The organism is Hydrogenophaga sp. UC242_50, from assembly GCF_042697355.1.
Classification (GTDB): domain Bacteria; phylum Pseudomonadota; class Gammaproteobacteria; order Burkholderiales; family Burkholderiaceae_C; genus Hydrogenophaga.
In genome coordinates this window covers 3,553,735-3,611,405 of record NZ_CP170553.1, presented here as the reverse complement: position 1 = coordinate 3,611,405, position 57,671 = coordinate 3,553,735, and the positions used below count along the sequence as shown (strand labels likewise).

Sequence of the window (57,671 nt, the reverse complement as noted above, 5' to 3'; positions counted from 1 at the left end):
GCGCAGCCTGCCCGAGCAGGACCACCTGCTGCTGACCTCACTGCGGCGCGAGAAGAGCGACTGGCACGAACTCAACGCCAGCCTCGCCGCGCTGTACGTGCGGGGCGCGGCGGTCGACTGGGCCGGCGTGGACCGGCCCTACGCGCGCCAGCGCGTGGACCTGCCGACCTATCCCTTCGAACGGCGCGATTTCTGGATCACGCCGACCGCCGAAAAAGCCGTGCGCGCGCCGGCGCCCAGCGGCCTGCCGGGCCGGCGCCTGCCGACCGCCGTGCCGATTTTCGAGACCCTGCTTTCGCCCACGAGCACGCCCTACCTGGCCGACCACGTGGTGCAGGGCGTGGTGCTGGTGCCCGGCCCGCTGCTGCTGGAGCTCGCGCAGGGCGCGGCCCAGGCGGTGAACGGCCGTGCCTTGCGCGCGGTCGAGGCCTTCGAGATCGTCGAACCCCTGGTGCTGCCCGAGGCGGGCCGCACGGTGCAGACCCACCTGGGTCCCGAGTCCGGTGGTTCGCAGCCGTTCTCCGTCTACAGCCAGGCGGCCGATGGGTCGGGCGAATGGCACCTGCACGCCAGCGGCCGGCTGCAGCCCGGCAGCGCGCAGCAGGCCCAGGCCGGCGCCGACACCACCAGCTTCACCGCCACGCGCGACGCGCTGGGCGCGGCCACCAGTGGCGAGGGCTACCACCAGCGCCTCGAAGCCCTGGGCATCCACCTCGGGCCCGCCTTCCGCAGCCTGCAGGAAGTGCACCGCCGCGACGGCGAGGCCCTGGCGCGCATCGCGCTGCCCACCGCCTGCGCCGACGAGCCCGTGACCTGGGCACACCCCGCGCTGCTCGACGGCGCCTTGCAATCCATCGGCCTGACCCTGCCGCAGACCGAGGACACCGAACACACCTACCTCTTCACCGGCCTGGACCGCATCGACCTGGCCGGCCCGCTGCCCGCCAGCCTGTGGTGCCATGCCCGCCTGCTCAACGCGGCGGGCCAGGAGCCGCAGCCGCCCGAGTGGCAGGCCGAAGTCACCCTGCGCTCGCTCGACGGCGGCGTGCTCGGCCAGATCCGCGGCGTGCACCTGCGCCGCGCCTCGCGCGACGCGCTGGCACGGTCCCTGGGCCATGCCTCGGGCCATGGCCTGTTTCATGAGGTGGTGTGGGAAGACGCGCCGGCCCATGCGCCGGCCGCTGCCTCGCTGCCCGATCCCGCCGGCCTCGCGCCGGCCCTGCGCGAGCGCTTCGGCGCGCTGGCCGCCGAGCACGGCCTGGCCGTGTACGAACGGCTGCTGCCCGAACTCGATCGCCTGAGCACCGATCACGTCGCCACCGCCTTGCGCCAGCTCGGCTTCGACGACACGCCGGGGCGCGGGTTCGACACCGCCGGTGAATCGCAGCGCCTGGGCGTCGTGCTGCGCCACGAACGCCTGTTCGCGCGCCTGCTGCAGATGCTGGCCGAAGACGGCCTGCTGCGTGGCGAAGGGGATCGCCACACGGTGCTGGCCCGCCTGGGCACGGCCGATGCCGCCACGCGCTACGACACGCTGATGCAGACCTTCGGCGAGGTCGACGGCGAACTGCGCACGCTGCGCCGCTGCGGGCCCGCGCTGGCCGCCGTGCTGCGCGGCGAGCAGGACCCGCTGCAGCTGCTGTTCCCGGGCGGCTCGTTCGACGAGGCGCGCAAGCTCTACGTGGACTCGCCCTACGCGCAGACCTACAACCGCGCGCTCGGCGAAGCCTTGCAATCGGCCATCGCCCAACTGCCCGCCGGCGCGCGCCTGCGCGTGCTGGAAATCGGCGCCGGCACCGGCGGCACCACCACCTACGTGCTGCCGCTGCTGCCCGCCGAGCGCACCGAGTACACCTTCACCGACCTCTCGCCGCTGTTCCTGGAGCGCGCGGCCGAGAACTTCGCCGCCTATCCCTTCGTGCGCCACGCGCTGCTCGACATCGAGCGCGACCCGTTGGCGCAAGGCTTCGCGGCCGGTGCCTACGACATCGTGATCGCGGCCAACGTGCTGCACGCCACCGCCGACCTGGCCCAGACCCTGCGCCACGCGAAAAGCCTGATGGCACCCGGCGCCATGCTGTTCCTGCTGGAGGGCGTGGCCCCGGAACGCTGGGTGGACCTCACCTTCGGCCTCACCGAGGGCTGGTGGCGTTTCACCGACACGGCCCTTCGGCCCGACTACCCCCTGGTGCCGCGCTCGGCCTGGCTGGCCGACGCTGCAAGGCCTGGGCTTCCAGGGCGCCTGCGCGGTGCCCGACGACCGCTGGACCACGCGCGGCGCGGCCCAGCAGGCGCTGATGCTGGCGCAGGCCCCGCTCGGCGGCCAGACCTGGACCCTGGTGGGCGACGTGCAGGGCCTGGGCCAGGCGCTGGCCGAGCGCCTGCGCGCGCGCGGCGACCAGGTGCAAATCCTGGCGGCGGACGCCGTGCCGCCCGCCGGCGCGCTGGGCGAGATCATTTACCTGGCCGGCCTCGAACTCGCAGAGCGCGGTCTCGACGACCGCGAAGCCGCCACCCTGACTCACACGCTCGCGGGCGAAACGCCGCGCCGCTGGCTGGCGGCGGCCGCGCAAGGGCAGGGCCGCATCCGGTTCGTGACGCAGGGCGTGCAAGGCGGTGCCGGTGGGGCCATCAGCCCCGGGCGCCGCCTGGCAGGCGCCGCTGTGGGGATGGGGGCGTGGCTTCTCGCTCGAACAGCCCGGCGCCTGGGGCGGCCTGATCGACCTGCCGTCGGCCTCGACCGCGGACACGCTGCTGGAAGCGCTCGACGCGGTGGACGGTGAAGACCAGGTGGCTTGGCGCGATGGTCAGCGCCGTGTGGCGCGCCTGGTCCAGGCCGACACGCCGCCCGCCGCACCGCTGAGTTTCAGCGCCGACGCCTGTTACCTCGTCACCGGCGGTTTCGGCGGCCTGGGCCTGGTGGTGGCGCGCTGGCTGGCGGAACACGGCGCGCGCCACATCGCCTTGCTGGGGCGCAACCCCGACCTCGGCGCGCCCGGCGTGGCCGAGATCGAGGTCCTGGGTGCTCGCGTGCACGCGGTGCAGGCCGACGTGGCCGACGAGGCCGCGATGGCGCGCGCCTTCGAACAGCTCAAACGCGACGCGCCGCCGCTGCGCGGCGTGATGCACGCCGCCGCCGCGCTGAGCGCGGCGCCGCTGCTCCAGCTCGACGACGCGATGGTGCGCCAGATGCTGGCCCCCAAGCTCGCGGGCACGCTGGTGCTCGAGCGCCTCACGCGCGGCATGCCGCTCGATTTCCTGGTGCTGTTCTCCTCGACCACCGCCTTGCTCGGCGCCTCGGGGCTGGCCCACTACGCGGCCGCCAACACCTTCCTCGACACGCTGGCCGAGGCCAGCGACGCCTCGCGCCGCGTGATCTCGGTGAACTGGGGCACCTGGGAGGTGATGCGCCTGGCCTCCAGCGACGACCAGCGCAGCTACCGCGAAGGCGGCCTGCAGCCCATGGCCGCCGCCGACGCGCTGGACGCGCTGGGCCGCCTGCTGGGCGGCACGGCGCGGCAGGCGGTCGTGGCCCAGGTGGACTGGAGCGCGCTCAAGGCCTTGCACGAGGCGCGCCGATCGCGCCCGCTGCTGTCGCACCTGGGCATCGCACCGCGCGCCGCCGTGGTGGAAGCGCCGCGCGCGGACAGCGGGCCTTCGCTGCAGGCGAGGCTGGAGGCCGCGCCGCCCGCGATGCGCCACGACCTGCTGGTGGAGTTCGTGCGGCAGGAGGTGGCCTCGGTGCTCGGCTTGGCCGGGCCCGCCGTGGTGCCGATCGCCACCGGGCTGTTCGACCTGGGCATGGACTCGCTGATGGCGGTCGAACTCAAGCGGCGGCTGGAGCGCGGCGCCGCCCGTGCGCTGCCGTCCACGCTGACCTTCAACTACCCCAACGTGGGCGCGCTCGCGCGCTTTCTGGAAACCCAGCTCACCGTCAAGCCGGCCGCACCCCCGGCACCCACCGCGGCGCCCGCCACGGTGGCCGAGGTCGAGGTGCCCGATGCCGATGCGGACCTGGATTCGCTCAGCGACGACGAACTGGAGGCCCGCTTGCTGGCCAGACTGGAGCAGACCCGATGAAATACCGTTCTCTTGGCATGCGCCTGACGATCATCTTCGTGGCCCTGTGGGCGGCCGAGGAGGCGCTCACCGGCGTGCTCCTGCAGCGCTACGGCCTCGCGCAGGTCGTGTGCCTGCGCTTCGCGCTGCACCTGGCCCTGTTGTGGATGCTGTTCGGGCGCGGCAACGGCCCCTCGCTGTGGCGCACGCGCAGGCCGGTGTCGCAGCTGTTCCGCGCCGCGATGATGGTGGGCATGCCGGCCTGCTGGTCGCTGGGTGTGCAGCGCGGCCTGGCGCCGGTCACCTTCCTGGCGGTGTTCTGGATCGCGCCCCTGATGATCCTGGGCCTGTCGCGCCTGGTGCTGCGCGAGCGCGTGCCGCTCAGGCTCTTCGGCTTCGCGGCGGCGGCCAGCGTGGGCGTGTTCCTGCTGCTGGGCCCGCACGCGCTGCCCCGGCCCGAGTTGCTGGTGTTCCCGGTGGCGATGGCCGCCTGCTTCAGCGTGTACGTGGTGATGACGCGCCTGCTGCACGCCGAGCCCACCCGCGTGAACCTGTTCTACACCGGCCTGGGCGCCTGCCTGCTGCTGTTGCCGCTGATGCCCTCGGGCTGGGTGACACCGAGCGCGCCCGACCTGCTGCTGCTCGTGGGCGTGGCGGTGCTGGGCCTGGGCGCGTTGCTGGCGCTGGAGCGGCTGACGGCGGTGGCGCCGATCTCACGCACCGCGCCGCTGCTGTACCTGCAGATCGGTTTCACGCTGGCCTTCGCCTGGGTGGCATCGCACCCGCTGCCGGGCCTGATCGCCGTGGGCGCCGTGCTGCTCGCCGCCGGCCTGTGGCTCGCGCTGCGCCAGCGCCGGCGCGGGTCTTCCTGGCACATGACCTCGCTGCTGGCCGACACCGGCCACGCGGGCTTGGACTGAAGGAGGTGACAGGGTGACTGCCAACCGCCGCGCCATCCTGCTGATGCTGGCCTTCGTCCTGCTGTGGGCGGGGATCGAGGCCATGGCCGCGAACGTGCTGCGCCACTATTCCCCGTACCAGGTGGTCTGGACCCGCTATGCCGTGCACCTGGCGCTGATGCTGGCGCTGTGGGGATGGCGCGAGCCGGCCTCGCTCTGGCAGACGCGCCGCCCGGTGTTCCATGTGGCGCGCTCGCTGCTGATGCTCGGCATGCCCGCGTCCTGGGTGATCGGCATGCAGATGGGCGTGCCCGGGCATTCGGTCATGACGATCTTCTGGATCAGCCCGGTGCTGATCCTCGGGCTGGCCTGGGTGTTTCTGCAGGACCGCGTGCCGCTGCTGGTCTGGGTGCGCACCTTCGTGGCCTGCCTGGGTGGCCTGCTGGTCAACGGCCTGTACGGGCTGCCGGGGCCGTCGCTGCTGGTCTATCCCCTGGGCATGGCCCTGTGTTTCAGCGTCTACGTGGTGATGACGCGCTCGCTGCGCACCGAAACCACCCGCACCAACCTGTTCTACACCGCCGCCGGCGTGTTCGTGGCGCTCACGCCCGCCATGCCCGGCCTGTGGATCACGCCGCCGCTGACCGACCTGCTCACCATGGTGGCGATCGGCCTGCTCGGTTACGTGGCTTTGCTGGCGCTGGACCGCTCCGCCGCCGCCGCGCCCGTGAGTATTTCGGCACCCTTCGCGTATTTACAAATTGCCTTCACCGTGCCGCTCTTCTGGGTGGCAGGGCTGGGGCATGATATGTCGGTCCCGCGCATGGCGCTGGGGCTCCTGTTGATCGTTGGTGCTGCGCTCTGCCTGTGGCTGCGCGAGCCGCGCCTGCATGCCCGCGACGCGGTGATGGCGCGGTCGACGCCGTGATGAAGTTTTCAGTGAGGAAGTGATATGCAGTCAGATCGGACCAACCCCCCTGAATCGACGCCCGCCCAGCCGGCGCCCGCCGCCGATCGGCGCAACATGCTGCAGAACGCGCTCGGCGCCATCGAGCGCCTGCAGTCCCGCCTGGACGCGGTCGAGAACGCCAAGCACGAGCCGATCGCCATCGTGGGCATGGCCTGCCGCGTGCCCGGTGGCGCGGAAGACGCCGACAGCTTCTGGAACCTGCTGACCGAGGGCAAGGACGTGGTGGGCGAGGTGCCCGCCGACCGCTGGGAGGTGGACGCGTACTACGACCCGGACCCGAGCAAGCAGGGCAAGGCGCGCACCAAGGCCGGCGGCTTCCTGAAAGACATCGACCAGTTCGAACCCAGCTTCTTCGGCATGTCGCCGCGCGAGGCCGCGGGCGTGGACCCGCAGCAGCGGCTGCTGCTGGAGGTGGCCTGGGAGGCGATGGAGCACGCCGCGATCCCGACCGACCAGCTCGACGGCAGTCTGACCGGCGTGTTCGTCGGCATCACGTCGATGGACTACTCCAACCGCATCGACGTGGCCGACCCGGCCCGCAGCGACATCTACCTGGCCACCGGCACCGCGCTCAACGCGGCGGCGGGCCGCGTGTCCTTCACCTTCGGCTTCCGTGGCCCCTGCATGGCGATCGACACCGCCTGCTCGTCCTCGCTGGTGGCCATCCACACCGCCTGCCAGAGCCTGCGCAACGGCGAGAGCAACCTGGTGCTGGCCGGCGGCGTCAACGCCATCCTCTCGCCCGACCCCTTCGTGCTGATCTCCAAGTGGGGCATGTTGTCGCCCGACGGCCGCTGCAAGACCTTCGACGCCTCGGCCAACGGCTTCGTGCGCGGCGAAGGCTGCGGCCTGATCGTGCTCGAGCGCCTGTCCGACGCCGTGGCGCAACGGCCGCCGCATCCTGGGCGTGATCCCGGGCTCGGCGATCAACCAGGACGGCCGCTCCAGCGGCCTGACCGTGCCCAACGGCCTGGCTCAGCAGGAAGTGGTGCGCCAGGCGCTGGCCTCGGCCCGCCTCAAACCCACCGACGTGAGCTACGTCGAGGCCCACGGCACCGGCACCTCGCTGGGTGACCCGATCGAGGTCGAGGCGCTGGCCGCCGTGTACGGCGAAGGCCGCGCCATGCACCAGCCCTTCGAGGTCGGTTCGGTCAAATCCAACATCGGCCACCTCGAAGCCGCCTCCGGCGTGCGCCAGCGTGATCAAGCTGGTGATGGCGCTGCGCCACCAGAAGCTGCCCGCCAGCCTGCATGTGAAGCAGCTCACGCCGTCCATCCCCTGGGACACACTGCCGGTGCGCGTGAGCACCGCGCTGCACGACTGGAAGCCGGTGGGCGACGCGCGCCGCATCGCCGGCGCCAGCGCCTTCGGCTTCAGCGGCATGAACGCGCACGTGCTGGTGGCCGAGCCGCCCGCCGCGCCCGCGCTGGCCGCCGCGCCCGCGCGGCCGCTGTACGCCATGCCGCTGTCGGCCAAGAACGACGCGGCGCTGCAGGCGCTGGCGCAGCGCTACGCCGACCACCTGGAACAACGCCCGACCGATGCCCTGGCCGACGTGTGCGCCACCGCCGCCATCGGCCGTTCACACCACCTGCTGCGCACGGTGCTGGTCGCGGCCGACCGCGCCGGCATGTTGGCCCAGCTGCGCGAACTCGCCAGCACCGGCCAGTCGGCCGTGCAGGGTTCCGTCTCGGCCAGCGGCCGCAACCGCGTGGCCTTCCTCTTCACCGGGCAGGGCGCGCAGTACGTCGGCATGGGCCGCGAGCTCTACGACGCCGAGCCCGTGTTCAAGGCCACGATCGACCGCTGCGCGGCCGTGCTCGACCCCTTGCTGGGCCGGCCGCTGCGCGAGGTGATGTTCGAGGAGACCGGTGGCAGCCTGGACCAGACCGGTTTCACGCAACCCGCGCTGTTCGCCATCGAGGTCGCGCTCGCGGCCACCTGGCGCAGCTGGGGCATCGAGCCCACGGTGGTGATCGGCCACAGCGTGGGCGAGTTCGCCGCCGCCGTGGTCGCGGGCGTGTTCAGCCTGGAAGACGGCGCGCGCCTGATCGCGGCCCGGGGCCGCCTGATGCAGGCGCTGCCGGCCGGTGGCGCCATGGTGGCGGTGCAGGGCGACGCGGCGCTGGTGCAGCGCGAGATCGCGCCGCACGCCGACAAGGTGTCGGTCGCCGCCTTCAACGCGCCGGGCAACCTGGTGATCGCCGGTGCCGGCGCCGAGGTGACGGCCATCGCGGCGCGCCTGGCCGAGCAGGGCGTGCGCACGCAGGCGCTGTCGGTGTCGCACGCTTTCCACTCGCCGCTGATGGACCCCATGGTGGAAGCATTCCGCCAGCTCGCCGCCAGCGTGACCCACTCGGCGCCCACGCTCACCTGGATCTCCAACCTCGACGGCGCGCCCATGGACTGGGCGAAATGGGGCTCCCGCATGGCCGACTACTGGGCCAGCCATGTGCGCGCACCGGTGGCCTTCGAGAGCGGCGCGCGCGCGCTGGCCGCCACGCAGTGCGACGTGCACCTCGAAGTCGGGCCCAACCCCACGCTCATCGGCCTGGGCATGCAGTGCGTGCCCGAAGGCACGGCGACCGACTGGCTGCCCTCGCTCAAGCGCAGCAAGGGCGGCTGGGAACAGATGCTCGACAGCGTGGCGCGCCTGTATGTGCGTGGCGCGAAACTGAACTGGACGGCGGTGCAGGGCCCGGGCGTGCGCCACAGCCTGGAGCTGCCGCTGTACCCCTTCCAGCGCCAGGCCTACCTGGTGCCCTTCGCGCCGCGCGCCCGCCGAGTGGCCGGCGACTCCGTGCACGACCTGCTCGGCGAGCGCCTGAACGTGGCCGGTGTGGCCGCGCAGTTCGAACGCACGGTGGACGCCACCAGCCCGGCCTGGGTGGTGGACCACGTGATCGCGTCCGAGGCCGTGATGCCGCTGACCGCCTACCTCGAAGCCGCCCTGGCCGGGGCGCGGCAGGCCGACCCGGCCGTCACCGGGCTCACGGCGGTGGAGATCGGCGAACCCATGCCCCTGCTCGACGGCGAACAGCGGCTCATGCAGGTCTCGGTGGACAAGGCTTTGGGCGGTGCGCCCTCGCGCGTGCGGGTGTTCAGCCGCGACGCGAAGCGGCCCGACGCCGAATGGACCCAGCACGCCAGCGCCGAGCCGCTGCGTGGCCCGGTCGAGGCGGTGCCGGTGTCGCCCGTGGCCGACGCGGCGAAGCGATTGACCAACGAGGTCGAGGTCGCGCCGTTCTACGAGAAGGTGCGCAAGCTGGGCGTCGATTTCGGCGCCGGCTTCCGCGGCATGCGCCGCGTCTGGTGCGGCGAGGGCGAGGCCATCGGCGAGATCGTGCTGACCGACGCGGTCCAGGCCGATGCCGGCAAGTACCTGATGCACCCCGCGCTGCTCGACGCCTGCTTCCACACCTCGGCGGTCGCCATGGACACGCTGCCCAGCGCCAACGACGGCCGTTTCTACCTGCCCATCGGTGTGGACCGCTACCTCTGGAACGCCACGCCCACCGCCACGCTGCGCAGCCATGCGCGCGTGCGCCCGGCGCCGCCGCACAGCGACATGCTGGTGCTCGACGTGCACATCGAGACGCCCGACGGCCAGCCCGTGGCCCTGCTCGAAGGCCTGCGCTGCCGCCGCGCCAGCCGCGAGTTGTTCCGCCAGCGCGTGGACGCGCAGGTGGCCGACTGGCTCTACGAACTGCAATGGAAGCCCGAGGCCCTGGTGGCCGAGCCCGCCACCGCCGAAGGCACCTGGCTGGTGTTCGACGAAGGCCAGGGCCGTGGCCAGCGGCTGGCCGACGAGATCGCCCAGCGCGGTGGCCAGGCCCTCCGTGTGCTGCCTTCGGGCAGCGCGGCCGGAGCGGGCGCCACGGTGATCGACGAGACCCAGGCCGGCGAGTACGCCCGCCTGATCGCCAAGGCCGCCGAGAGTGGCGCGTTGCGTGGCGTGGTGTCGCTGTGGCCGCTGCGCGTGCCGGCGCTGCGCGACGACGACCTGCCCAGCGCGGTGCAGCGCTTCGGCGTGGACGCCGCGCTGCTGACCCTGCAGGCCCTGGCGCAGGCCGGGCTGCCGTCGGCGCCGCGCCTGTGGATCGCCACCGCCGGCAGCCAGTCGGTGGACGGCACCGAGGAACTGCGCATCACGCAGGCCCCGGTGGCCGGCCTGGCGCGGGTGGCCGCGACCGAGCACCCCGAGCTGCGCGTGACCCTGGTGGACCTCGATCCGCAAGCCACGCCCAGCGACGCGCGCCTGCTGCTCGACGAAATGCTGTCCGGCAGCGAAGAGAACCAGGTCGCCTTGCGCAAGGGCGTGCGCTACGCCGCCCGCCTGGCGCGCCAGCCGCGCTCCAACGCGCCGCACATCGACGACGCGCCGATCCGCCTGAACATCACCGAGCGCGGCACGCTCGAAAACCTGACCCTGGGCACGCTGGAGCGCCGCGCACCCGGTAAAGGCGAGGTCGAGATCCGGGTGCGCGCCAGCGGCCTGAACTTCCGCGACGTGCTCAGCGCGCTGGGCATGTACCCCGGCGAGATCCGCCACCTGGGCAGCGACGCCTCGGGTGAGGTCGTGGCCGTGGGCGAGGGCGTGACGCAGTTCAAGGTCGGCGACCGCGTGGTCGCCATGCTCGAAGGCGCCTTCTCCAGCCACGCGATCGCGCGCTGGGAATTCGTCGCACCGCTGCCCGACGGCGTGAGCTTCGAGCAGGGCGCCGCGATCCCCACCGCCTACCTCACCGCCGACATCACACTCAACCTGCTGGGCAAGATGAGCAAGGGCGACCGCGTGCTGATCCACTCGGGCGCGGGCGGCGTGGGCATGGCCGCCATCGCGCTGGCCCGCCGCGCGGGCGCGGAAATCTTCGCCACCGCCGGCAGCCCCGAGAAGCGCGAGGAACTGCGCCGCCTCGGGGTGCACCACCCGCTGGACTCGCGCAGCGACTCGTTCGCCGACGAGATCGCCCGCATCACCGAAGGCAAGGGTGTGCGCCTGGTGCTCAACTCGCTGGCCGGCCAGCTGCTGGATCGCAGCTTCGAATGCCTGTCCGACGGCGGCGTCTTCCTCGAGATCGGCAAGCGCGGCCTGTGGACGCACGAGCGCGTGGCCGAGCTCAACCGGGGCATCGAGTACCACATCGTGGACTGCAACGACAACGCGCGCGACACCCCCGAGATCGTGGGCCAGATCTTCACGCGCGTGCTGCAGGAGATCGAGTCGGGCGTGCTGCCGTGGCTGCCTTGCACCACTTTCCCGTTCGAAAACGCGCCCGACGCCTTCCGCTACATGGCGCAGGCCAAGCACATCGGCCGCGTGGTGTTCCGCCACCGCGTGGACCCGCGCAAGGTCACGCAGGCGGTGCGCGACGACGCCACCTACCTCGTCACCGGCGGCCTCAAGGGCCTGGGCCTGCTGGCAGGCCAATGGCTGGCCGGCGAGGGCGCCCGCCACCTGCTGCTGGCCGGTCGCAGCGAACCCGATGCGACCGCGCGCGACGCCATCGCGGCCATGGAAGCCGAGGGCGTGAGCGTGAAGACTGTCTCGGCCGACGTTGCGCACGGCCGACGGCATCGCGCGCCTCATGGCCGCCCTGAAGGACATGCCCGCGCTGGGCGGTGTCATCCACGGCGCGGCGGTGCTCGACGACGGCGTGCTCATCAAGCAGACGCCGGAACGCTTCGCCACCGTGATGGGGCCCAAGGCCGACGGCGCGTGGCGCCTGAGCGTGGCCCTGGAGCGCGCCGGTCACCGGCCCGACTTCGTGGTCTTCTACTCCTCGCTGTCGGCCGTGTTCGGCTCGGCGGGGCAGGGCAACTACGTGGCGGCCAACGCTTTTCTCGATGCGCTGGCGCGCCAGCGCCGTGACGCGGACCGCTCCGCCCTCAGCGTCAACTGGGGCGCGTGGAGCGAGGTGGGCATGGCGGTGCGGGCCGGCACGGTCTCCAAGGCGGGTGCGCAAGGCCTGGCCTCGCTGTCGCCGGCCGAAGGCATGCAGGCGCTGAGCGTGCTGCTGCGCGACAACGCCACCCGCAGCTCGGTCGCGCCGATCGACTGGGCGCTGCTGGGCCAGCAGATGCCGGCCGGGCAGGCGCCCAGGCTCCTGTCGGACCTGCTCGCGGCCGCGCAGAACCGCGGCGGTGGCCAGGCCCAGGGCAGCGCCGCGCGCGTGGACTACGCCAGCCTGCCGGCCAAGGAGCGGCGCGAACAGCTCGTGACGCTGGTGCGCCGCGAGCTGGCCACCGTGCTGGGCCTGGCGGGTTCGCCGCAATCGATCCCGGTGGACCAGACCTTCACCGCGCTGGGCCTGGACTCGCTCACCTCGGTGGAACTGCGCAACCGCCTGCAACAGGCGCTGGGCCGCAGCGTGGCCGCCACGGCCGCCTTCGAATGGCCTTCGGTGGGCGAGATGGCGACCCACCTGAACAGCCTCTATGGCGATGACGACACCTCGGATGCCTCCGACGCCGACAGCCGGGAGGAACTCACGTTGTGAGCGATACCGTTGAGTTGATCAAGCGGCTTCAAGGGCTGGACATCCATCTGAAACTCGACGGAGACCGGCTCAGCGTCAACGCGCCCAAAGGCGCGGTGACGGCCGAACTCCGCGAGGAACTCGGGCGGCGCAAGGACGAGGTCAAGGCCTACCTGGCGGCGCACGGCACCGCGCCCGCCCGCTCGGTGCTGCCGGCGCTGGAGCGCGTGCCGCGCCAGGCCGACATGCCGATCTCGCACACCCAGCAGCGGCTGTGGTTCCTGCGCCAGATGGACCCCACCAGCCACGCCTACAACATCGCGGCGTCCCTGCGCATCACCGGGCCGCTGGACGAGGCCGTGCTCGAGCGCGTGCTGGCGGTGCTGGTGGCGCGGCACGAAAGCCTGCGCACGCGCTTCATCTCGGTGCAGGGCGAGCCGCGTTTCGTGATCGACCCGAACGCCCGCGTGCACCTGGACCGCATCGACATCTCGCACCTGCAGGGCGCCGCGCGCGACGCGGCGTGCAAGCAGGCCATCGAAAGCATCGCGCGCCGCCCGTTCGACCTGTCGCAGGCGCCCTTGATTCATGCCGGCCTGATCCGCGAGAGCGGGCAGCAGCAGGTGTTCGCCTTCGCGCTGGACCACATCGTGTCCGACGGCCTGTCGCTCGGCATCTTCATGCTGGAGTTCCGCGACCTGTATTCGCGCCTGGCGACCGGCCACGAAGTGACGGTGGTCGAGCCGCCCATCCAGTACTACGACTACGCCGAATGGGAGCGCCGCGCCTTCGCGCAGGGCGCGATCGACGAGCACCTGGCGTTCTGGAAGCGCGAACTCGCCGGCCTGCCGTCGATGCTGCAGCTGCCCACCGACCGGCCCCGCCCGCCGGTGCAGACCACCCACGGCTCGCGCTGCGCGCTGCAGCTCACGCCCGCCTTCTCCGACCGCCTCAAGGCCTTCGGCCGCGCCGAGGGCACGACGCTGTTCATGGTGATGCTCTCGGCCTTCCAGGTGCTCATGCACCGCTACAGCGGCGAGACCGACATCGCCATCGGCTCGGCCATCGCCAACCGCAACCGCTCCGAGGTCGAGCACACCATCGGCTTCTTCGCCAACAACCTGGTGCTGCGCGCCGACCTGAACGGCGACCCGACGGTGCGCGAACTCATGGTCCGCGTGCGCGAGCGCGCGCTGCGGGCCTACGCGCACCAGGAGATGCCGTTCGACATGCTGGTCGACGAGCTGGGCACGCGCCGCGAGCTGGACCACTCGCCGCTGTTCCAGGTGCTGTTCGTGCTGCAGAACCTGTCCATGACCAGCCTGGAGCTGCCCGGCTTGCGCTGCGACAGCGTGGACCTGGACGTGACCGCCTCGCGCTTCGACCTGTCCGTCGACGTGTTCGACATCGTGCACGGCCTGCGCTGCTACTTCGAATACAACACCGACCTGTTCGACGTCTCGACCATCGAGCGCATGCTCAACCACTACCGCAAGCTGCTCGAAGGCTTCGTGGAGCGGCCGGACGCGCGCGTGAGCGAACTCGCCCTGCTGACGGACGGCGAACAGCGCCAGCTGCTGCTGGACTGGAACGCCACCACCATGCCGTACCCGACCGAGCAGACCGTGCACGGCCTGTTCGAGGCGCAGGCCCGGCGCACGCCCGACGCGGTGGCGCTGCAGTTCGAGGACGTGGCGCTGAGCTACGCCGAACTCAACGCCCGGGCCAACCAGCTGGCCCACCACCTGCGCGCCCTGGGCGCGGGGCGCGAGTCGCTGGTCGGGGTGTGGATGGAGCGCAGCGAAGACATGGTGGTCGCGGTGCTGGGCGTGCTCAAGGCCGGCGCGGCCTACGTGCCGCTCGACCCGGCGTTCCCCAAGGACCGCATCGACTACATGATGGAAGACGCGGAGCTGTCCATCGTCGTGACCCAGTCGACCCAGGCCGAAGGCCTGCCTACCGGCATCCGAGCGGTCTGCATGGACCGCGATGCCGCCACGCTCGCGGCCCAGCCGGCCGCCGACCCGGCGCCCCTGGCGGCTTGCGGCGACCTGGCCTACGTGATCTACACCTCCGGCTCCACCGGCCGCCCCAAGGGCGTGATGCTGGAGCACCGCGCGGTGGTGAACTTCCTGCTGTCCATGCACCGCGAGCCGGGCATCACCGCGCAGGACCGCTTCGTCTCGGTGACCACACTGTCGTTCGACATCGCGGGCCTGGAAATCCACGGCCCGCTCACGGTCGGTGGCACGGTGGTGCTGGCCTCGCGCGCGACCGCGCTCGACGGCGTGCGCCTGGCGGCGCTGCTCGACCGGTCCGAGGCCACGCTGCTGCAGGCCACGCCGGCCACCTGGCGCCTGCTGCTGGAAAGCGGCTGGCAAGGCCGGCCCGGTCTGAAGATGCTGTGCGGCGGCGAAGGCCTGCCGCGTGACCTGGCCGACAAGCTGCTGCGCCACCGGCGGCGAGCTGTGGAACATGTACGGCCCGACCGAGACCACCATCTGGTCCACGGTCTGGCGCGTCACCGACACGCAGCGCGCGATCTCCATCGGGCGCCCGATCGCCAACACCCAGGTCTATGTGCTGGAGCCTTCGGGCCTGCCGGCGCCGGTGGGCGTGGGCGGCGAGCTGTGCATCGGTGGCGACGGCCTGGCGCGCGGCTACCGCAACCGCGACGACCTGACGGCCGAGAAGTTCGTGACACTGGACCTGCCCGGCGTGGGACCGACGCGGGTCTACCGCACCGGCGACGTGGTGCGCTTCCTGGCCGACGGCCGCATGGAGTTCGTCGGCCGGCGCGACCACCAGGTCAAGGTGCGCGGCTTTCGCATCGAGCTGGGCGAGATCGAAACCGTGCTCGCGAAACACGAGGGCATCAAGGACTGCGTGGTGCACGTGCGCGAGGACACGCCCGGCGATCAGCGCCTGGTGGCCTATGTCGTGAGCCAGCCCGGCGCCACTTTCGAGACCGAGGCCGCGCGCGCCACGTTGCGCGTGCAGCTGCCCGAGTACATGGTGCCCAACCTCTTCATGGTGCTGGAGGCGCTGCCGCTCACGCCCAACGGCAAGGTGGACCGCAAGGCCCTGCCGGCGCCGGCGCTGGTGATGGACGAGGCGGCCGACGTCGCCGACGAGGCCCTCATGACGCCGGTGCAGCGCCAGGTCGCCGCGCTCTGGCGCGAGGTGCTGAACACCCAGCGCGTGGGCCTGCACGCCAACTTCTTCGACCTCGGCGGCCACTCGCTGCTGCTGGTCCGGCTGCAGTCGGCGATGCAGCGCGAGTTCGGGAAAGAGTTCCCGCTGGTGGAGCTGTTCCAGCGCACCACCGTGGCCGCCCAGGCCGAACGCATGTCAACACCGGTGGGCGCCAGTGGGGCGCTGGAGCGCGCCCGCGCGCGCGCCGCCAAACAGATTCAGGGGTAAGGGGATGGGTCCCAGCGAGAAATTTCCCGAGCACGCCATGGCCATCGTCGGCATGGCGGGGCGCTTCCCGGGCGCGCGCGATCTGGACGCGTTCTGGCGGAACATCCGCGAGGGCGTCGAGTCGCTCGAACCGTTCAGCGACGCCGACCTGCACGGCGCCGGCGTGGACCCGGCCCTGAGCGCGCAGCCTCAGTACGTGCGCAAGGGCACGGTGCTGGAGAACGCCGACCACTTCGATGCCGGCTTCTTCGGCATGTCGCCGCGCGAGGCGCAGGTGATCGACCCGCAGCAGCGCATCTTCCTGGAGTGCGCCTGGGAGGCGCTGGAGCACGCGGGTTACGCGCCCGGCGCGATCGCGCAGGCCGTCGGCGTCTACGCCGGCGCCAGCATGAACACCTACCTGCTGTCGCAGATCCTGCGCGACCCGGCGCTGGCCGCCTCGGTCGGCGGTTACCAGCTCATGCTGGGCAACGACAAGGACTTTCTCTGCACGCGCGTGTCCTACAAGCTGGATCTGCACGGACCCAGCATGACGCTGCAGACCGCCTGCTCGACCTCGCTGGTGGCGGTGCAGGTGGCCTGCCGCGCGCTGGAGCGGCACGAGTGCGACATCGCGCTGGCCGGTGGCGTGTCGGTGAACTTCCCGCAGCGCGGGGGCTACCTGTTCCAGGAGGGCATGATCCTCTCGCCCGACGGCCACTGCCGGCCGTTCGACGTGGACGCCAAGGGCACGCGGCCCGGCGCCGGTGCCGGCATCGTGGTGCTCAAGCGCCTGGCCGATGCGCTGGCCGATGGCGACACCATCCATGCCGTGATCCGCGGCGCGGCCATCAACAACGACGGCGCCGGCAAGGCCGGCTACACCGCGCCCAGCGTGGACGGCCAGGTGGAGGCCATCGCCACGGCGCAGATGCTGGCCGGCGTGGAGCCGCGCAGCATCGGCTACCTGGAGGCGCACGGCACCGCCACGCCGCTGGGCGACCCGATCGAGATCGCGGCGCTGCGCCAGGTGTTCGAGGCCGGAACCGCCGACCAGGGCTTCTGCCGCCTGGGCTCGCTCAAGGCCAACCTGGGCCACCTCGACGCCGCCGCCGGCGTGGCCGGCCTCATCAAGACCGTGCTGGCGTTGCAGCACCGCGAGCTGCCGCCGCTGGTGAACTTCCGCCAGGCCAACCCGCAGCTCGGCCTGGACCGCTCGCCGTTCACCGCCAGCGCCCAGGCCGCGCCCTGGCCAGCGGGGGATGCGCCGCGCCGCGCGGGCGTGAGTTCCTTCGGCATCGGTGGCACCAACGCCCACGTGGTGCTGGAGGAAGCGCCCGAGCTGGAGCGCGCAGAAACCAAAGGCCAACCGCAATTGCTGGTGCTGTCCGCGCGCAGCGAGGCCGCGCTCGAAGCCGCCACGCAGCGCCTGCGCGAGCACCTCGCCGGGCCCGGCGCGGCGCAGGACCTGCGCGACGTGGCCTGGACGCTGCAGGAAGGCCGGCGTGCCTTCCCGCACCGCCGCACCCTGGTGGCCGCGACCGCCGCCGACGCGGTGGCCGCGCTCGGTGCGCCCAAGCGCGCCCCGGTGCACACGGCCCGCCACGAAGGCGGCGAGCGCCCGGTGGCCTTCCTGTTCAGCGGGCAGGGCAGCCAGTTCGCCGGCATGGGCGCCGACCTGTACGCGCAACACGCCGTGTACCGCGATGCGATCGACCGCTGCGCCGAGCTGCTGCGCGAGCCCCTGGGCCGCGACCTGCGCGAAGTGCTGTTCGCCCCCGCGGGCGACCTCACCATCAACGAAACCCGCTACGCCCAGCCGGCGCTGTTCGTCACCGAGTACGCGCTGGCGACGTTGTGGCAGTCGTGGGGCGTGCGCCCGGCCGCGATGCTGGGCCACAGCATCGGCGAGTACGTGGCGGCCCACCTGGCCGGCGTGATGTCGCTGGCCGATGCGCTCACCCTGGTGGCCGCGCGCGGCCAGCTGATGCAGGGCATGGCGCCCGGCGGCATGGCGGCGGTGCAGCTCAGCGCTTCCGAGCTGCAGAAGTGGCTGGCCACGCCGGCCGGCACGCTGGAGATCGCGGCGGTGAACGCGCCTGGCCTGTGCGCCATCTCCGGCCCGCACGAAGTGCTCGACGCCTGCCTCAAACAACTGAAGGAGCAGGGCATCGACGCCCAGCCGCTGCACACCTCGCACGCGTTCCATTCCTCGATGATGGAAGGCGTGCTCGCGCCGTTCACCGCGCTGGTCGAGAAGATGGCCCTGGCCGCGCCCGGCGTGCCCTACGTGTCCAACGTCACCGGCCTGTGGATCACACCGGCCCAGGCCACCTCGCCCGCGTACTACGCCGAGCACCTGCGCCGCGCCGTGCTGTTCGAGGCCGGCGTGCGCACGCTGGCGGCCGATGCCTCGCTGCACCTGCTCGAGGTCGGCCCCGGCCGCTCGCTGGCGCACCTTGGCGGGCATGACGCTGGGCGTGGAAGGCGTGCGCCGCACCAGCCTGTCCATGGGCAATGCACGCGACGCCCGCCAGGGCTCGCAGGCGGTGCTCGACGCCGCCGGCCGCCTCTGGCTCGCGGGCGTGTCGCTCGACTGGGCCGGCCTGCACGGCCCGGTGCGGCCGCACCGCGTGCCGCTGCCCACCTACCCGTTCGAACGCAAGCGCCACGCGGTGGACCCGGCGGCGCCCAAGGCCGCGCCCCCCAAGGCGGCGGCCCCGGTGGCGGAGGCCGCCGTGCAGCGGCCCGTCGACGACTGGTTCTGGGAACCTTCCTGGCAACGCGCGGGCGCCTTGCCGACCGCTCTGTCGCCGTCCACCGAGGCCCAGGGCCGCTGGCTGGTGTTCCGGGGCGACGATGCCGCGTCACAGGCCCTGGCGAGCGCGCTGGCCGGGCAGGGCGCCGAGGTGGTCTCGGTGACCACCGGTGACGTGTTCCGGCAGGTCTCCGCCACGCACTACGAGGTGGCGCCCAGTTCTCAGGCCGACCACGATCAACTGTTCGGCGCCCTGGGCGAGGCACCGCTGGCCTGCGTGCTGCACGCCTGGAACGTGGCGCCCGATGCGCCGCTGATGGCCGGCGCCCTGGACGCCGCACTGCCGCAAGGCCGCCGCCAGGCCTTCGACGCGCTGATCTGCCTGGCGCGCGCGCTGGGTGGCGTGAAGCGCGCCCAGCCGCTGCCGGTGCTGGTGCTCAGCAGCGACCGCGAGCCGGTGCTGGGCACCGAGTCCGTTCGGCCCGAGCGCGCGCTGCTGCTCGGCCCGGCCTTGCTCCTGCCGCTGGACGTGCCCGGCGTGCACTGCCGCGCGATCGATCTGGCGGGCAGCGAATGGACGCCTGAGGCCGCGCCCCGGCTGGCCGCCTCGCTGCGCGCCGAAGCGGCCCGGCCCGATCCGGACGGCGTGGTGGCCTACCGTGGGCGCCACCGCTGGACGCCCACGCTCACGCCGCAGCGCCTGGGCGCCGACGCGGGCGCGGGCGCGCTGCCGCTGCGTGAGGGTGGCACCTACCTCGTTACCGGCGGTGCCGGTGGCATCGGCCTCACGCTGGGCCAATGGCTGGCCCGCACCGCGCGCGCGGCCCGGCTGGTGCTGGTGTCGCGCTCGGCCTGGCCCGACCGCGCGCAGTGGGACACGCTGCTGGCGGCGAAAGACACGCCCGCGCCGCAGAAGGAGCGCATCGCCGGCATCCGCGCGATGGAAGCCGCGGGCGCCGAGGTGCTGCTGTGCTCGGCCGACGTGGCCGACGAAGCGCAGATGCAGGCCGTGGTCGCCATGGCGCGCGCGCGTTTCGGCGCGGTGCACGGCGTGGTGCATGCCGCGGGCGCGCTGGGCACCGGCACGGTGTTCGAGAAAACGGCGCAAAGCATCGAGGCCGTGCTGCGGCCCAAGCTCGAAGGCACGCTGGTGCTGGACCGCGTGCTCGCTGGCGCCGGGCTCGATTTCTTCATGATGTGCTCGTCCATCAGCACCTCCTTCGGCTCGGCCGGCATGGCCGACTACTCGGCCGCCAACGCCTTCCAGGACGCGTTCGCCAAGTCCGGCCTCGCGCGCTCGAGCGAGCGTGTGCTCGCGGTGGGCTGGGATTCGTGGCGCGACGTCGGCTTCTCGGCCGCGCAGGGGGGCGACAGCTCGCACGCCGCGCTGCGCTACGCCATCCGCCCGCAGGAGGGCGCTGAAGCTTTCGGGCGCGTGCTCGCCAGCGGCCTGCCGCATGTGTACGTCACCCGCCAGGTCATGCCCGACATGCTGCGCGACGTGGAGGCCTTGAAGGCCTGGTTGCGCACCTCGGGCGAGGCCACGCAGAGCCCGCCCGCCTCGGCCGAGCCGGGCGCCGCCGCCCCAGTGGACCTGCAGGCGCTGGCCCCGAGCGAGATCGAGGCGCGCATCGGCGCCATCTGGGCCGACCTGCTGGGTGTGGACGACATCGGGCTCGACGACGACTTCTTCGCGCTGGGCGGGCATTCGCTGATGCGCACCCGCATCATCGCGCGCATCGAAGAGCAATTCGGCGCGCGCCTGTCGCTGCGCGACCTGTTCGAAGGCCCCAGCATCCGCCAACTGGCGGCGAAAGTGGTGGCGCAGGGCGCATCGGGCGCCAGGAGCACAGGCCAGCCCGAGAGCGGCGCTGGGGATGAGGACCGGGAGGAGATCGAGTTTTGAACGCGCACGAGTTGCTGGCACAGCTGCAAGGCCTGGGCGTCGAATTGACGGCGGACGAAGGCCGCCTGCGCGTGAGCGCGGCCCGAGGCCGCCTGGACGAGGACCTCAAACACGCCATCGGTGAACACAAGACCGAGTTGCTCGCGCTGCTGGCGCAGCGCCGCGCCCCCGGCGCCGGGCCGGCGGCCGGCGTGGCGCACGACGGGCCGTTGCCCCTGTCGCCGTTCCAGGAGCGGCTGTGGATCCTGCAGCAGCTCGAACCCGACAGCACCACCTACCTGATCGCCGACCACCTGGCTCGCGCCCCTGGGCGTGAGCGGTGAAGCCCTGGTGGCCGCGATCGAGCGCGTGCACGCGCGCCAGCTCGGCCTGCGCATGGTGTTCGTCGAGGAACAGGGCAAGCCCACGGGCCGCCGCGTGCAGGTGCCCAAGGTGCGCATGCACGACCTGCGGCACCTGACCCCGACCGAACAGAAATGGCAGGTGGACGCCGATGTAGAGCGCGTGGTGCACACGCCGATCGACCTGGCGCACGAGACGCCTGCGCGTTTCGAGGTCTACGCCACCGCCGGCGACAGCTGGGTGGTGATGGTCGCGGCGCACCACATCGCGGTCGATGCCTGGTCGCTGCACGTGCTGCGCCGCGAGATCGCGGCCGAGCTGGCGGCGCCGCGTGGCGACGAAGCCGCCGCGCCCGCGCTGCAGTACGCCGACTACGCCGCCTGGCAGCGCCACGCGGTCGACACCTCCGCCGGGCTGGACTGGTGGGAACGCACGCTGCAAGGCGCGCCCCAGCTCTCGGCCTTTCCCGCCGACCTGCCGCTGTCCGACGCGCCGCCCAAGGGCGCCTCGGTGGACTTCGAGCTGGACGCGGAGCTGCTCTCGGGCCTGCGCCAGCTGGTGCGGCGCGAGAACGCCACGGTCTACATGGCGCTGCTGGCGGCCACCGCCGCGCTGCTGCGCGCGCACACGGCGCAGGGCGACCTGCTGCTGGGCAGCCCCATGGGCGTGCGCGAGCGCGCCGAGTTCGAAAACCTGATCGGCCCCTTCGTGAACCTGCAGGTGGTGCGCCTGCAGGCCGGCGACGACCCGGCTTTCAGCGAACTGCTGCGCCGCGCGCGCAGCGCCTTGCTGGACGCGCACGAGCACCGCGAGGTGTCTTTCGAAAGCGTGCTGGAGCGGCTGCGCCCGGTGCGCTCGTTCCAGCACTCGCCGCTGTTCCAGGTGGCGGTGGTGCAGCACAACGTCAACGCCCAGAGCCAGGGCTCGACCAGCGAGAGCGGCCTGGCCATCACCGGCGGTGGTGCGCTGCACGAGCTGACCTGGTTCGCGCGCGAGGAGGGCGGCCGGCTGGTCTGCAGCCTGGAGTACCGCAGCGACCTTTACTCGAGCGGCATGATGGAGCGCCTCGCTTCGCAGCTGCAGGCCCTGCTGCGCGGCGCGGTGGCGAACCACGAGGCACCGATCAGCCAGTTGCCCCTGCTCACGCCGGCCGCGCGCGAACAGCTCGTGCACGGCTTCAACGAGACCACGCAGGCGCTGGACACCACGCTCTTCGCCCAGCGCCTGGAGCGGCAGGCCGCCGAATTGCCCACGCGCACCGCGGCGGGCTTCGAGGGCCAGACCCTGGACTACGCCACGCTGAACCGCCGCGCCAACCAGCTCGCGCACCACCTGCAGGGCCTGGGCGTGCGGCCCGGCGTGCGCGTGGGCATCTGCATGGACCGCTCGCTGGACCTGCTGATCGCGCTGCTGGCGGTGCACAAGTCCGGTGGGGCCTATGTGCCGCTGGACCCCGACTTTCCCGCCGAGCGCCTGGCCTACATGCTGGAAGACAGCGGCGCGCAGGTGCTGGTCACGGCGGGCGAGGCGGCCGACGCCGTGAGCGCACCCGAAGGCGTGCGCTGCGTGGACCCGCTGGCCGACGCGGCCGCGATCGCCGCGCACAGTGGCGAGAACCCGGCGCCCTCGGCCGGCGCCGGCGACGCGGCCTATGTGATCTACACCTCCGGCTCCACCGGCCGCCCCAAGGGCGTGGTGGTGCCGCAGGGCGCGCTGGCCAACTTCCTGGCGTCGATGGCGCTGCAGCCCGGCCTGGGCGCCGACGACGTGCTCGCGGCCGTGACCACGGTGTCGTTCGACATCGCCGGTCTGGAGCTGTACCTGCCCCTGACCGTGGGCGCGCGGGTCGAGCTCGCCTCGCGCGACACCGTCACCGACGGCGCGGCGCTGGCCGACTGGCTCGCCGCGTGCGGGGCCACGGTGCTGCAGGCCACGCCGGCCACCTGGCGCCTGCTGCTCGAAACCGACTGGACCCCGGCGCGCCCCTTGCGCGCCTTCTGCGGCGGTGAACCGCTGCCGCGCGACCTGGCCGACCGCCTGCTGGAGCGCGTGGCCCAGCTGTGGAACCTCTACGGCCCGACCGAGACCACCATCTGGTCCACCGTGCAGCGCGTGGAGCCTTCGCCGGCGCCCATCCGCATCGGCCGGCCCATTGCGAACACGCAGGTCTACGTGGTCGATGCGCGCGGCGAGCCCGTGCCGATCGGCGTGCCCGGTGAGCTGTGCATCGGCGGTGCCGGCGCTGCCGACGGGTTACCACGAGCGCGCGGAGCTCACGGCCGAGCGCTTCGTGGCCGACCGCTTCGCCCGCGAGCCGGGTGCGCGCCTGTACCGCACCGGCGACCTCGCGCGCTGGGACGCGCAAGGCCATCTGCACCACCTGGGCCGGCTCGACCACCAGGTGAAGGTGCGTGGCTACCGCATCGAACTGGGCGAGATCGAGACCGCGCTGTCCGCCCACCCGGCCGTGCGCCAGGCGGTGGTGATGGGCCGCGAGGCCGGCCCGGCCGATGTGAGGCTGGTGGCCTACCTGGCGTTCCAGCCGGGCGAAGACCTGACCGCCAGCGATGTGCGCCGCTTCCTGCGCAAGCAGCTGCCGGATTACATGATCCCGTCGGTGGTGGCGGCGGTGGACGCGATCCCGCTCACGCCCAACGGCAAGGTCGACCGCGCCGCGCTGCCCGACCCGTTCCGCCACGCGGTGCAGGCCGCGCGCGATTTCGTCGCACCCGAGCCGGGCCACGAGCAGGCCATGGCCGAGATCTGGCGCGCCATCCTGCACGTCGATCGCGTGGGCGCCGAGGACAACTTCTTCGAACTCGGCGGCCATTCCCTGCTGTCGCTGCGCGTGGCGCAGGCGGTGGAAAAGCGGTTGGGGTGGCGCATGGATGCGCGTACATTGTTCTTCCAGAACCTGCGTCAGGTGGTGCGCCACCGCGGCCGCCGAAAAGGGAAGCCTCCAGGAATGACGCCACTGTTTTTTGGTGAGAGCTCGCGCCGCCTGTTCGGCGTCTACACGCCGGCGCACGCGCGCGGCGGGAAGGCGCGCGGGGTCGTGATCTGCCCGCCCTGGGGCACGGAGTACCTGCGCGCGCACCGCAGCGTCTGCCAGCTCGGCCGGCTGCTGGCCGAGTCCGGCGTGCACGTGCTGCGTTTCGACTATTACGGCACCGGCGATTCCGCCGGGGACACGAACGAGGGCGACCTGAAAGGCTGGCAGGCCGACGTGGAAACCGCCATCGACGAACTCAAGGACACCGCCGGCCTGCAGCGCGTGGGCCTGGTGGGCCTGCGCCTGGGTGGCCTGCTCGCGGCCCGCGTGGCGCCGGTGCGGCGCAAGGACGTGGATGCCGTGGTGCTGTGGGATCCGGTGGTGCAGGGGGCCGATCACCTGGCCGGCCTGCAGCGCCTGGACGCGGCCGTGGCCCGCGAGCGCGCCTTGAAGGTGAACGCCGGGGAGCTGCTGGGCTTTCCCATGTCCGTGGCCCTGGCCACCGAGCTTCAGGCCATCGACCTGCTGCAGCACGCGCCCGGCCTGCCGGCGCGCACGCTCATGGTGGTGTCGGAAAACGTGCTCGGGCAGGACGCCGTGCGCACCGCGCTCGAAACGGCGCGGCCCGGCGCGCAGCCCTTCGAGCACATCCAGAGCCAGCCCGCCTGGCTGGAGGACCAGCATTCCGGCGCGGGCGCCGTGCCCGTCAAGCTGCTGCAGCGCGTCGTGGAGTGGCTGGCCTGATGGAACGCGTCGTCGAACAGGCCTTGCTGCTGGGCCCCCGCAAATCCATGGTCGGGGTGATCACGCCCGCGTCCACGCGCTCGGCCGTGCCCGACGCGCCTTTTGTCGTGATCCTCAACGCCGGCATCATCCACCGCGTCGGCCCCAACCGCATGCACGTGCTGCTGGCCCGCGCGCTGGCGGCCGCGGGTTTCGGTGTGCTGCGGGTCGACCTCTCCGGCCTGGGCGACAGCGAGGCGCGCAGCGATGCGCTGCCGCCGCTGGACGCCACCATGGCCGATATCCGCGAGATCCTGGACATGCTGCAGGCCACGCGCCAGGTGCAGCGCGTGGTGCTGGTGGGCCTGTGCTCGGGCGCCGACCATTCCATCATCTACGCCGGCACCGACGAGCGCGTGGTGGGCGTGGCGCTGATGGACCCGTCCATTCCGCGCACCCTGGGCTACTACGTGCACCACTACGGCCACCGCATCCTGGGCCTGCGCGCCTGGCTGAACCTGATGCTGGGCCGCCACCCGATCTGGCGCGCGCTGCGGCGCCGCCTGAGCCGCAAGGCGCCCGGCGGGTCGCCGGCCGAAGAGGTGGAGGCCCGGGGGCCGTCGCTGGAAGATCCGAAGGTCAAGGCCTTCCTGCAGAATGCCTACGGCCGCGCGCTCGGCAGCGGTGTGCAGATGCTGGCCGTGCTCACCTCGGACCGGCAGCGCCAGCACAACTACCGCCGCCAGTTGCTGGACGCCTTCCCCCTGTTGACCTTCGGCGACCAGCTGTGGCTGGAGTACTTCAAGGAATGCGACCACACCTTCGCGTCGTCGGCCAACCGCGCCCGCCTGATCGGCCTGGTGGAGACGTGGATGAAGGCGACCAACTTCCGCTCGCCGCCCAAGGGCTGAGCGAACGGTTCAGCGGTTCGAAGGCAGCACGCGGCTTGTCAGCCAGTCGTCGGTCATGGCCAGGAAGGCCTGCTGCGCGGTGCGTGTCGTGATCAGGTGGTCCGACACTTCCAGGTAGTTGAAGCCCACCTTCTCGTGGAACGGGAACTGGCCGAACATGCCCTTGAACTGGCCGGCGTGGTTGAACCACTCGGGCTCGCCGCCGCAGTAGACGAACAGCAGCTCCACGCCACCGTCGCTCAGGGTCTGGATGCGCTGGCCGAAGACCTCTTTCGGTGGCGCCAGGGACACTTCCACCGCGCGCCCGCTGCCGTTGCCGCCATCGCCGTCGGTGGATCTGGCGCGGAACAGGCCGAGCAGCCGGTCGGCCGCCTTGCGCACCGCGCCCGCCAGGCCCGCGCGGCGCAGTTTGTAGAAGAAGGTCCGGGTGCGTGAGGCGGCCGTCGGGTAGGCGTAGAGGTCCCACAGCAGGATGGCGCGCAGGCGCGGGTCTTCCAGCGCCACCAGGTGCGCCACCTCGGCGCCCGAACAGAACCCCACCATCATGAAACGCGCGCAGCCAAAGCGCGCCTGGGCCGCGTCCATCACCGAGCGCGTGTCGGCCACCCACTGTTCGACCACCGGCAGGGTGCTGGCGGTGCGGCGGCTGTCGCCCAGGCCGCTCATGTCGAAACGCACCGAAGGAATGCCCTGGGCCGCGAGGCGGCGCGCGAGGTGCACGTTCATGCGGTGCGGCCCGCTGCGCGGGATCACGCCGGAGTTGGTCAACAGGGCCACGACGGGCGGCGCGCCGTTGAAGCCCGTGTCGGCGGGGGTGAAGGTGGCGACGAGGTGGTTTTCGATCCCCAGCGTCAGGGTGTGTTCGGCCATCGGTCAGTCGAGGGTGGAGAGAACGGCGCGCAGCAGGTCCGGAGGGACGATCGCCGTGCCCATCGCCTGACTGGACATCCAGTCGGTGATCTGCCCGATATTGTGCAGGCGGAATTCGGGGTGGTTCTCCAGGTCGGCGAAATGCCCGCGCTGTTCATCGGGCACGGCGCAGAGCACGCGCACACCGCGCCGCAGCGCGGGCGCCACCTGCACGTCGCGCAGGTTCTGCAGTTCGTCGGCGAGGGACTGGCCGACGTGAAAGCCCAGCAGGTCGCCCGGCAGGCCGGGGGCGACCCCCTTGTCGCTGGCGAGCAGCCGGTCCCAGGGCACGCGGAACATGCGCACCAGTTCGCGCTGGTGGCCTTCCATGAGCTGGCGCATGTAGGTGGGGCCGTCGAGCACCGGTTCCCACAGCACGAGCTGCGTGGGCGGCTTGCGCGCGCGCAGGGCCGCGCGCAGCGCGAGGGTGGCGCCCAGGCCCATGCCGAACCAGATCACGGGCGCGCCATCGCCGTCCTGCAGCTGCTCGTGGGCGGCCAGGGTGTCGTCCAGCCAGCCGCTGAGCGACTGGTCTTCCTCGTTGCCGGGGGAGTCGCCGGTGCCGTGGTAGTCGAAGCGCAGGGATTCACAGCGCTCGCGCGCGAGCCGTTCGCCCACGACACGGTAGATGGCCGCGGTGCGCACGGCCTCTTGGCCGAGCGGGCGGCACAGCAGGAAGCGCGCGCGCGGTGCGCCACCGCTGCTGGCGGTCTGGTACACGCCCACCATCTCCCGCCCGGGGCGGCCGAAACGTCTGATCGCAAGGTCCATGGAATCGAATCGGTGGTGTGCCGGGTCAGGCCCGTTGAACGAGGCGCGCGAGCCGTTTCATGAGGCCCGGCGCGGGTTCGGCCGCGTCGGCGTTGGCGGCCGCGGAGGCCGGCGGCGTGTCGGCACCGGTGGCGTCGTAGGCCACAGCGAGCTGGGCCAGCGTTTCGCTCACGTAGCGGCGCGGGCTGATCTGCTTGCCGATCTGCTGCTCCAGCTTGAGCACGGCCTGCATGGCGGTGAGCGAGGTGCCGCCCAGGTCGAAGAAGTTGTCGTTGCGGCCGATGTGGCTCATGCCCAGCAGCTCGCTCCAGACCGCGTGGATGGCCTGCTCGGTGGCCGTGCCGGCGAAGCGGTCGCCGGTCTGGCTCGCCTGCGCCTTGAGCGCGCGCGATTGCGCCAGCTGCAGCCGGCCCGAGGGGTGGCGCACGATCTGCTCGAACCAGCGCAGGTCGAGCGCCGCGCGGGCCTCGGTGGGCACGGCGTCGAGCAGCGCGCGGGCGTGGGATTCGCGCTGCGCGGCGGACAGGCCGCTGGCCTGCAGGCCGATCACCAGCCGGCGGCGCCCGTTCGAGTCCACCGCGGCCTGCGCGGCGGCCACGTCGACGCCCGGCAGCGCCAGCGCCGCCTGCTCCAGCGCCTCGAGGTCCACCAGGCCACCGCCGAGCAGCACCGTGGGTTCGTTCGCATCGCTCACGTGTTGCAGCACGCCGTCGCTGCGCCAGCGCGCGCTGGTGTGGCTGGCTGTCCAGGCGCCCGCCGCGCCGGCCTTCACCCAGACGGGGGCGGCCACGCCGATCGGGGCCGTGCCCTCGGGCCGCGGCGCGACGCGCACGGTGTGCGGCACCAGGGGTCGGCCCACCAGGCCGGCCTCGGCCGCGTCGGCCACCCAGTGGGCGGCCAGCGGCAGGGGCAGTGAATCGGTCTGCAGCACGTTGAGCACGGAAAGGCCCGCGTCCAGCAGCTGCGCCACGAGTTCGGGGGAGTTGTCGCGCGCGTCCACGGCGGCGATGACCGAGAGCGAGGCGCCACGGCGGGCCTGCAGGGCGTCGGCCCAGGTGTTGGCGTCCGCGAAGACGAGGCCGGTGCGCTCGCGCTGGAGGTCGGCCACCAGGGTGGCGCCGTCGGGCGCCTGGTCCCACAGCACCAGCCGGCCGCCGGTGTGCAGCGCCAGGCCCAGCAGGGTCAGCGCGGTGCCGGTGGCGTGGGCGCTGGCGCGCAGGCAGTCGCCCACCAGCAGGTGGGCCTGGCGGGCGAGGCCGGCGCTGATCTGGGCGACCAGCGCGGCGTCGAAGGCTTGCGGCTGGACCGCCGCCTTGCGCGCCGTGGCGGCGGGCTGGCTTTGCAGCCAGGGTGCGTCGCCGAAAGCCACCGCGTCGGCGGGCGGCGTGTCGCCGGGTGTCAGGGGCAGGCAGTGGTGGCCCAGGCGCAGCACGGCCAGGGCGGTGACCAGTTGGGCCACCGGCTCCTGCATCGCGATGGCCACGGTGAGCGGGTGGCCCGCCGCGGGCAGGCGGGTCTTGAGCTGGGCCGCGTTGTCGTTCACGCGGCGGACCAGCTCGCGGGCGTCGAGTTCGGTGCCGCCGATGCGCAGCAGCGCGGGTGGGGTGAGGGCGCTGGCGCGCTGCTCCAGCAGATCGAACAGGCTTTGCGCGGGCGCCACGGCCGGCGCGTCCAGCGCCAGCACGCGGGCCTGTTCGGCGGGCGTGGGCGCCATCAGCTGCGCCACGGTCTGGTTCGGCGTGCGGGCCACCGCGTCGAGCAGGGCCACGAAGCGCTCGTGCAGGGACTTCGCGGTGGAAGGCAGGTAGAGGTGGGTGTCGTACTGGATGCCACCTTCGATGCCGGAGGGGATCTCGACCAGCCAGAGGTTGAGGTCTTCGGTGGCGCCCTTGTGGCGCACGTGCACGCGCTCGTGCTCGAGCGGGCCCCAGTGGGTGGGCCGGTTGCGCGCGTCCTGGAACGAGAACATGCACTGGTACAGGCGCGCGTGCACGCCGGGCTGTTCGGCTTCGAGCACGTGGGCCATGCGCTCGAAGGGCACGTCCTGGTGGGCGAAGGCCTCGACGACGGCGGCGCGCACGCGACCGATCCAGTCGAGCCAGCTCAGCGAGGTGTCCACCGGCAGGCGCACTGGCAGCATGTTGTTGAAGAAACCCATGATGGGGTCGAGCTCGGGCGTGGGGCGGCCGCGCACCGGCAGGCCGATGGTCGGCGCGGGCTCGCGCAGCAGCTGCGAGACCATGGCGGCGTAGACCGAGAGCGCCACGATGCTCAGCGTGGAGCCGGTGCGCTTGGCGATGTCGCGCACGCGGTCGGCCTGCTCGGCGGCGATGTGCATGGACTCGGTGGCGCCTTCGCGCAGCATGCCGGGCAGGCGGGCCAGGTCGGTCAGCGGCTCCTGCACCGGTTTGCCGAGGAACTGCTTTTTCCAGTAGGTCAGCTGGTCCTGCAGTTCGTCGCTGTCCAGCCAGCGCGCGTGCCAGTCGGCGAAGTCGCCGTAGGTCAGGGCCAGGGGCGGCAGCGGCGAGGGCCGGCCTTCCGAGAAGGCCTGGTAGAGCGCGTTCATCTCGTCGTACAGCAGGTCGAACGACCAGCCGTCCCAGATCACGTGGTGCGTCATGAAGAACAGCACGTGGTGGTCGTCGGCGAGGCGGAACAGGCGGGCCTTGAACAGGGGCGCGTGCTCGAGCGAGAAGGCCTGGTCGGACAGGGCGGCCAGCCGCTCCTGCAGCACGGCTTCCTGTTCGCTCGGCGGGTAGCTGCCCAGGTCTTCCAGCGGCAGCAGGCTGAACGCGGGCAGCTCGACGTTCTTCTGCACCGGGCCCTGAGCGGTGGACACGACGGCGCTGTGCAGCGCCGGCTGGCGCTTCACGATGTCCTGGAAGGCGCGGTCGAAGGCCTGCAGGTCCATCGGGCCGCGCAGGCGGTGGCCCGAGGGCGCGTTGTAGACGGTGCGGCCGGGCTGCATGGCCTCGATGAAGCGGATGCGCTCCTGCATCAGGGTCAGCGGCGCCTGGCGCTGGTCAGCGCGGTGCACCAGCGGTTCGCGGGTGGGCGCCGTGGCGCCGCGTTGTTCGTCGATCAGGCGCGCCAGCTTTTCGGCGGTGGTCGATTCGAACAGCACCCGCAGGTTGAGCTGCAGGCCGAAGGCCTTGTTGATCTGGCCCATGAGCTTGGCGGCCAGCAGCGAGTGGCCGCCGAGGAAGAAGAAGTCTTCGTCCACGCCGACGGCGGGCAGCTTGAGCACGGCCTGCATGGCCTCGACCACCGCTTTTTCGGTGTCGTTGCGCGCGGGCTTGACCGCGCCCGCGCTGGCCGACGGTGCCGGGCCGGTGGGCGCGGGCAGGGCCTTGCGGTCGATCTTGCCGTTGGGCAGGAGCGGCATGGCATCCAGCAGCACGATCTGCTGGGGCAGCATGTAGTCGGGCAGACCGGCGCGCAGCGCCTCGCGCAGGGCGGCGGCGTCGGGTTGCTGGCCGGCGTGCGGCACGGCGTAGCCGATCAGGCGCACGTCGCCCGGGCTGTCCTCGCGGGCCATCACCACGGTGCGGGCGATGCCGGGCAGGGCGGCGAGGCGGGCCTCGATCTCGCCCAGCTCGATGCGGTAGCCGCGGATCTTGACCTGGAAGTCCAGCCGGCCCAGGTGCTCCAGCGTGCCGTCTTCGCGCCAGCGCGCGAGGTCGCCGGTGCGGTAGATGCGCGCGCCGGGCGTGGTGGTGTCGAACGGGTCGGCCACGAACTTCTCGGCGGTGAGTTCGGGGCGCTTGAAGTAGCCGGTGCGCAGCGCCGGCGCCGCCGATGCACAGCTCGCCTTCCTGGCCGATGGCCACGGGCTTCATCTGCTCGTCCAGCACCCAGACCTGGGTGTTGGCGATCGGGTGGCCGATCGTGATCTTCTGCGCCGCGTCGGTGACGCGGCACAGGGTGGACCACACGGTGGTCTCGGTCGGGCCGTACATGTTCCAGAGTTCCACGCCGGCCTCGAGCAGGCGCTGCGCCAGCGAGGGCGGCAGCGGCTCGCCGCCGCACAGGGCGCGGAAGCCGGCGGGCGCGCGCCAGCCGGCGTCGAGCAGCATGTGCCAGGTGGTGGGAGTGGCCTGCATCACGTTGATGCGCTGCTCGGCGGCCAGGCGGCCGAGCACCTCGCCGTCCATGGCGTCTTCGCGCTGGGCCAGCACCACGCTGGCGCCCACGGTGAGCGGCAGGAAGAGTTCGAGCACCGCGATGTCGAAGGACAGCGTGGTCACGGCCAGCAGCCGGTCGCCGGCCTGCAGGCCCGGCTCGCGGCGCATGCTGGCGAGGAAGTTGCACACCGCGTTCTGCGGCAGCACCACGCCCTTGGGCTTGCCGGTGGAGCCCGAGGTGTAGATGACGTACATGGGCGCGTCGTCGGCCCAGTCGGCGGGGCGCGGCAGGGCGCTGTCGGAGGCCGAGGCGATGGCGGCGGCGTCGTCGTCGATGCGGATCTGTTGCTCGCGCGGCACGCCCGAGAGGCTGGCGTTGGCCGCGTCGGTGATCACCAGGCGCACGCCCGCGTCCTCGGCCATGTAGCGCAGGCGGTCCTTGGGGAAGCCCGGGTCGAGCGGCACATAGGCCGCGCCGGTCTTCAGGATGCCGAGCAGGGCGGGCACGAGGTTGGGGCCGCGCGTGAGGCACACGCCCACCCGCATGCCGGCACCGATGCCGCGCGAGCGCAGCAGCTGGCCGAAGCGGTTGGCGCGCGATTCCAGTGCGGCGTAGCTCAGGCTCACGCCGTGCGCCACCAGGGCGACGGCATCGGGCGTGGCGGCGGCCTGGCGGCTGATCCACTGCTCCACGCGGGCATGCGGCTCCAGCGGCATGGCGGTGGCCTGGTTCCAGGCGATCAGGCGCGCGTCCGGTGCCGTGGCAGGGCGCACGGGCGCGGGCGCCACCACGGCGGTGAGCACCGGCAGTTCGACGCCGGGGTGCTGCGCGAAGTGGGCGATCTCGGCGCGCAGGGCATCGATCAGTTCCTGCGCGCGCTGCGGGCTGAAGAACTCGCTGCTGTGGTGCAGGTCCAGCGTGAGCGCGTCGTTCTGTTCGTAGAAGTTGAAGAACAGCTCGCTGAGCGTGCCGCGCTTGCGGCCTTCGTGCATGGCGGCCTGCAGGGGCGCGTAGGCCGAGAGGTCGACCTTGGGGTTGAGGTTGAAGAAGATGCCGGTGAGCGGCGGGCGGTCGCCCGCGCTGCGGATGCCCAGCGCGCGGGCCACCGTGCCCTGGGTCATGAGCGGGTACTCCAGCGCGTCCATCAGGCGCGAGCGCACGCGCTGCAGCACGGCCTCGGTGCTCTCGCCGGGCTGGCAGCCCAGGCGCAGCGGCAGGTCGAGCACGCCGTCGGCCATGATCGGCCCGCGGCGCTGCAGGCTCTGGCTGGCGTAGGGGATGCTGACCACGAAGTCGCTCTGGCCGCTGCGCTTGTGCAGCATGCGGGTGAGCGCCATGAGCAGCACCTGGAACAGCGTGGCACCCGACTGCTTGGCCTGCGCACGCAGGCGGCTGAACAGCTCGCCGTCCAGTCGTATGCGAAGCGTGTCGGCCGCGTAGCTGCGGTGGCCCTGCGGGGTGCGGTCGCCCAGGTTCAGCGGCGCGGGCGGGTTCTGCAGCTGCTGCTGCCAGAAGCGCAGGGCTTCCTGGCCGTCGGGTCCGTCGAAGCGGGCCTGCTCTTCCTCGGCGAAGTCCAGCGGCGACTCGGCCGGCTTGAAAGCCGGCGCCATGCCCATGCTGCGGGCCTTGTAGGCGGTGGCGAGCTCGGCGTTGAACACGCTGGAGGCCCAGCCGTCGAACACCAGGTGGCTGGCGCACCACGTGCACCACGGTGCGGCCGTCGGCCAGGGTGAGCAGGCTCACGGCGGCCAGCGGCGCCTGGTCGAGCGGGAAATCACGCAGGCTGGCCTGGGTGCAGAAGTCGTCCAGCGCCTGGTCGGCGTCGGGCTGCGCGCTCAGGTCGATCTCGGCCACGGGCAGGTTCAGCTGCGGCGCGACCCGCTGCCGGGGTTCCTCCAGATCGAACTGGATGCGGAAGGCCTCGTGCCGCGTCAGCACGTCGTTCAGCGCGGCCTTCAGCGCGGTGCGGTCCACGCCGCCCTGCAGGCTGACGCAGAACGACTCGTTGAGCGCCAGCCGGGCCGAGGGATCGAAGCCGCCGGCCAGCCAGCGCTCGGTCTGCCCGGGCGAGAGCTGGGCGTCGGTGCCTGCGCGCGTGCCGCCTTGCGGGCCCGAGGGGGGTGGGGCACCGCCGCCGTCCTTGGGCGTGATGAAGCCCAGGCCCATGAGCTCGTCCATGGCGTCGGTGAACACCTGGAAGATGCGGTCGGTGTGGGCGTCGGTCATGCCCTCGGTGACGAAGTGGCCGAACTGCTCGTACAGGTGCAGGCCGTGGTAGCGCACCAGGTAGTAGAAGAGGCTGATGTGCTTCTGGTTGTCGTCCCACTGCAGGCGCCAGATCGAGGCGCAGTGCACCGCCTTGACCGGTGCGCCACGCACCGCGAAGGCCGTGTTGAGGCGGTCGATCAGGCGCTGGGTGCGGTCGTTGAGGTTGCGGTAGAACTCGCGCCCACCGGCCTTGATGTGTTGCAGCGTGGCGCGCGCGGCGGCCAGCGCCAGCGGGTGGCGCACGAAGGTGCCGGCGAAGTAGGTCACGCCGGCTTCGGGGTAGGAGTCGTCGCCGTACTGCCAGTGGCCGCCGTCGAGCGCGTCGAGCCAGTTGGCGTTGCCCGCGATGGCCGCGAACGGCAGGCCGCCGCCGATGACCTTGCCGTAGGTGGCGATGTCGGCGCGCACGCCGTAGAACTCCTGCGCACCGCCCGGGGCGACGCGGAAACCGGTCACGACTTCGTCGAAGATCAGCGCGCAGCCGGCCTTGTCGGCGATCTGGCGCAGCGACTGCACGAACTCGCGCGGCTGCAGCGTGGGGTACTTGTTCTGGATCGGCTCGGTCATGATCGCCGCCAGCTCGGGGCCGCGCTCGCGCAGCACGCGCAGGGAGTCCTCGCTGTTCCAGTCCAGCACCAGGATGTTTTCCACCGCGTTGGCCAGGATGCCGGGCGCGGCGGAGAGCGAGCGCAGCTGCCTGGTGCCGCGCACGATCACCTCGTCGAAGATGCCGTGGTAGGAGTTGGTGAAGATGGCGATGGTCTTGCGGCCGGTGACGGTGCGCGCGATGCGCATGGCGCCCATCACGGCCTCGGAGCCGGTGTTGCAGAAGCCCACGCGCTCCATGCCGGTGAACTCCGAGATGAGCTGGGCCACATCGGCCGCGTAGGGGTGTTGCGGGCCCACTTCCAGGCCGAGCTGCAGCTGCTGCTGCATCGCCTCGATCACCTTGGGCGGCTGGTAGCCCAGCAGGTTGCCGCCGAAGCAGGACAGCAGGTCGATGTACTCGTTGCCGTCCAGGTCCCACAGGTTCGCGCCCTGCGAGCGGTTCACCACGATGGGGTAGACCAGGTCCTTGTACAGCGGGTTGAAGCCGGTCACCACGCGCGGGTCGGCCATGACCTTGCGGTGCTGCTGGCTGAAGGCCTTGGATTGGCCCGAGCGCGCGTTGTAGCGGGTGATGAACTCGTCGAGCCAGCGGCGCTGCGCGGGCGTGAAGTCCTGGCGCGCTTCCAGCGTGAGGCGGGGCGAGGCGCCGAAGGGTTTTTCGACCAGCGACTTGATGGAGGGCTGGGCGGGTTCGGCCTCCGTCGCGGCGGCGGCCGGAGCCGAGGCCACCACGGTCGGCGCGGGCGCCACGGGGACCGCTGCGATCGGCAGGGCGGCCGCCATGGGCTGGCCGGCCAGCACCGCGAGCTGCTGCGCCATGAGTTGCATCTGCTGCTGAAGCAGCTGGTGCACGGCGTTCGTGCCGCCGGGCAGGGCCGCGAACTGCAGCGGCAGGGCCGCCGGGGCCGCGAAGCCGGCCACCTGGGCGGGCATGCCGGCCGCCATCGCGGGGGCTGCCGCCACGGGGGCCACCGGCGCGAACTTGTCGGCCGGCATTTCGGTATCGAGGAAGCGCGCGAGCTTGCCGATGTTGTCCAGGTCTTCCATCAGGCGGCGAAAGCGCAGCTTGACGCCGAAGACGCGTTCCAGCTCCAGCGTGGCCTGGGTGAGCGAGAGGGAGTCCAGGCCCTGGTCGACAAAGCTGGCGTCCGTGGTCATGTCGTCGGCGGGGATGCCCGAGACGTCGCTCAGGACGCGCTTGAGTTCGTTTTCAACGGTGGGTATTCGGCTCATGGTGACGGCACTCGCAACGGAGAGGGAAACATCGGACGGCAGGGCGCCTGCGGGCGCGGTGCGGCGGGCAAACCAGTGACGGTCGTTCTGGAACGGGTAGGTGGGCAGGGGAGCGCGGCGCGCGGTCGCGGCCACGGGCCAGGCGGGTTCGATGCCGGCGCACCACAGGGCACCCAGCGCGGCCAGGCCCTGCTCGGCGGGCTGGCCGGGGTCCTGCGCGGCGCCCAGCATGGACACGATGCGCGGCACCTCGGCCTTGGGTGTGCGGTGCTGGCGCAGCAGCGCGGTGAGCGCCTGCCCTGGGCCGACTTCGAGGAACACGGTCTCGCCCTGGGCGAGCTCGGCCATCACGGCCTTGCTGAACAGCACCGGCGCGCGCACCTGGCGCGCCCAGTAGCCGGGGTCGGTGGCTTCGTGCGCCTGCAGCGGCGCGCCGCTCACGCACGAGTACACGGTGAGGCGGGGTGCCTGCAGGCGGGTCTGCGCGAGCGCTTGCACGACGCGCGGCAGCGCGCCTTCCATGGAGGCGCTGTGGAAGGCGTGCGAGACGCGCAGGCGGGTGGCATCGATCTCGTTGCGCTCCAGGGCCTGGGCGAAGCGGTCGATGGCTTCATGGCCGCCCGCCACCACGGTGAGCGCGGGCGCGTTGCAGCCGGCGACCTCGATGCCCTCGGGCAACAGGGCCCGCACGGCATCCAGGCCGGTGCGCACGGCCAGCATGGCACCGGCGGGCTGGTCGAACATGGCCTGGCCGCGCGCGATCACGGCGGCCATCGCGTCTTCGAGCGAGAACACGCCGGCGTGGCAGGCGGCGGCGTACTCGCCGATGCTGTGGCCGATCATGGCGTCGGGCCGGATGCCCAGGCTGTCCAGCCAGGCCGCGAGCGCGTAGGACACGCTGAACAGGGCCGGCTGGGCGTAGCGCGTCTGCGCCAGCAGTTGGGCCACCTCGGCATCGGCCGGGGTCGGCGCTCACCAGCCAGGCGCGCAGGTCCACGCCCAGAGCGGTCTCGGCCAACGGCAAGGCGCGGTCGAGCGCCTCGCGGAAGGCGGGCACTTCGTCCACCAGCTGGCGCGCCATGCCGGGGTGTTGCGAACCCTGACCCGGGAACAGGAACACCAGGCGCGGCTTCTGCAGCGCGCTCACGCTGCTCTTGGCCGCGCGCAGGCGTGCGATGGCTTCCTGGGCGCTGCCGGCGACCACCGAGAGGCGCTGCGCCATGGGTTTGCGCCCGCGCATGAGCGTGGCGGCGACGTCGCCCAGCGGCAGCTCGGGATGTTGTTCGAGGTGCTCGGCCAGGTCGCGCGCGCGCTGCAGTGCGGCGTCGGCGGTGCGGGCCGAGAGGGGCAGCAGCCAGCGGCCGTCGCCGGTCGATGCGGGCGCACGCGCCGGGGCCTCTTCGATCACCACGTGGGCGTTGGTGCCGCCGACGCCGAACGAACTCACCGCCGCGAGCCGCGATTCGCCGCCGCGCGGCCAGGGGGTGTTCTGCGCCACCACGCGAAAGGGCGTGTTCTCGAAGTCGATCTGCGGGTTGGGCTGGCGGTAGTGCAGGGTGCCGGGGATCACGCCGTGGTGCAGCGAGAGCGCGGTCTTGATCAGGCCCACCACGCCGGCACCGGCGGCCATGTGGCCAAGGTTGCTCTTGAGCGAGCCGATGCCGCAGTACTGGCTGTCGGCGGTGTCTTCGCGCCAGGCGCGGGTGAGCGCGGCCACCTCGATCGGGTCGCCGAGCGAGGTGCCGGTGCCATGCGCTTCCACGTAGCCGATCTGGCGCGCGCTCACGCCGGCCTGGTCGAGCGCCATGCGGATGGCGCCCATCTGGCCGGTGACGCTGGGCGCGGTGAAGCTGGCCTTGTCGCCGCCGTCGTTGTTCAGGCCCACGCCACGGATCACGGCGTACACCGTGTCGCCCTGGGCCAGGGCGTCTTCCAGCCGGCGCAGCACGACCACGCCGCCGCCGCTGGCGAACACGGTGCCGCTGGCGTCTGCATCGAACGGCCGGCAATGGCCGTCGGCGGATTCCATGCCGCCTTCGACGTGCAGGTAGCCACTGATCTGCGGCACGGCCACGTTGATGCCGCCGGCCAGCGCCACGTCGCACTGTCCGCTGGCCAGCGCGTGCCAGGCCTGGGCCACGGCCACCAGGCTGGTGGAGCAGGCGGTGTGGATGCTCAGGGCCGGGCCGTTGAGGTTGAGGCGGTTGCGCAGCGCGGGTGCGCACGTAGTCCTTCTCGCTGGCGAGCATGGTGGCGAATTCGCCGTACTGCTGCACCAGCTCGGGTTGTTCGCTGCGCAGCGCGGGCGCGTAGGCGTTGTTGCCGGTGCCCGCGTACACGCCGATGCGCGCGTCGGTGCGCGAGGCGTCGATGGCGGCGTGCTCCAGCGCCGAGACGCTGAGCTCGAGCATCAGCCGTTGCTGCGGGTCGAGCATGGTGGCTTCGCGCGCCGAGATGCCGAAGAAGCCGGCGTCGAAGTGCTCCACGCCGTCGAGCACGCCGTGCGCGGCCACGAAGTTGGGGCGCGAGCGCACCGCGTCGGGCACGCTGGGGTCGAGCTCGTCGAGCGAGAACTGGCGGATGCCTTCCTGGCCGTCGATCAGGTTCTGCCAGAAATCGTCGAGGCGGCGGGCACCCGGTGTGCGGGTCGGCGATGCCGACGATGGCGATGCCGGCCGTGGGCTGGGCCGGCGCCAGGCGCTTGCGCTGACCCGCGTTCACCGGGCCGGCGAGCGCCGCGGCGATGCCGGCCACGGTGGGCTTGTCGTACACGTCGGCCACGTTCAGGCCCTGGACGCCCTGGTCCTTGAGGCGCGTGACGAAGCGCATCACGAGCAGCGAGCGCGCGCCCAGGTCGAACAGATTCTGGTCGTCGCCGATGGCGGGCAGGCCCAGCAGCTCCTGCCACAGGCCGCGCACGATCGCCATCGGGTCGCTCGAAGCGGAGGCGGCGGCCGTGTCCATGGCCGGCAGGGGCAGGCCCTTGCGGTCGATCTTGCCGCTGGGCGTGGTGGGCAGGCGATCCAGCACCACGTAACGCACCGGCACCATGTACTCGGGCATGGCGGCGCGCAGTTCGGCGCGGATGCGGGTGATCAGCTCGCTGGTGTTGGCTTGCGCGCCTTCGCGCAGCACCAGGTGCGCGACCAGTTGTTTGCCGATGCCGGGCAGGTCGGGCGCGGTGACCACCGCGTCCTTGATGCCGGCCTGGGCCATGATGGCCAGCTCGATCTCGCCCGGCTCGATGCGAAAGCCATCGACCTTGAGTTGCTGGTCGGCGCGGCCCAGGTAGGTGTACACGCCCTCGGCGTCGCGGCGCGCGAGGTCGCCGGTGACGTACCAGCGCCCCGGCAGATCGGCGAAGTCGGTGCGGAAGCGCTCGCCGGTGAGTTCGGGCCGGCCGAGGTAGCCGCAGGCCAGCGTCTCGCCGCCCAGCAGCAGTTCGCCGGTGTGCTCGTCGGTGGCGTTTTCGGACGGCACCAGGGCGAGCTGCACGTGCGGCAGGGCGCGGCCGATCGGGGGGATCTCGGGCCAGGCGGCCGGGTCGCCACGCAACTCGTGCGCGGTGACCACGTGGCTTTCGGTCGGGCCGTAGTGGTTGTGCAGCTCCGAGCCCGGCAGGCGCTGGAACAGCGAGCGGATCGCGGGCGTGACCTGCAGTTGTTCGCCCGCGCTCACCACATCGCGCAGGGAGGTGGGCAATTCATCGCGCGAGGCTTCCGCGATCATCTGCAGCGCCACGTAAGGCACGAAGATGCGTTCGATGCGGCGCTGGATCAGGGCGTTGAGCAGCAGGCCGGGGTCGCGCCGCTGTTCCTCCGGCACCAGCACCAGCGTGCCGCCGCAGGCCAGCGTGGAGAAGATTTCCTGGAAGTGCACGTCGAAGGACAGCGGCGCGAACTGCAGGGTGCGCGCGGGCTGGCCCAGGCGGGGGTGGTCGGCGTGCCACTGGATCAGGTGGCGCAGCGGCACCGCGCCCATCGCCGACGCCCTTGGGCCGGCCGGTGGAGCCCGAGGTGAACAGCACGTAGGTGAGGTCGGGCGCCGAGGCGTGCAGGGCGGCTTGCACCGGTGCGGGCTGTTCCAGCGTGGGCAGTTCGCCCACCAGCGAGCGCAGCGTGGACAAGGCCTGGTCTTCACCCACCACCGCGCGGGGTTGCGCATCGTCCAGCATGGCGCGCAGGCGCTCGGCCGGGTAGGCCAGGTCCAGCGGCACATAGGCGATGCCGGCTTCGGCGGCGGCCAGGATCGAGATGATGGTGTCGGTGGAGCGCGTGGCGGCCACCGCGATGCGTTCACCGCTTTGCAGGCCCGCGTCGGCAAAGGCGCGCGCGCGCGCCGCCACCGCAGAGGCCAGTTCACGGTAGGTCAGGGGCTCGCCCTCGGGCGACTCCAGGGCCACGGCGTTCGCGTGGCTCTGTGCTCCGCTGCGCAGCCAGAGACCCAGGTTCGGTTCACCTGCGTCGTTCTCTTGCTGACTCATGAAGTGCATTGCAAAAACCCCCTACGTGCAGGAAAGCTCCTCGAATGAATACAAATGAGTACCATCAGAAACTTGTGTAACAAATGATAACCCGGTCGTGTTGTATTTTTTCTGACTTTCCGGGCCGCTTTCCCGCAGTTTGTACGACATAACTCACGCCGAAATGCATTTCCGACATTCCCGACCAAACGACACTGACAAGATGCAGGACTTCTTGCAACAGACCCTCTCGCATTGTTGCGGGCTCGAAGCCTTTTGATCTTGTGAAACATTCACCTAGGTTATCGCTGTGGACGGGTTGGGGCGTGGCGGCGCTGATCGCCTGCGCGGTCCTGGCGATTGGCGGCTCCGCGCGCCTTTCGGAGGCGTTCCTGTGGCGCCTGGAGCGTTGGCAGTCCGCGCCCACGGTGTCCCAGCGCCTCTTCGAGCGGCGCACGATGGCCCACCAGCTGAACGTGGACCGCCTGGTGCCGCGTGGCGCGATCCTCTTCTTCGGCGACAGCCACCTCCAGACCTTGCCCACGGGGGGCCTGGCGCAGGCCTACAACTTCGCCATCGGCGGTGAAACGGCCCAGCGGCTGAGCCAGCGCCTCGATCGCTACACTTCGCTGCCCCGGGCCCGCGCGGTGGTGCTCGGCGCGGGCACCAACGACCTGATCGAGGGCCGCACGCCCGAAGACGTGCGGCTGGCCTGGGGTGCGATCCTGGACCGCATGCCCGCGTCCGCCCAGGTGGTGTGTGTCGGCATTCCCGTGCCGCCCGGCAACCCGGCCGAGGCCGTCAACGCGTCGGTGGCCGAGATGTGCCGGCAGCGCGGCCATGCCATGGTCGACGCGGTGCCGGGGCAGGGCGCCCTGGCCCGCGCGTCCCTGGCGGGCGATGGCCTGCATCTCGATGCCACCGGTTCCCTGTTGTTGCTCCAGGCCATCGAGGCCGTCCTGACCAAGAAACCCGCATGATCGAATCGCCACCCTCGCAGTCGCACCGCCAACCCGCACTGGACTGGCTCCGGGGTTTCGCCGCCCTGATCGTGGTCGGCTTCCACTACTTCCATGCGGGGGTTCGCGATGGCTCGATCCAGGGCCAGCAGAGCCCCATCCTGTACCACGTCTTTTCCTATGGCTACGTGGGGGTGCACCTGTTTTTCATGATCAGCGGCTACGTGATCATGATGACCGCCCAGAATTCGAGCGTGCGGCGTTTCATCGCCTCCCGCGTGTCCCGGCTGATGCCCGCCTTCTGGGTGTGCATGACCCTGACGGTGCTGATCGAGCTGGCCGCGCCGGCCGCGCCGTTCAAGCCCGAGTCCTGGGCCCAGTACGCGGCCAACCTGACCATGCTGCCCCGGGTGTTCGGCCAGAACCTCGTCGATGGCGCGTACTGGTCGCTGGCGGTGGAGATCAATTTCTACTTCTGGATCGGCGTGGCGATCGCCACCGGGCAGCTCAAGCGCATCGAGACGCTGCTGATCCTCTGGCTGGGCCTGTCGCTGGTCAATTTCATTCGCCCCATGTACACCGTGGAGATCGTCACCAGCGCCCAATGGGCGCCCCTGTTCGCCGCCGGCGCCTTCTTCTTCCTGGTGCGGCAGTCGGGCTGGACCACCCGTCGGCGCTTGGCGCTGCTGGGCTGCGCCGCGCTGGCCTGCATGTACCTGTGGCGTGAAAATCGCCAGGCAGACAGCCTGGAGCAGCTGCTGGCCCTGGACGACAGCCCCAACAACCTCGTGATCGAGGCCATCCTGCTGTCGTATTTCGCCTTCTTCTACTGGATGATTCGCCGCAAGGTACCGATTGAACCCTCGACATGGAGCGATTTGTCCGGCCGCCTCACCTACCCGCTGTACCTGATCCACCAGCACGCCGGCTATGCCCTGTTCAGCGTGGCGGTGGCGTCCGGCCTGGTCGCGTCCTGGGGCATGACGCTGGTGACCCTGGGCATGATCGCCCTGGCCCTGCTGGTGGCCTGGGCGGTCAATGTCGGGGTCGAACAGAAGCTCGGCCCCGTGCTGCGCAAGTGGATCGCGCGCTGAAGGCGGGAGAAGAAGCGTGACGAACTCCGCACCCACGCAAAAGCCGGCGCGGTATGCTGGTGCGGTGACAGATCGCGCTAGCCCCATGGGGTATGTACAACAATGCACAACGCACCACGGCATTCGGGAGAAGATTCGATGAGATTGCCGGGATTGGACCCCCAGCCCGTCGAACTGGGCCTTGTCGCGCCGGTGCTGCTGGTGGTCGTCGATACCGAAGAAGAGTTCAACTGGAACCAGCCCTTCAACCGACAGGCGACCGCCACCCAATCCATTTCCTCCCAGGACCGGGTGCACGCGCTCTACGACCGGTTCGGCGTCGTGCCGACCTACGTCATGGACTACCCGGTGGCCAGCTCGGTGGCCGCCACCCGCTACCTGCGCGGGCTGGTGGACGCGGGCCGCGCGGAATTCGGCACCCACTGCCATCCCTGGGTCACGCCGCCACACAACGAAACGGTGTCGGTGTTCAACTCGTACCACGGTAACCTGCCGCTGGAGCTGGAGGAAGCCAAGATCCGCACCAGCACCGACGCGGTGGCCCAGGCCTTCGGCCGCGCGCCGCGGGTGTTCAAGGCCGGGCGCTACGGCGTGGGGCCGAACACCTTCGGCATCCTGCAGGAACTGGGCTACACCGTGGACTGCAGCGTGGTGCCCCACACCAATTTTTCCTTCGAAGGCGGGCCGAACTACCAGGGCATGTCCGACCGCCCCTTTTTCACCGACGCCTCGCACGCCTTGCTCGAAGTGCCCATGACCGTGGGCTACTCGGGCCGCCTGCGCCGCATGGGCCCCGCCAATCCCTGGCTCATCGGCAGCAACCTCTCGCAGCGGCTTCGCCTGCCCGGCGTCATGAGCCGCATGAAGTGGCTGGAGCGCGGCAGGCTGAGCCCGGAAGGCTTCGATGTGCAGTCGCAGGAGCGCCTGCTCACCACGCTGTTCCACGAAGGCGTTCGTGTGTTCACCATGACCTACCACTCGCCGACCTTGCAGCCGGGCAACACCCCGTACGTCAAGACCGAGGCCGATCTGGTCGCCTTCCTGGCGAACATCGAGTCCGTGCTGAGCTTTTTCCAGAACCGCCTGGGCGGCACCTTCTCCACGCTGACCCGCGTCGAGCAACTGGCGCGCTCACGGGTTGGCGCCGCACAGGCAGTCGCGGCCGTCGCGCACTGAGCGCCTCGCGCATCACCCGCCAAAAACAAACAACCCTCTGCGAAGAGAGGGTTGTTGAAGGTCAGAGCGGTTGAAGCGGGATCAACGCGGAACGATGGCCCAGGTGGGGTCGTTCACGTAGCCGGCATCCATCTTCGGGGTCATGGACTTCCACTTGCTGTAGGCACCGCTGGCACCGGTGATGCCGGCGCTGCTGGTGGCGGCCAGCATGGCGCGGGCATAGGCGGCGTAGTCGTCCACGCGGTCCGGTGAGCCTTCGGTGATCGCCATGCCGGCGCACGAGGCGCCCTTCGAGCCAGCGTAGTTGGTGTCGAACAGGGTCTTCCAGCTGCTGAAGAACTGGTTGCTCGCGTCGGTGACGTCCCACCAGTAACCCGGGGCCTTGGCCATGCAGAAGCCGTTGGCTTCGTTCAGGAAGCGGCCGACGGTGAAGCCGGTGATCCAGTTCAGCATGGTGCGGCCTTGCGGGTCACCGTCCTCGGCGATCTGCGTGAGCACCAGCGTCATGAAGTCGTTTTGCCAGGGGCCGGCCTTCTTGGTGTCCCACGGGCTCTTGATGGCGCCGAAGGGCGAGCGGGCGGCCGCGTTGGCGTTCTGCGGGTAGTTCTGCACGTACCAGTTCAGGTTGTTGGCGAACCGGGTCTGGAAGTACGACTTCATGGGGTGGTTGTCGGGCACGATGCGCGAAGCCTCGTCGATGGAGCGCAGGGCCCAGGACTGGGCACGTTCCTCGTTGCCGTAGATCAGGCCCTTGGCGCCTTCGCGGTAGTAGGGGTCCACCGCCGCGATGTTCCAGCTGGCCCAGAACATGGCTTCGTCCAGGTAGAAGGCATCGCCGGTGATCAGGTAGGGCATGTAGCCGAACGAAGCCTGGTGCGCCGTGTCCGGCGTGTAGATGGTCGTGCCCGTCGGCGTGGGCAGCTTGGGCGTGGAGGAGCCAAAGCGCACGGCCACGTTGGGGTTGCGCTCCACATCCAGTGGCTGGCCAGAGCCTTCATCGCGGTAGTGCACCGGCACGCCAGCGGCGGCATCGGCGTTGGCCAGCATGCTGGCGCGGGCACGGTCGTCCTGGGTGATGAGGTACAGCGCGGTCCAGCGTGGCTGCGGGCCGATCTCCGAGCGACCACCGGTGGTGGGGAAGTACGGCACCAGCATGGCCGGGCCCATGGGCGCGGTGTTCGAGCTGGCCAGCACGCGGGCCTCGTCGGCCAGGACCGACTCAGGAATCTTGACGCTCAGGTCGTAGTTCCAGGTGGCCTTGCTGGCCAGGAAGTACGGCATGTGGTGGCGCACGCGGTACTGGGGCAGCGTGTTGCCCGTCCAGAGCACCTTGTGCCAGCGCGCCTGGTAGTTGTGCGTGATGCGCGGCTGGGTGTGCACGACCTGGCCGTTGCGGCGCACGGTCAGCTCATAGGTGAGGTTGCCCGGGTTGGCCTTGAAGGTCCAGTTGTTCTCCAGGACCATGTCGGTGCGGATGCTGGCGCCGCCGTCGTACAGGCGGGTGTGCAGCCGGGCCGAGAGGTGGGGGTGCTCGGCGTTGCTGGCGCTGTCCTTGAAGGGCGCGACCACGGTGTACTCGGTGCGCAGCGCTGCCGTTGAGGCGGCGGCCCGAGCCCTGGGCGATCTGCTGCTTGAGCAGGTCCTGGGGCTTGCGCACCAGGGTGGAGACCAGGGTGCTGCCGTTGTAGACCTTGGCCTCGAGTTCGAGGTTCCAGTCGGGGCTGGCGGGGATGGTCTGGGTGGCCGAGGACTTGGCGCCGGCGAAGAGGTTGATCAGCTTGGGCTGGTTGGCAGCGAGGTTGCTGACCTTGGCGCTGAGGACGGCAAAGCGCAGGGAGCCGTCGCGGTGGGAGGTCACCTCATCCATCTGCAGGGGCACGCTCGCGCCGCTGCTGTCGGTGGCGACCAGGCCCTGGTTGGCTTGCACGGCGCCGGCCTTGAAGGGCTGGCCGAAGGTGATGGGCAGGGCGCTGGAGGCCGTGCCGGTGGAGACTTCCACGCAGGTGATGGCGTTGGCCGCGCAGGCCAGGCCACCGGAGCCAACGGCTGGAGCAGGTGCGGGAGCAGGTGCGGGGGCTGGAGCCGGAGCCGGAGCCGGAGCCGGAGCCGGAGCCGGAGCCGGAGCAGGTGCGGGTGCGGGTGCGGGAGGCTTTGGTGCAGGTGCAGGTGCAGGTGCAGGTGCAGGTGCAGGTGCAGGTGCAGGTGCAGGTGCAGGCGCAGGCGCAGGCGCAGGCGCTGGCGCTGGCGCAGGTGGCTTTGGAGCCGGCGCGGGGGCTGGCGCCGGTGCCGGTGCCGGTGCCGGTGCAGGTGCCGGGGTGGCGGCGGCCATCACCTGGCAAGTCTTGGCCGAGCCACGGGCCGGATCGGAGCCGAAATAGCCGGTCGAGCAGAGCCCCACCGTGCGCACGGACTTGTAGACCCAGCGGCTGCCGGTGCCATAGCGAACGTTCTTGGTGCCGGAGACGACAAAGAGCTGGCCCTCCTTGGAGAGCTGGTTCCAGTTGGCAGTGGTGGCTGCGGCGGTGGTGGTGCTTTGGGCCTGCGCCGACGCGGCCACCATCGAAAACATCACCGCGCAGGCGGCCAGCACGCTGGCATGCGATGCCGGGCGAGGGGAGGAAGAAAGTGAGGACATGGAGAGAGCACCTGAAAGTCAAGAAGGAAAAGAACCGCTTGCACACGGCTGATCGAAGCATTGGCCTGCTGGGTCAACAGATCTTGGAATTCAATGTAATTCGATTGCCGCCATTTTCGGAATGCAAGCCGATGGGCAGGCGTCCGGAAACGATGCGCGGCATTCGTGATGCATGTCGCGAAACATGTTGAAATGATTGGGGTGTTTTATTAACTTCCCGTTGCCATTTCACGGCTGTGACTTCTTTTTTTCGAGAAGCCCAGGTGGAATGGCCTGGCAGCGCGTGCCGGGCGATTTGCCTAGCGGGAAAGTTGGTTGCCTCAATCGTGGTTTCCCCACGGGAGGCGCCGCACTGAGCATCAGGCGCATTGAATGCGCCAATTCGGAAAATGGTGCAATTAAATTAAGGTTGACTTATCGGATCGAAATAATGAAACATTAGCCAAAACCGCCAGAAGGTGGTTTTTGCCCGTTGAAAGGATTGGGCCATCCTTTTCCGTTCCGGGAAAGGGGGTGAGTTGAAAGAATATGAAAGAAAGAATTCCGGTGACGGCATTTCGAAGCCGCGTGTTAGCGGGCAATGCGCAAGGAATTCCCCGTCAACGAGCGGACGTTGAGGGATGGGCGGCCAACGGCCGCATTCACAGGAAAATTCGCGCCACGGTCCAGAGGCTGGGCGGCGCTGATGAGCAGGGCCCACCCGCTGGGGTGGACCGCCGCTGTCGCCCGCTCAGCGCGGAACGATGGCCCAGGTGGGGTCGCTGGCGAAGCCCGCGTCCATCCTTGGGGTCATGGACTTCCAGGTGGCGTAGGCGGTGCTGGCACCGGTGACACCGGCGCTGCTGGTGGCGGCCAGCATGGCGCGGGCGTAGGCGGCGTAGTCGTCCACGCGGTCCGGTGAGCCTTCGGTGATCGCCATGCCGGCGCACGGGGTGTTTTTGAGGCTGGCGTAGTTGGTGTCGAACAAGGTCTTCCAGCTGCTGAAGAACTGGTTGCCCGAGTCGGTGACGTCCCACCAGTAGCCCGGGGCCTTGGCCACGCAGAAGCCGTTGGCTTCGTTCAGGAAGCGGCCGACGGTGAAGCGGGTGATCCAGTTCAGCATGGCGCGGCCTTGCGGGTCACCGTCCTCGGCGATCTGCGTGAGCACCAGCGTCATGAAGTCGTTTTGCCAGGGGCCTGCCTTCTTGGTGTCCCACGGGCTCTTGATGGCGCCGAAGGGCGAGCGGGCGGCCGCGTTGGCGTTCTGCGGGTAGTTCTGCACGTACCAGTTCAGGTTGTTGGCGAACCGGGTCTGGAAGTACGACTTCATGGGGTGGTTGTCGGGCACGATGCGCGAGGCCTCGTCGATGGAGCGCAGGGCCCAGGACTGGGCACGTTCCTCGTTGCCGTAAATCAGGCCCTTGGTGCCTTCGCGGTAGAACGGGTCGACCCCGGCGATGTTCCAGCTGGCCCAGAACATGGCTTCGTCCAGGTAGAAGGCATCGCCCGTGATCAGGTAGGGGATGTAGGCGAACGAGGCCTGATGGGCGGTGTCCGGCGTGTAGATCGTGGTGCCTGTCGGCGTGGGCAGCTTGGGCGAAGACTCACCGAAACGCACCGACACGTTGGGGTTGCGCTGCACATCCAGCGGCTGGCCGGAACCCTCGTCGCGGTAGTGCACGGGCACGCTGGCGGCGGCATCGGCGTTGGCCAGCATGCTGGCGCGGGCGCGGTCGTCCTGGGTGATGAGGTACAGCGCGGTCCAGCGCGGCAGCGGGCCGATCTCCGAGCGACCACCGGTGGTGGGGAAGTACGGCACCAGCATGGCCGGGCCCATGGGCGCGGTGTTCGAGCTGGCCAGCACGCGGGCCTCGTCGGCCAGGACCGACTCAGGAATCTTGACGCTCAGGTCGTAGTTCCAGGTGGCCTTGCTGGCCAGGAAGTACGGCATGTGGTGGCGCACGCGGTACTGGGGCAGCGTGTTGCCCGTCCAGAGCACCTTGTGCCAGCGCGCCTGGTAGTTGTGCGTGATGCGCGGCTGGGTGTGCACGACCTGGCCGTTGCGGCGCACGGTCAGCTCATAGGTGAGGTTGCCCGGGTTGGCCTTGAAGGTCCAGTTGTTCTCCAGGACCATGTCGGTGCGGATGCTGGCGCCGCCGTCGTACAGGCGGGTGTGCAGCCGGGCCGAGAGGTGGGGGTGCTCGGCGTTGCTGGCGCTGTCCTTGAAGGGCGCGACCACGGTGTACTCGGTGCGCAGCGCTGCCGTTGAGGCGGCGGCCCGAGCCCTGGGCGATCTGCTGCTTGAGCAGGTCCTGGGGCTTGCGCCCCAGGGTGGAGACCAGGGTGCTGCCGTTGTAGACCTTGGCCTCGAGTTCGAGGTTCCAGTCGGGGCTGGCGGGGATGGTCTGGGTGGCCGAGGACTTGGCACCGGCGAAGAGGTTGATCAGCTTGGGCTGGTTGGCAGCGAGGTTGCTGACCTTGGCGCTGAGGACGGCAAAGCGCAGGGAGCCGTCGCGGTGGGAGGTCACCTCATCCATCTGCAGGGGCACGCTCGCGCCGCTGCTGTCGGTGCGCACCAGGCCCTGGTTGGCTTGCACGGCGCCGGCCTTGAAGGGCTGGCCGAAGGTGATGGGCAGGGCGCTGGAGGCCGTGCCGGTGGAGACTTCCACGCAGGTGATGGCGTTGGCCGCGCAGGCCAGGCCACCGACGCCAGCGGCGGGGGCTGGTGCTGGAGCCGGTGCGGGAGCAGGCGCGGGAGCCGGGGAGGGGGCTGGTGCAGGGGCGGGTGCCGGAGGACGCGGGAAGATCGAGGGCGCCGGTGCCGGTGCCGGTGCGGGCGTCGAGGTCACGGTCTCGCCGGGGGTTTGCGCCGATGCGGTACCACCACCGCCACCGCCACCACAACCCGAGATGGCCGCCATCATGAAAAGCACGGAGAGCCACTTGGCGTCGCGGATGGCGGGGGTCTTGGAAGGGTTCATGGCGATGCCGGTGAGAGGTGTGCTGGCGGGAACGAACGGTCGAAAATGTCGGTGGCTTGTGACCACGTTCACGAAAAAAGTGCGTCGGTTGACTTTACGGGCGGCATTTCAGCGGTTGGAGCGTTGACCGACAGGCACACCGTCCAGAACGACATGCGGGAGCATGGACCCACCTCGTGAAATGCCGATGGCACAAAAAACCCGACCTGACCGAGCGCCCAAGCGCTTTGGAGTCGTGGCCGGGAAACCAGGGAATGGCTGGCACGCCAAATGCCCCGCAGCCCTTATTGTCGTAGGACTCGCCCTACAACCCTGTTGCCACGTGTTACGAGTTGCACTTCTTGCCGTCAGAGTGACCGCTCGGGCGGCGTGGCGTCAATTCGCGGAGACCGGTGCGGGTTTCACTGGGAAATCCTGCTCCAGCGCGCCCGGCAGCGTGGCGTCCCGCCTCGCGAGGCCCCGGAAATCATTGGTTACAAAGGTCCGCGAAGGTATTGTTTCCGGCGGCTCGAACCATTGGAGAAGTAAGGCATCCGGGTTCACGAAAACCTGCGCCATCGGCGCTTGGGTGTTCCATTCGAGGCCCAAAGCCGCGCCATCCCGCTCCGAAATGTTTCCTTCGAACAGGTTGCTGAGCAGGCGGGCCTGTGTCGGGGCCCGTCGGGCGGAGACGCCCGCCGTGTTGATCAGGGTGTTGTGGGCCAGCACGATGTCGCTGGCGCGGTTGATGTCGAGCCCGGCGTCGTTGCAGTGCGCCACGATGTTGTTGGCGGCCAGCCCGTGGCGGTGCTCGAAGGTCGCGCAGCCGTCCGAGCGGCACACCGCCGCCGGTTGGGTGCCACCCCCGCCGAACGAGATGCCCACCCGCTCGCCCGGGCGCGACACGTCCGTGGGCGAGCAGATCACGAGGTTGCGTTCGATGCGCCCACCTTCGCTGGCGCCCTTCATGAACAGCCCATACGCGACCCGGTTGCCCTGGCCTTTGGCGAAGTTCGTGACCAGGTTGTCCTGCACTTTCCAATGGCTGGCGCCGACGAGGTCGAGCATCACGACCGGCCTGTCGGTTTGCCGGGTGGCGCGGTTGGTCAGGGTGTTGAAGGCCACCAGGCCGTGGTCGGGCCACTCGCCGTCCAGGCCGTTGACCTTGATGTGCGCATTGAAGTCCTGCACGTGGTTGTTGCGCAGCGTGGCGAAGGCACCGCGACCCACCACATGGAAGGCGTGCTCGCAGTCGTGTTCGCGCGCGCAGGCGCCGCGGATGTTGAGGTTTTCGAAGGCCCAGTAGGGCCGGTCGATCTGGATGCCCGCCACCTGGGTGAAGTCCAGCTGGACGCTGCCAGGCACCAGGGCGCTCACCAGGATGGGGGCCTGTGCGCGGCCGTCCTGCCCGAGCCGCAGGGTCTTGTTGACGCTGTATCGGCCAGGGGCGATGACGATGTGGGTGCCGGGGCCGGCCTCCCGGAGAGCCTGTGCCAGGCCGGTGGCCGTGTCCACGCGGATCACCGTGCCGGCTTCGGGCACCGCGGGCGCCATGGAGACCCTCTGCTGGCCTTTGCCGAGCGTGGGCAAAGGTCCCGGTGGCGGTGTCCTTTCCCAGCGCCGCTGCAGGGCATGCAGTCCTGGAAGAAGCAAGCCCTCCAGGACGCGGTGGCCTTCCAGCCGGTGCTGTGCATGGCGGATCAGCTCCTGCGGACTCCGGGAACTGGCCTCGGCGTACAGGCGCCGCCCCCGGTCGCTCACCAGAAAGGCTGTGGCGGCCATGAGGAAAACCAGCAGGCCTGACGCAGCGAACCACAACCATCTGCGCCTCGGTTTCAATGGAGTTCCCCGTTTCTGTGTCCGGGTCATGATAGCCGCGAGCGTGTCGAATGCAACGTTATGACTGCATTTCAATGCTGAAAACGACTTGTTCGGTCGCTATGATGAGCGCTTTGTGAATCTATCGGCCTGAGAAAAATCATCATGAAAATCACTGTGGTAGGGACGGGTTATGTAGGTCTGGTCAGCGGGGCCTGCCTGGCGGAGGTGGGCAACGATGTGCTTTGTCTGGATCTGAATCCCGACAAGATCCGCATCCTCGAGGAGGGCGGCATTCCCATCTACGAGCCCGGGCTGCAGGAGATGGTCAAACGCAACGTGGCGGCGGGGCGGCTGCACTTCACCACCGACGTCGACCGCGCCGTGCACCACGGCACCATCCAGTTCATCGCGGTGGGCACGCCACCCGATGAGGACGGTTCGGCCGACATGCGCTACGTGCTGGCCGCGGCGCGCAGCATCGGCCAGCGCATGACCGACTACAAGGTGGTGGTGGACAAGAGCACGGTGCCCGTGGGCACGGCCGACCGCGTGAAGGAAGCGATTGCCGAGGAGCTGCAGAAGCGCGGCGTCGACACGCCTTACGCCGTGGTGTCCAACCCCGAGTTCCTCAAGGAAGGCGCGGCGGTCGAGGACTTCATGCGGCCCGATCGCATCATCGTGGGCGCCGACGACGAGCAGGCGGTGCACCTCATGCGCGCGCTGTACGCGCCGTTCCAGCGCAACCGCGAGCGCCTGATCGTCACCGATGTGCGCAGCGCCGAACTCACCAAGTACGCGGCCAACGCCATGCTGGCCACGCGCATCAGCTTCATGAACGAGCTGGCGAACCTGGCGGAGAAGCTGGGCGCCGACATCGAGAGCGTTCGCCAGGGCATCGGCTCCGATCCGCGCATCGGCTACCACTTCCTGTACCCGGGCGCTGGTTACGGCGGTTCCTGCTTCCCGAAAGACGTCAAGGCCCTGATCAAGACGGCGGCGGACGAAGGCGGCCTGGACCTGAAGGTGCTGACCGCGGTGGAGGCGGCCAACGATGCGCAGAAGCATGTGCTGGGTGACAAGATCAAGCGCAAGCTGGGCGCGGACCTGAAGGGGCGCCACTTCGCCGTGTGGGGCCTGGCCTTCAAGCCCAACACCGACGACATGCGCGAAGCGCCGAGCCTGGAGCTGCTGGCCGATCTGCTGGCTGCCGGCGCCACCGCCACGGCCTACGACCCGGTTGCGATGCACGAAGCCCAGCGCGTGCTGGGCGACGAATCCCGCGTGCGCTACGCCCAGAACCCCAACGAGGCCCTGGAAGGGGCGGACGCGCTGATCATCGTGACCGAGTGGAAGGAGTTCCGCAGTCCCGATTTCGACCTGATCAAGGCCAAGCTCAAACAGCCCCTGATCGTGGACGGGCGCAACCTGTACGACCCGGCCTGGGTGCGCAGCCAGGGCTTCGACTACCTGCCCATCGGGCGCTGAGCCATGGCGCGCCCGCGATCAGGCGCGCTGATCCTGGGCGCCCTCGCGGCACTGACCTGCCTGGGTCTGGCCGTTCAACATCCCCTGGCCCCCGCGCTCCTGGTGGGCGCCTTGTGCCTGTGCATGGGTGCCGCCGCCTGGCGGCCCTGGACCATCGGGGGACTGCTGGCCATGCTCCTGCCCGTGGCCAGCCTGGCGCCCTCCACGGGCTGGTGGCTGATCGACGAATTCGACCTGCTGGTGCTCGCGGTGCTGGCCGGCGCGCATGCGCGGTCCGGGTTCGAGGCCTTCTCTGGCCGTGCGGCATCCTCTTCATCCAGCGAGACCCAGTTCAAGGCCGATCGGGTGTGGGTCGGGCTGCTCGTCGCGCTGGGTGCCTCCGCGCTGTTGAGCCTGTTCATCGGGCTGCGGGACGCCGGTGTCAGCGCGCGGGCGGTGGCGGCCGGCTGGGCCTCGGGCGACGGCTGGTTGCAGGCGCTGCACGCGGACTACGCCAGCGCCTTCAACCCGCTGCGCGTGTCCAAAAGCCTGCTCTGGGCGCTGCTGCTGTATCCCGTGCTGCGGCGGGTGCCGGTCGAGCGGCAGCGGGAGATGGCGCGCTTCACCCTCGCGGGCCTGCTCTGCGGGCTGGCCTGGGTCTGCGTGCTCGTGCTGTGGGAGCGCGGGCGGTACGTCGGTGTGCTGAATTTCTCCGACTCCTACCGCACGGTGGCGAACTTCTGGGAAATGCACGTGGGCGGCGGCGCCATCGACGCCTACCTGGCGATGGCCGTGCCCCTGGCGTTCTGGGCGGTCTGGCTGGCGCCGGGCGGCTGGCGCTGGGCCTGCGCGGCGGTCCTGGCCGTCCTGGGCACCTACGCGGTGCTCACCACGTATTCCCGAGGGCTGTACCTCGCGGTCACCGTCTCGCTGATGGTGATGGCGATCGTGGCCAGGCGCTGCCAGATCCAGCCGGCGTCCGGCGGGCAGCGGCGCGGCTGGGCGCTGCGGGTGTTGGTGTTCGCGCTGCTGGCGGAGGCGGTGTGGGTGCTCGGTGGGCACTCGTTCATGACAGGCCGGCTTGCGCAGTCGGAAACCGATCTGGTGGACCGCGTGGCGCACTGGCAGAGCGGGCTGGGCCTGCTGCGCACGCCCGCCGACTGGGTGCTGGGCCTGGGCGCGGGGCGCCTGCCCGCGCACTACAGCGCGCGCGTGCCGGATGGCGAGTTTCCCGGGCAGGCGCGTTGGCGGCGCGACGCCGCAGGCGCCGGGCAGGTGGTGCTCTCGGGGCCGCCGACGCGCCAGGAGGCCGCCTACGACTTCGGTCTCACCCAGCGCATCCCGCTGGCCCCACAAGGGCACTACCGCGTGCGGGTCCGCTACGAGACCGACGCCCCGGTGGTGCTGCTGTTCAGCGTGTGCGAACGGCACCTGCTGTACGACTTCCGATGCCAGTGGAAGCACGTGAGGCCCGAAGCCGCCGTCACGGATGCGGCCCAGTGGCACGACATCCCTCTGTCGGGCCAGGTCTTTTCGGACGCGAGCCGTGCAGTGTCCTGGCGCGACGGCATGTTCGCGCTGACGGTGCTGAGCACCGGGCACGCGGCCCGCATTCATGCGGTGGAGTTGCTGGACCCGCAAGGCGTGCAGATCCTGAAAAACGCGGACTTCTCGGCCGGGTTGCGCTACTGGTTCCCCGCCGCGCAGAGCAGCTTCAAGCCCTGGCACATGGACAACCTGTACCTGGAAATCCTCATCGAGCGCGGCCTGCTGGGCTGGCTGGTGCTGGGCCTGCTGGCCGCGTGGGCGTGGCGCTGCGTGGCTCAAGGCCTCAAGGCGGGGGATCCGCTGGCCCTGGCGCTGGCCGGCTCGCTCTCGGCCATGGGCGTGCTCGGCCTGGTCATCAGCGTCACCGAATTGCCGCGCATCGCTTTTATGCTGCTGCTGATCCTGTTGACAACATCACACTTCCGCCGAATTCCGCAATATTCACGTTATGTAACAGAACGTCAGAAGGGGGTGTCGGCGGTATTCTCGGACGGGCGCCCGAGCCGTGCACAGCCCCCGGGGCCATTACAGGAAAAAGAAGTTTGATCAAGCTATTCAACCACTACTTCGATCGCCGCACGCTGCTGCAGATGTTCATGGACCTGCTCCTGATCAGCGCGGCGTTCATGGCGACCCTGGTGTTTCTTTCCGACGCGGAAGACCTGACCGCCGTGCAGATTGGACAAGGCCTGTTCCGTGCCTTGCTCATGAGCATGGGTTTCCTGGCGGTCAACTCGGCCCTGGGCCTGTACGAACGGGGCAGCGTGTTCAACAACACGCAGTTGCGCGCCCGCGTGCTGGTCTCGTTCATGATGATGGGCCTGATCGTGGTGGGCGTGCTGCTGCTGCTGCCCATGAAGGCGTTCTACGGGCACACCTGGGCCGTGGTGATCGTGATGATGGCCACCGGCCTGCTGCTGGTCATCCAGGTGCTCACCGGCGAGTTCCTGCCCAAGTCGCTCACGCGCCGCAAGGTGCTGGTGTACGGCACCGGCGCGAAAGCGCAAGCGGTCGGGCAAAGCCTGATCAAGGCCTCATCGAGCGCCGAGCTCTGCGGCTATTTCGCCAGCCCCAATGAGCGCGAGCACCTCGTGACAAATTGGGGCACGCTGCAGCCGGGCCAGTCGCTCACCGAGGTGGTCGCCGAGAAGGGCGTCCATGAGATCGTGATTGCGCTCTCCGAGCGCCGCGGCGGCAGCATGCCCATGCGCGAGCTGCTCGATTGCAAGCTCGCGGGCGTGCGCGTGACCGACATCGCCACCTACTTCGAGCAGAACCTCGGCCAGATCCGCCTCGATGCGGTGTCGGCCGGTTGGCTTATCTTCGGCGAAGGCTTCGACCAGGGTTTCCTGCGCACCACCATCAAACGCCTGTTCGACATCGCGGGCGCGGTCGTGCTGATCCTGCTGGCCCTGCCCATCATGCTGGTGACGGCGCTCATCATCAAGCTGGAGAGCTCTGGGCCCATCCTGTACAAGCAGGAGCGTGTGGGTCTGAACAACAAGCCCTTCAACGTCGTGAAGTTCCGCAGCATGCGCACCGACGCGGAGAAGGACGGCATTCCCCGCTGGGCGACCGCGGGCGACAGCCGCGTCACGCGCGTGGGCAAAGTGATTCGCAAGCTGCGCATCGACGAACTGCCGCAGCTCTTCAGCGTGCTCAACGGTGACATGAGTCTGGTCGGCCCGCGCCCCGAGCGCGCCTTCTTCGTCGAGAAGCTCACGCAGGAGATTCCGTTCTACGCGGTGCGCCACAGCGTCAAGCCCGGCGTCACCGGCTGGGCGCAGGTGCGCTATCAGTACGGCTCCACCGTGGAAGACACGGCGGAGAAGCTGCAGTACGACCTCTACTACGTGAAGAACCACTCGCTGTTTCTCGACCTCGTGGTCATCTTCGAAACCGTCGGCGTGGTGCTCACAGGCAAGGGCGCGCAGTAAGCGCCTGGGCGTTCCGTTCGCTGGCCGGGGTCAGGCCAGCGTGTGCAGCGGAATGTCCTTCTCCCCAGCCAGCCGCTCCAGCTGCTTTCGCGTCCGGCCCTGAAGGAAGGCCGCGATCGCGGCGTGCGTCTCCGGCTTGAACAACGAGCGCAGGTCCGACGCCGGCAGACCCGCTGCGGCGCACAGCGCGGCAGCGAAATGCGGCTCCAGGGCCGCCACGGCCACGCGGCCGTCCTTGCAGGGGTAGACGCGGTAGCCCGCATGGGCGCCGCCCACCGCACCGGCAGGCTGGGTGAGGCCCCAGGTTCGGGGCAGGGCGAGCCACTCGGCCGCGCCCGACAGCGCAACCTCCTGGAAGCTTGATTTGCCCTGGGTCTTCTGGACCAGCGCGGCCTTGAGCACGGCTTCGCTGGCCATGAGTGCGCCCCCCATGTCGGCGAACAGCGTGGCCGGCAGGTCCAGGCCGGTGACCAGGCCCGCGTCCGCGAGGTAGGTGAGGTCGTGGCCGGGCTCTTCCGCCCGGGCACCGGGTGCCCCCACGATCGCCACCACCGAGAGCCCAGGGTGGCGCTTGTGCAGGCCCTTCCAGCCGAGTTGCAGCTTCTCCAGCGCCGAAGGGCGGAAGGAGGTGAGCAGCACGTCGGTGCGCGCCAGTTCCTTGTGCAGCGCCGCCTGGCCCTTCTCGGACTTCAGATCGATCGAGATGACGCGGATGCCATCGTGCAGGGTCGCGTAGGCGCGGGCGTTGTACTGCCCCATGGGGTCGCCCGAGCTGCCTGCCGGGGCGCCCTTGGGGGCCGGCGGCTCGGCCTTGACGCAGCGCGCACCCATGGCCTTGAGGCGCATGAAGGCGGCTGGGCCGGGCAGGTTCAGCGCGAGGCTGAGCACACGAACGCCGCGCAGCGGCTGGAGGGCGGGGACAGGGCGGGGGGAGGAACTCATGTCGGTCGGGCTGTGGAAGGTCGTCGCCGCAATGTACCCGCAAGCCCGGCCGCCGATGCGCCAACGGGCGACACCGTCGCCCGTCTTCCTGGGGTGCGCTGATTCAGCGTTCGCCGAAGTTCAGCGGCAGGCCCACGTAGTTCTCGGCCAGCGAGCGCGACATCGAGACCGAGTTCACGACGTAGTCGAGCTCGGCCTCCTGGATCTTCTGGCCGAAGCCCGCGGTGTCGGGGAAGCGGTGCATCAACGAGGTCAGCCACCACGAGAAACGTTCGGCCTTCCAGACGCGGCGCAGGCAGCGCTCGGAATAGGTGTCGATGCCGGCGGAGGTCTTGTCCTTGTAGTACTCGATGAACGCGCCCGAGAGGTACTTGACGTCGCTGGCGGCCAGGTTCAGGCCCTTGGCGCCGGTGGGCGGCACGATGTGCGCCGCGTCGCCCGCGAGGAACATGCGGCCGAAGCGCATCGGCTCGGCGACGAAACTGCGCAGCGGCGCGATGCTCTTCTCGATGGTCGGGCCGGTGATCACGCGCGACGCCATCTCGGGGTCGAGCCGCAGGCGCAGCTCGTCCCAGAAGCGCTGGTCGCTCCAGTCCTCGACCTTGTCGTCCAGCGGGCACTGCACGTAGTAGCGGCTGCGCGTGAGGCTGCGCATGGAACACAGGGCGAAGCCGCGTTCGCTGTTGGCGTAGACGATGGCGTGGGGCGAGACCGGTGGCACATCGGCCAGCACGCCGAGCCAACCGAAAGGGTAGACCTTCTCGAACTCGGTGATGGCGCCCTTGGGCACGCTGGCGCGGCACACGCCGTGAAAGCCATCGCAGCCGGCGATGAAGTCGCACTCGATCTCGTGCGTCTGGCGATCCTTCTGGTAGCGCACCTTGGGGTGGTCGCTGTCGTAGTCCAGCACCTCCACGTTCGCGGCCTCGTACACGGTGGGCAGCGCGGCGGCGCTGCGCGCCTCCATGAGATCGCGCGTGAGTTCGGTCTGGCCGTAGGCGGTCACGACCTTGCCGTCGGTCAGGCCGTGCACGTCGATGGCATGGCGGGTGCCGGCAAACACCAGTTCGATGCTGTGGTGCACCGTGCCTTCGGCGTCCAGGCGCTCGCCCACGCCCACCTCGCGCAGCAGGTCGGTGGTGATCTGCTCGAGGATGCCGGCGCGGATGCGGCCGAGCACGTATTCGCCGCTCTGGCGTTCGACGATGATGTTGTCGATGCCGGCCTTGTGCAGCAGCTGTCCGAGCAGCAGGCCGGAGGGGCCGGCGCCGATGATGGCGACCTGGGTTCGCATGGGGTGTCTCCTGGAATGGCGTGAAGTGCAACGAACGCAGCTT

At 70.5% G+C, this 57,671-nt stretch carries 26 protein-coding genes and 12 pseudogenes (1 of these 38 running past the window's edge); 24 read left to right on the top strand and 14 right to left on the bottom strand.

The window, feature by feature from the left end:
- The 17 genes and pseudogenes from ACFJGX_RS18430 to ACFJGX_RS18350 all read left to right on the top strand — a co-directional run.
- On the top strand, positions 1–2,719 hold the 3' portion of the coding sequence (locus tag ACFJGX_RS18430; protein ID WP_382326746.1) for a polyketide synthase dehydratase domain-containing protein. It extends 362 nt beyond the left edge of the window; only the last 2,719 of its 3,081 coding nucleotides appear in the window; its start codon lies off the left edge, out of view; its stop codon occupies positions 2,717–2,719.
- A complete protein-coding gene (locus ACFJGX_RS18425) occupies positions 2,623–4,080 on the top strand; it encodes a beta-ketoacyl reductase (RefSeq protein WP_382326744.1) in 1,458 nt (485 codons plus the stop codon). Before ACFJGX_RS18430 ends, ACFJGX_RS18425 begins: the two co-directional genes overlap by 97 nt.
- Positions 4,077–4,979: a DMT family transporter gene (locus ACFJGX_RS18420; RefSeq protein WP_382324599.1), complete on the top strand. Its 903-nt coding sequence runs from the start codon at positions 4,077–4,079 to the stop codon at positions 4,977–4,979. Before ACFJGX_RS18425 ends, ACFJGX_RS18420 begins: the two co-directional genes overlap by 4 nt.
- Positions 4,980–4,992: 13 nt before the next feature.
- Positions 4,993–5,886, top strand: a complete 894-nt coding sequence (locus ACFJGX_RS18415; protein ID WP_382326742.1) for a DMT family transporter — start codon at positions 4,993–4,995, stop codon at positions 5,884–5,886.
- Positions 5,887–5,910: 24 nt separating this feature from the next.
- Positions 5,911–6,747, top strand: a pseudogene (locus ACFJGX_RS18410) (beta-ketoacyl synthase N-terminal-like domain-containing protein); the annotation flags it as partial.
- A gap of 88 nt (positions 6,748–6,835) precedes the next feature.
- Positions 6,836–7,060: pseudogene (locus tag ACFJGX_RS18405) on the top strand (hypothetical protein); the annotation flags it as partial.
- Positions 7,061–7,142: 82 nt separating this feature from the next.
- A pseudogene (locus tag ACFJGX_RS18400) lies at positions 7,143–11,438 on the top strand (acyltransferase domain-containing protein); the annotation flags it as partial.
- 79 nt (positions 11,439–11,517) lie between these two features.
- Positions 11,518–12,429 carry a beta-ketoacyl reductase gene (locus tag ACFJGX_RS18395; RefSeq protein ID WP_382326740.1) on the top strand — a complete coding sequence of 304 codons (912 nt, stop codon included), beginning with the start codon at positions 11,518–11,520 and terminating at the stop codon, positions 12,427–12,429.
- Positions 12,426–14,813: pseudogene (locus ACFJGX_RS18390) on the top strand (condensation domain-containing protein); the annotation flags it as partial. The gene ACFJGX_RS18395 and the pseudogene ACFJGX_RS18390, both read left to right, overlap by 4 nt.
- Positions 14,814–14,883: 70 nt before the next feature.
- A complete protein-coding gene (locus ACFJGX_RS18385) occupies positions 14,884–15,831 on the top strand; it encodes an AMP-binding protein (RefSeq protein ID WP_382328737.1) in 948 nt (315 codons plus the stop codon).
- Between the two features lie 37 nt (positions 15,832–15,868).
- Positions 15,869–18,742: a type I polyketide synthase gene (locus ACFJGX_RS18380; RefSeq protein WP_382324611.1), complete on the top strand. Its 2,874-nt coding sequence runs from the start codon at positions 15,869–15,871 to the stop codon at positions 18,740–18,742.
- Positions 18,654–20,474: an SDR family NAD(P)-dependent oxidoreductase gene (locus ACFJGX_RS18375; protein WP_382328736.1), complete on the top strand. Its 1,821-nt coding sequence runs from the start codon at positions 18,654–18,656 to the stop codon at positions 20,472–20,474. The genes ACFJGX_RS18380 and ACFJGX_RS18375 overlap by 89 nt, the downstream gene beginning before the upstream one ends.
- Entirely contained in the window at positions 20,471–20,797 is a 327-nt protein-coding gene (locus ACFJGX_RS18370; protein ID WP_382326738.1) for a hypothetical protein, read from the top strand. The genes ACFJGX_RS18375 and ACFJGX_RS18370 overlap by 4 nt, the downstream gene beginning before the upstream one ends.
- 52 nt (positions 20,798–20,849) lie before the next feature.
- Positions 20,850–23,009 (top strand): annotated as a pseudogene (locus ACFJGX_RS18365) (AMP-binding protein); the annotation flags it as partial.
- Positions 22,996–23,691 (top strand): annotated as a pseudogene (locus tag ACFJGX_RS18360) (phosphopantetheine-binding protein); the annotation flags it as partial. The pseudogenes ACFJGX_RS18365 and ACFJGX_RS18360, both read left to right, overlap by 14 nt.
- Before the next feature lie 90 nt (positions 23,692–23,781).
- Positions 23,782–24,552 carry an alpha/beta fold hydrolase gene (locus ACFJGX_RS18355; protein WP_382158208.1) on the top strand — a complete coding sequence of 257 codons (771 nt, stop codon included), beginning with the start codon at positions 23,782–23,784 and terminating at the stop codon, positions 24,550–24,552.
- A complete protein-coding gene (locus tag ACFJGX_RS18350) occupies positions 24,552–25,442 on the top strand; it encodes an alpha/beta fold hydrolase (RefSeq protein ID WP_382324613.1) in 891 nt (296 codons plus the stop codon). The genes ACFJGX_RS18355 and ACFJGX_RS18350 overlap by 1 nt, the downstream gene beginning before the upstream one ends.
- A 9-nt stretch (positions 25,443–25,451) precedes the next feature.
- Here ACFJGX_RS18350 and ACFJGX_RS18345 read toward each other — a convergent pair whose 3' ends face one another.
- The 9 genes and pseudogenes from ACFJGX_RS18345 to ACFJGX_RS18305 form a co-directional block, all read right to left on the bottom strand.
- On the bottom strand, positions 25,452–26,312 hold the full coding sequence (locus tag ACFJGX_RS18345; protein WP_382324615.1) for a serine aminopeptidase domain-containing protein: 861 nt from the start codon (positions 26,310–26,312) through the stop codon (positions 25,452–25,454).
- A gap of 3 nt (positions 26,313–26,315) precedes the next feature.
- Positions 26,316–27,122, bottom strand: a complete 807-nt coding sequence (locus ACFJGX_RS18340) for an alpha/beta fold hydrolase (protein ID WP_382324617.1) — start codon at positions 27,120–27,122, stop codon at positions 26,316–26,318.
- A 25-nt stretch (positions 27,123–27,147) separates the two neighbouring features.
- Positions 27,148–30,858, bottom strand: a complete 3,711-nt coding sequence (locus tag ACFJGX_RS18335; RefSeq protein WP_382326736.1) for a condensation domain-containing protein — start codon at positions 30,856–30,858, stop codon at positions 27,148–27,150.
- A 103-nt stretch (positions 30,859–30,961) separates the two neighbouring features.
- Positions 30,962–32,905: pseudogene (locus ACFJGX_RS18330) on the bottom strand (AMP-binding protein); the annotation flags it as partial.
- A 64-nt stretch (positions 32,906–32,969) separates the two neighbouring features.
- Positions 32,970–36,254, bottom strand: a pseudogene (locus ACFJGX_RS18325) (aminotransferase class III-fold pyridoxal phosphate-dependent enzyme); the annotation flags it as partial.
- Between the two features lie 319 nt (positions 36,255–36,573).
- A pseudogene (locus ACFJGX_RS18320) lies at positions 36,574–37,530 on the bottom strand (beta-ketoacyl synthase N-terminal-like domain-containing protein); the annotation flags it as partial.
- Between the two features lie 172 nt (positions 37,531–37,702).
- A pseudogene (locus ACFJGX_RS18315) lies at positions 37,703–37,957 on the bottom strand (beta-ketoacyl synthase N-terminal-like domain-containing protein); the annotation flags it as partial.
- A 142-nt stretch (positions 37,958–38,099) separates the two neighbouring features.
- Positions 38,100–39,338: pseudogene (locus ACFJGX_RS18310) on the bottom strand (non-ribosomal peptide synthetase); the annotation flags it as partial.
- A 64-nt stretch (positions 39,339–39,402) separates the two neighbouring features.
- A pseudogene (locus ACFJGX_RS18305) lies at positions 39,403–39,840 on the bottom strand (AMP-binding protein); the annotation flags it as partial.
- Positions 39,841–40,145: 305 nt separating this feature from the next.
- Here ACFJGX_RS18305 and ACFJGX_RS18300 point away from each other — a divergent pair.
- The 3 genes from ACFJGX_RS18300 (at position 40,146) to ACFJGX_RS18290 (ending at position 43,048) form a co-directional block, all read left to right on the top strand.
- Entirely contained in the window at positions 40,146–40,799 is a 654-nt protein-coding gene (locus ACFJGX_RS18300) for an SGNH/GDSL hydrolase family protein (protein ID WP_382324623.1), read from the top strand.
- Positions 40,796–41,872, top strand: a complete 1,077-nt coding sequence (locus ACFJGX_RS18295; protein WP_382326734.1) for an acyltransferase family protein — start codon at positions 40,796–40,798, stop codon at positions 41,870–41,872. The genes ACFJGX_RS18300 and ACFJGX_RS18295 overlap by 4 nt, the downstream gene beginning before the upstream one ends.
- Positions 41,873–42,025: 153 nt before the next feature.
- The gene (locus ACFJGX_RS18290) at positions 42,026–43,048 is read left to right on the top strand and encodes a glycosyltransferase (protein ID WP_382324627.1); all 1,023 of its coding nucleotides are present in this window, start codon (positions 42,026–42,028) and stop codon (positions 43,046–43,048) included.
- A gap of 1,408 nt (positions 43,049–44,456) precedes the next feature.
- Here ACFJGX_RS18290 and ACFJGX_RS18285 read toward each other — a convergent pair.
- On the bottom strand, positions 44,457–45,047 hold the full coding sequence (locus ACFJGX_RS18285) for a hypothetical protein (protein ID WP_382326732.1): 591 nt from the start codon (positions 45,045–45,047) through the stop codon (positions 44,457–44,459).
- A gap of 484 nt (positions 45,048–45,531) precedes the next feature.
- Here ACFJGX_RS18285 and ACFJGX_RS18280 point away from each other — a divergent pair, with 484 nt between their 5' ends.
- The gene (locus ACFJGX_RS18280; RefSeq protein ID WP_382324630.1) at positions 45,532–45,735 is read left to right on the top strand and encodes a hypothetical protein; all 204 of its coding nucleotides are present in this window, start codon (positions 45,532–45,534) and stop codon (positions 45,733–45,735) included.
- A 2,005-nt stretch (positions 45,736–47,740) separates the two neighbouring features.
- Here the strand turns inward: ACFJGX_RS18280 and ACFJGX_RS18275 are convergent.
- The gene (locus ACFJGX_RS18275; RefSeq protein ID WP_382326730.1) at positions 47,741–48,643 is read right to left on the bottom strand and encodes a hypothetical protein; all 903 of its coding nucleotides are present in this window, start codon (positions 48,641–48,643) and stop codon (positions 47,741–47,743) included.
- Between the two features lie 375 nt (positions 48,644–49,018).
- Positions 49,019–50,404: a hypothetical protein gene (locus ACFJGX_RS18270; RefSeq protein WP_382324636.1), complete on the bottom strand. Its 1,386-nt coding sequence runs from the start codon at positions 50,402–50,404 to the stop codon at positions 49,019–49,021.
- Between the two features lie 201 nt (positions 50,405–50,605).
- Between ACFJGX_RS18270 and ACFJGX_RS18265 the strand changes: the two genes are divergently transcribed.
- The 3 genes from ACFJGX_RS18265 to ACFJGX_RS18255 are packed head-to-tail and all read left to right on the top strand — an operon-like array spanning position 50,606 to position 55,392.
- Positions 50,606–51,928: a UDP-glucose/GDP-mannose dehydrogenase family protein gene (locus ACFJGX_RS18265; protein WP_291118608.1), complete on the top strand. Its 1,323-nt coding sequence runs from the start codon at positions 50,606–50,608 to the stop codon at positions 51,926–51,928.
- A gap of 3 nt (positions 51,929–51,931) precedes the next feature.
- Complete coding sequence (locus ACFJGX_RS18260) at positions 51,932–54,001, top strand: O-antigen ligase family protein (RefSeq protein ID WP_382324638.1); 2,070 nt, start codon at positions 51,932–51,934, stop codon at positions 53,999–54,001.
- Positions 53,998–55,392: a TIGR03013 family XrtA/PEP-CTERM system glycosyltransferase gene (locus ACFJGX_RS18255; RefSeq protein WP_382324640.1), complete on the top strand. Its 1,395-nt coding sequence runs from the start codon at positions 53,998–54,000 to the stop codon at positions 55,390–55,392. Before ACFJGX_RS18260 ends, ACFJGX_RS18255 begins: the two co-directional genes overlap by 4 nt.
- A gap of 30 nt (positions 55,393–55,422) precedes the next feature.
- Here the strand turns inward: ACFJGX_RS18255 and ACFJGX_RS18250 are convergent, their stop codons facing one another.
- Positions 55,423–56,334: a CoA transferase gene (locus ACFJGX_RS18250; protein ID WP_382324642.1), complete on the bottom strand. Its 912-nt coding sequence runs from the start codon at positions 56,332–56,334 to the stop codon at positions 55,423–55,425.
- Between the two features lie 103 nt (positions 56,335–56,437).
- Entirely contained in the window at positions 56,438–57,628 is a 1,191-nt protein-coding gene (pobA, locus tag ACFJGX_RS18245) for a 4-hydroxybenzoate 3-monooxygenase (RefSeq protein WP_382324644.1), read from the bottom strand.
- Between the last annotated feature and the right edge of the window lie 43 nt (positions 57,629–57,671).

Excerpts from the sequence above, each read along its gene's own strand:
- ACFJGX_RS18420 (WP_382324599.1), top strand. The coding sequence starts at position 4,077 with ATGAAATACCGTTCTCTTGGCATGCGCCTGACGATCATCTTCGTGGCC.
- ACFJGX_RS18395 (WP_382326740.1), top strand. The coding sequence starts at position 11,518 with ATGGCCGCCCTGAAGGACATGCCCGCGCTGGGCGGTGTCATCCACGGC.
- ACFJGX_RS18385 (WP_382328737.1), top strand. The coding sequence starts at position 14,884 with ATGTACGGCCCGACCGAGACCACCATCTGGTCCACGGTCTGGCGCGTC.
- ACFJGX_RS18380 (WP_382324611.1), top strand. The coding sequence starts at position 15,869 with ATGGCCATCGTCGGCATGGCGGGGCGCTTCCCGGGCGCGCGCGATCTG.
- ACFJGX_RS18355 (WP_382158208.1), top strand. The coding sequence starts at position 23,782 with ATGACGCCACTGTTTTTTGGTGAGAGCTCGCGCCGCCTGTTCGGCGTC.
- ACFJGX_RS18350 (WP_382324613.1), top strand. The coding sequence starts at position 24,552 with ATGGAACGCGTCGTCGAACAGGCCTTGCTGCTGGGCCCCCGCAAATCC.
- ACFJGX_RS18345 (WP_382324615.1), bottom strand. The coding sequence starts at position 26,312 with ATGGCCGAACACACCCTGACGCTGGGGATCGAAAACCACCTCGTCGCC.
- ACFJGX_RS18340 (WP_382324617.1), bottom strand. The coding sequence starts at position 27,122 with ATGGACCTTGCGATCAGACGTTTCGGCCGCCCCGGGCGGGAGATGGTG.
- ACFJGX_RS18295 (WP_382326734.1), top strand. The coding sequence starts at position 40,796 with ATGATCGAATCGCCACCCTCGCAGTCGCACCGCCAACCCGCACTGGAC.
- ACFJGX_RS18275 (WP_382326730.1), bottom strand. The coding sequence starts at position 48,643 with ATGAACCCTTCCAAGACCCCCGCCATCCGCGACGCCAAGTGGCTCTCC.
- ACFJGX_RS18270 (WP_382324636.1), bottom strand. The coding sequence starts at position 50,404 with ATGGCCGCCACAGCCTTTCTGGTGAGCGACCGGGGGCGGCGCCTGTAC.
- ACFJGX_RS18265 (WP_291118608.1), top strand. The coding sequence starts at position 50,606 with ATGAAAATCACTGTGGTAGGGACGGGTTATGTAGGTCTGGTCAGCGGG.
- ACFJGX_RS18260 (WP_382324638.1), top strand. The coding sequence starts at position 51,932 with ATGGCGCGCCCGCGATCAGGCGCGCTGATCCTGGGCGCCCTCGCGGCA.
- ACFJGX_RS18250 (WP_382324642.1), bottom strand. The coding sequence starts at position 56,334 with ATGAGTTCCTCCCCCCGCCCTGTCCCCGCCCTCCAGCCGCTGCGCGGC.
- pobA (WP_382324644.1), bottom strand. The coding sequence starts at position 57,628 with ATGCGAACCCAGGTCGCCATCATCGGCGCCGGCCCCTCCGGCCTGCTG.